The organism is Cutibacterium nasicola (assembly GCF_052654715.2).
In genome coordinates, this window is record NZ_CP199745.2 from 1,439,041 (window position 1) to 1,496,711 (window position 57,671).

Genomic DNA, 57,671 nt, shown 5'->3' on the forward strand with positions numbered 1-57,671 from the left:
GCCAATGCCGTCACCAACGTTGAGTTCCAAAACAGCCTGACAATATCAACCTTGCTGGCAACATCCCGGAATGAGGCAATGCTTAGCTCCCTTCGACCCAATTCATCAGTCGGAGTGAACGCAGTGAATACGGTCCACACCACCGGTCCCAGCGTCAAAAATAATGCGACCATCAGGATAAACATTTTCCCGACCAATCCAGGTGTCAATTGTCTTGATTTCCGAACTCTCGCGGTACTCTCAATGTTTTCAGACATCATCGACCTCACATGTAAAAGACAAAGCGCTTGGAAAGTTTGAATTGCAACCAGGTTGCTAGCATGATGATGGCCATCAATACCAGACCAACGGCGGACGCCAAGCCAAAATGGAGCTCTTGGAACGCTGTCTGATAAATCACCATGACGGCAGTCCTTGTCGAGTCGGCAGGGCCACCCTTCGTAAGAACGTACGGCTGATCGAAGATCTGCAGCGCAGAAATGATCGCCATAACGCTGGCGACTAGCACCGTAGGGCTCAAGAGCGGAAGAGTGATCCGCCAGAACCGGCTCCACTCCGAGACCCCATCAATGGACGCTGCTTCGTATACATCAGCAGGGATGGATGAGAGGCCCCCGATGAAGAGAAGAAACGTGAACCCAAAGTTCTGCCAGACATAGATGAGGATGGTAACAACGATCGCGCCAGTTCCCGTGGAGAGCCAATGAACTGGACTCATGCCAAGAATAAATAGCATCCGATTGACAACGTCAAAGTCCTCATTGAACAGATACGACATAATAAGCGAGACTGACGACGCCGAAAGAATTAGCGGAAAAAAGAAAGCTGAGCGAAAGAAGGATCGCACCCACGTTGGCATCCTCGTCTGAACCAGAACTGACAACACCAGCGCCACCGCAAGTTGAAGGAGGACTGCCGCAACAACAAATCCAAATGTATTGGCAAACGACACTCGTATCGTAGGATTTTCTGCCAGCTCCACGAAGTTTCGAATGCCGACGAATTCTGGGGGCGAAATGATATCCCACTCAAAGAAAGCCAGGACGATAGATCCAACCATCGGCACCAGCATGAATATCCCTAGACCTATCAGGGTAGGTGCAAGAAATAACATCGCCAAGCGACGTTCTTTTTTCAACGTCTGGTTTTTCTTGTGCGAATTAAACATCATTTCTTTTCCCCCAAGGCGAGCTCAAGATCACGCTGCATCGCATGGAGAGCCGTAATCATCCGTGAGTAAGAACCGCCGACGGCACCGACAACATTCTTGGTCAGTGCAGTTTCAACAGCAGCCCCTCGAGGTGGAGCAGGTATGGGTTCAGAGTTGGGGAATCTATCAAGGGTTTCGTAGAAAATATTCCAGTGGTTCGGACCTAATTTTTCATACAATTCCTTGTTATGAGATCGTCGAGCACTGCTTGAATCGGGATGCGTCTGTGCAATCCTCATACCGTCAGGTGACGTGCAGAACTTCAACCATTCCCACGCTTCATCCTTACGCTTAGATCCGCGCATAATTGCATATCCAGCAGAACCGAATGAATGTTTCTGGGTCCTTTTCTTCGGGAAGTATGCTACATCATAGTCATTTCGCCTCATGCCTGCCTGGTCAAGACCGTAAACCCAGAAGCCTCCAGCAGGCGTCATGCCAATGAGCCCATCACCGAACCTGTTGACGAGTTCGTTCCCGCCACCTTGAACAGGACTGGAGGCAAGCCCCTCTGACACAAGTTCGCGCATGAAATCGAAGCTCTCAATCACCCGGGGATCGAGTGCATTTGCGTCACCCCAGCGATAACCACCACCGCGACGCTCTTTCTCAGGATAAAACTCATCCCACAGCCACTCGCCTCCGGAAAACTGCCTGGGCGTCAAGAAATTCGTGTCATTGGTACACAGCCATGGCACAATTCCTCCCCACAGGCGGTTTGTCCAGAAAAAAGGACGGAATTCCCCTTTAATTTTCTTCCTCAATTTCTTGAGGCAGTCATGAAAATCATCCCATGTCCAGTCCACATCCGGATACCCCAAGCCAGCCTTGGCCATCGCGTCATGTGACATGTACATATTTGCAGCATTGAAGCTCAGCGGAAGCTCAAACAAACTACCTTGATACATGAATGCCTCGATCAAGGCGGGGTGAACATCGTTGAAGAAGCTCTTCATCTCCTCCTTGTCACGACGCACGTAATCGTCCAGCGGTTCAGCAAGCCGATCCGCAAAGAGCTGCGTCCCTTCGGTAGCGACCATGACGACATCTGGAGCAGTTCCTGCAGCGACGAGTGTCAGGATCTTGGCGAAGAAGTCGCTCCAGTCAGTTCCTTGAACAGGAGTGATTCGTACCCGGATATCCGGGTGTGCCGCATGGAATGCCTGAACAAGTCCCTCATTTGCGGCCGCATCCTGGGCAGTTCCATTGATCGCAACAGTGAGAGCGTCGTCACCTCGCCCCGGGATATCGAGCCCCGTCAGACGCCGCCAAGAAAGTCCACCGCCCACCGCAGCTGCCAGCGCCGTGCCAAGTACCACCCTACGCGTGACATCTGGCATGAGTACCTCCTCTTTGAGTACCTAACTCGTGTTAGGTTAGGTTGCAAAGAACACTCTGTCAAGAAGGTTGGCCACATACCTGACTCGAGTTAGGTATGTGGTGGGGGGGTGCCATTCGTTCGCACGATTTCGACCGTCAGGCGTTTTACCCAAGAGGACATACACAGGACGCCGCCTACTAGGCTTTTCCCATTCCCAACTCGAGGAGTTTTCCAGTGCCCCACTTGCTTGTCCTCGCCTGGGATGGTTGGCTTCCCCTTTGCCTCGCAGCACTTCTCATTGCCGGCTTGGCCTTCTGGGCAGCCGTCAACAGTCCAGGCCACCGCATTGATCGCGCCCCGACGTCATCCCAAGTCGTCTCCCACGAGATCCGCACCCCGCTGTCCCTCATCCAAGGAGCCGCCGAAATCCTGCTGTCAGAGCGGCCCGGACCACTCAACGACGAGCAGCGTCACTTCCTCCAGACCATCACCGGCAACACCCAGCGCGTTCTCACCATGACCGAGGCGATCCTGCTCCAGACCAAACTGGGCGACCCGAACTACCCCCTCAGCATCGAGCCCTTCGATCTCCGCGCCCTGGTGCGCACCACCTGCCAGGAACTCCGCGAGATCGACGATGCCTCGATCCTCCTCACCGACGACGGCGCACCTCTCATCGTCGAGGCCGACCACCACCTTGTCCGTCACGTGCTGTGGAACCTCATCACCAACGCCCGGCGCCACGGCGGCACCGAAGCCATTCGGGTGCGGACCTTTCCCACCGCCAGCGGTGTCGTCATGGAAATCGTGGACGAGGGGCGCGGCATGGCCCCTACCGATCGCGCCGACATGTTTACCCCGCTCGTCACCCACGCCACTGACCTCTCCACCCACGACTCCTTTACGAGTAGTTCCCCCAGAGACGACGCTGCTGCCCCACCCACCACCGCCGAGGGATACGGTCTTGGCCTGGGCATCGTTGACGACATCGTCCGCCTCCACCACGGCCGGATCGTCGTCAACACCATCAACGACCACGGCACAGCCATCGCTGTTGAGTTCCCGCGCACACCATCAGTCGCATGAAACGAGGAGAACCGGTGAGAGCACTCGTCGTCGACGACGAACCACAAATGGTGGCCATCGTCTCCTACGCACTGGAAACCGTCGGATTTGACACCCTCGAGTCACACAATGCGATGTCCGCCTGGAACATCCTGCGCCACCAGCAGATCGACCTCGTCGTCCTCGACGTCATGCTGCCCGACGTATCCGGCATCACCCTGTGCAGGCGCATCCGAAGCCGCTGTCCCTCCACCGCCATCCTGCTGCTCACCGCCCTTGGCGACGTGGAGAATCGGGTCAATGGCCTGGAAGCAGGAGCTGACGACTATCTCACCAAGCCCTTCTCACCCAAGGAACTCAGCCTGCGTGCCCAGGCCCTCATCCGCCGTCTCGGCGGAGCACCCAGTGCTCCGGTTGACGTCATCCGCGGATCCCTGCGCTTCGAGACCGGGACCGGACGAGTCTTCCGACGCGGCACGCTCCTCGACCTCTCCGAAACCGAAGCCACCCTGCTCAAAGTCCTCACCGACTCCCCCGGACGTGTCAGGACCGTTCGAGAACTCCTCAACGAGGTTTGGGGAACCACCGCCAGCGAAGGCGGACGCAACATGGTCAAGACCTCGGTCTATCGGTTGCGTCGCAAACTTGCCGCGGCCGGCGCCGACCCGGACTCCATCATCGCGGTGAGAGGCCGCGGTTACACCTGTTCTCCATCCCTCATTGACGATGAGAATTGATCTTCTTCTGCCCCCGCACGACCCCTTGGTCACAAAGCTGTGACCAAGTGTGACCGTTGAGTCGGGGCGTTGTTACTGACCGACTGGCAGGCTGATTCCGCCTTGCCCGCTTGGGCATTTCCAACCTCACGCACGAAGGGGTGCCAGTCATGGCCCAGTTCTCCTTGCCCTCCTGGCTCAGCGCGCCGCCGTCGGCTCCGCGCCTGTCTGAAGACGAGATCGCGAAGCGCTACCCGCGCCTGCGATTTCAGGTGTTCATGGGTATCTTTCTCGGATACGCGGGCTTCTACCTTGTTCGCAACAACATCTCGCCGGTAGCCACTCTCCTCATCAAGGACACCGGCATCGACACCGTCGGCATCGGCATCGTCGCCAACGCAGTGCTGTTCGCCTACGGCCTGTCGAAGTTCTTCTCCGCGATGCTGTCCGACCGGGCCAACGCGCGCTTCTTCCTTCCGCTGGGACTGGCGCTGTCGGCCATCGTGAACCTCCTTGTGGCATTCGTGCCGTGGGTCACCGCATCGGTAGGCATCTTCGCCATCTTCATGTTCATCAACGGATGGTTCCAGGGCATGGGCTGGCCGCCTTGCGGTCGCGTCCTGGTGCACTGGTTCTCCACCAACGAACGCGGTTGGAAGACCTCGCTGTGGAACACCGCCCATAATGTCGGTGGTGCCGCACTGCCCGCCCTCGTAGGTCTGGGCCTGGCCTGGACCGCTCAGGACTGGCGCTCGGCTTTCTGGGTCCCGGCCGTCGTGGCCCTCATTGTCGCCGCCCTTGGCTTCATCCTGGTACGCGACACCCCGGAGTCAGTCGGTCTGCCTCCGATTGAGCAGTACCGCAACGACCGCGCCAAGGTGGAGGTCAAGGACGACTCCGGCATCTCCGGTCGCGAGCTGCTGTTCAAGTACGTCCTCAAGAACCGCACCATCGTCCTGCTGGCCGTGGCCAACGTGTTCGTCTACGCCCTGCGTTACGGCGTGCTGAACTGGATCACCGTCTTCCTCCACGAGAAGCACCACGTCAAGATCGACGGTGGTCTGGTTGGATTCGCTGCCTTCGAGCTCGCCGGCATCCTTGGCACCATCCTGTGTGGCTACCTGTCTGACAGGCTGTTCAAGGGCTACCGCTCCGGCGCCGGCATCTTGTTCACCGCGCTCACCGCCGTCGCCATTGCCGCCTACTGGCTCGTCCCGGTCGGCACCCCACTGCCCGTCCTGGTCATCCTCATCGCCTGCATCGGCGGCCTCATCTACGGCCCCGTCATGCTCATCGGCCTGCAGGCCATAGACCTGGCTCCCCACAACATCGCTGGTACCGCCGCTGGCTTCACCGGCCTCTTCGGTTACCTGCTGGGCGCCACCCTGGCCTCCACCGGTGTTGGTCTCATCGTCAAATTCGCCGGATGGAACGCCACGTTCATCGTGTTCGTCATCTTCGCCGTCCTGACCATGATTCTCTTCGCGATCATCGGTCGCGACGAGAAGGAGATCATCGCCAACCACCACGCCAAGATCATTGGCGACTGACGTACTCGCCGGTAACACGAATGCGGGGCGTGGCCATGCGGCTGCGCCCTGCACTTCCATGCTCCGTAGACTGCTCCCCATGAATCCGAGCGCCCACCGTCGGGTGGTCACCATTGTCGCCATCCTGCTGTCGCTCATCGGCGCAACCACACTGACGTCCTGTTCCGCCGACGAAGAACTCTCCATCGTCTGCTCCAACGAGGAACACATCTGCCAAGGGTGGGTCGACCAATTTACGGCGACCAGTGGCATACCTGCGCACTTCTTGCGCCTTCCCACGTCCGAGGCCCTGGCAAGGATTTCCGGATCGACATCGGCGCCAGAGTTCGACGTCTGGGTCGGTGGCCCCTCGGAGAACTACGTGGCAGCCATGGAAGCAGGCCTTCTCGATCCCTACTTCCCCACCGGTTTCTCTCAGATCCCACGCGCATTCCGCGACAACAGTGGTCACTGGTTCGGGGTGTACGGATCCATCCTGGCGGTGTGTTCGAACCCTGACGTACTGGAGCAGCTCGGAGTGGCTGCCCCGCAGTCCTGGCACGACCTGGAGTCCCCCGCCCTGAGCGGCTGGGTATCGGCGTCCTCACCGCTGACGTCAGGTACGGCCTACACCGCACTGTGGACCCAGGTCGGGGTGTTTGGGGCCGACGCTAGCACGCGTTTGCGGACCATTTACTCCCACACCTCCCGGCTCACCCACTCCGGCACCTCACCTGCCGACGTCACGGCTCGTGGCGAGGCTGCCGTGGCAATTTCCTTTGCTCCCTACTGCCGTCAGAAAGTTGCCTCAGGGCGGCCCATGACGATCGCCTATCCCAGCGAGGGAACCTCCTTCGAGGTCGGCGGTGCCGCCCGCATCCGACGGGCTCGCCACCCCGACCAGGCGAGGATCTTCCTCGACTGGCTGTCCGAGCCGGCCGGTCAGGAGGTCGCGGCCCACGATGAGAATATTCACCAGCGTCCGATCACCCGGGCCTTGCCAGGTAACCTCGAGGAGGTTCTCGACAGCACTCGAATCAAGGTGCTGCGTCCCGACGCCAATCTGGCCGCCCATGCCCGCCACGCCTGGCTGACCTGGTTCGACCACGAGATTCAGGGGCAGCCATGACGAGGGTGGCGAGGTGGCAGCGAGTCGGTCTGACGACTGCCATCGTGATACTCGCACTCGCTTTCGTGGCGATGTGGCTCTACCCCCTCGCCGTGCTGTTCGGGCAGGCGGGACGGGCCCACGACAGGTCGCCGGGTGCCTTGAGAGACCTCGCATGGTCAGCATTGGCAGCCGCGACGAGTTCAGCGTGCGCGACCCTCATGGGAGGATTTGCGGCCCTGGGGGCGCGGACGATTCCTCGGCGTCATGCCGCCATCCTGGACACTGCCGTCTTCGTCCCGATCCTCTTCCCGCCCTTCGTCATCGGCACGGCCGTCAGGTCAGGAATCGGACGGGCCGGTCTCTGGCAGGTCACAACCGCAGGGAACTTCTCCGGCTTTTGGCCGATGGTCCTGACCTGGACGATCGCCTATCTGCCACTGTCCTATGGCGCGTCACGGGTGGCTCTGCACCGTGTTGGGTCGTCCTCCGTCGACACCGCACGGGTGAGCGGCCTAAACGGATCCCGGCTCGTCGGACTCATCATCGTGCCACTGCGCGCCGTCTCCCCCGTGGTGTTTCTGCTCGTTTTCGTCCTCGTGTTAGCCGACCCGGTCGTCCCCCACCTCGTCGGAGGAAAGACCCCCAACACCGCCGAACGTCTATGGCTGCAGGTGACAGCTTTCGGCGCCGACGCCCAGGCTGCCCAAACTGCGCTGATGCTCATGATCCCTGCTCTGGTGTGCGGTGTCCTGGCCGGGGCCACAGCGGGACGATCCCGGCAGTCCCTGAGTGGGCGGAGCAAGGATGGATCCTTGGGACGACGACCCTCGGCGTCGGTGCCGGTCGGGGTGACAGTGTGGCCGCGAGCGGCCCCCGGGATCGTGGTGGGCGGCGTGGGACTCACGGTGCTGGCCGTCCTGGTGGGACGAGCTGGTGACGCGCTGTTCCATCGTCACGACGAGATCACCATCCCGTCGAACGTCCTCGTCAACACCATCGGTCTGGGCTTGCTCGCCGCAGTCGTGGCGTTGTTGCTGGTATCCCTGTCGACGTGGGTGACGTCGGTACTACGCAGCGCGCGCGTCGTCATCTTCGCCTGTTACGTCGCGTTGCTGGCGGTGCCGGGAGCGACCCTCGGCGTGGCGTATTCGCAGGCATACGGGCCGCACGCGTGGTCCCCCGTATTCTTTCTGGCGGGAGGGTCGGCCCCGGCATCCGGGACGATCCTCATCGTCGGTTCCTACGTCTCAACAGCCGCGCCGCTGGTGTACTTCGCCATGCAGGTCTACCCGATGAGGACAGCCCGGCAAGTGTGGGAATCGGCGTTGATGTTCGCCGATTCCCGCTCCCAGGCTTTTGCGACTGTCATCTTTCCTCAAGTTCGCCATGACGCAGCCCTGACGCTGACCGTCGTCGTGGCGTCGTCATCGGTCATGGTGGCGCCGCTGATGTGGGTGACAAGTCCTGACAGCCCGGTGATTGTGCCGAGGCTTTTCGTGCTGCTCGACCATGCGCAGTACTCGGTGGCCTTCGTCATCTCAACGGCCTGTGCTCTCGTGTTGATGATTCTGCTCGTAGTCACCCGGTGGACGTTGGATGCTCGCCGTCGTGGAGGTCGTGAATGAGTCACGCTCTTGAGATATCCCACCTGTCGGTGGACCGTCGCGGTGCGCCCGTGCTCGGGGACTTGTCGCTGACGGTGGGTTCCGGTGAGTTGGTGGCCGTGCTGGGGCCGTCCGGCGCTGGCAAGACGACCTTGTTGCGAGCCATTTGTGGGTTGCAGCGCTGCAAGGGGAAGGTACTCATCGACGGACGCGACGTGTCTGGGCTGCCTCCGCATCGGCGCAACTGCGCCATCATGCTCGACGACGACGGCCTGTTCTCCCACCTGACAGTGCGCGACAACATCGCTTACGCCGTCAACGCGTCGCGCGGTGACGTGACGGTCTCCGATCAGGTCGAGGCAGCTCTGCTGACGGTCAACATTGGGCATTTGGCTGGACGGCTGCCCCACCAGATGTCGATGGGTGAGCGTCAACGGGTGGCGTTGGCGCGAATTCTGGTGCGTCGGCCTCGGGTGTTGCTGTTCGACGAGCCGCTGGCTCACGTTGACGCCACGGCACGGGCGAGTCTGCGTCAGGAGTTGGTGAGGGTCCATCGGCGGATGGGCTGCGCAACGATCTACGTGACTCATGACGTCGGGAAGGCCCTGTCGATCGCAGACAGGATCGTGTATCTGGCTGACGGTCAGGTCGTCCAGGACGACTGCCCCGAGGACATCTACGAGACCCCGGCAAGACTGGACATTGCTCGTCACATGGGCGCGACGACCATGATTTCCTGCCGCGCAAGGATCACTGGTCAACCACCGATGGCCGAGGTCAGGATCTTCGACGACGTCGTCCGAGTGGCCGCCCACCCCCATTTCGACGACCTCACCGGTACTGAGCAACAGGTGGTGTTGGTGGGATACCCCGGCAGCATCCGCATTTGTCGGGCTGACGAGCAGATACGCGTCCACGGGTGCCATGGCCAGGTCGTCCGCCACATCTTCGACGGTGAGTTCTACCTGGTTGGGGTGGAAACCGAGTACGGCATGGTCACCGCCCGGATCGGGGTTGACGCCGAGCCCATGATGGTCGGAGACGCGGTGACGGTGAGCCCGGTGGCGTCGAGGTTGTGGGCCCTGCCACTGGGTTGAGTCACTCAAGCAAGCGGTGGAAAAATGTCTCCTCGGTGATGCCCTGGGTCGGTAACCGTGTCTCGTGCAGCCAAGTATCCCTCGGTTCAAATCTCGGACTTGACGATCGCCCCGGACCCAAGGATGGCGGGCCAGGCCGATCGAGACGTCCACCGAGGAACGCAAGCGGAAAGCTCTTGTCCCGGCGAAGATGCCACCGAGGGACCTGATCCCACCTTCGAGGAGTACTCACCGCCCGCTCACTGCGACGAATCTGCCGACCAGTTGCCCGACATGATGGTGGAGCATAGGGGATTCGAACCCCTGACCTCTTCCATGCCATGGAAGCGCGCTACCAACTGCGCCAATGCCCCGCGGACGACCTTGTCAGGTCTTCGCAACGATCCTCCGCCGCAGCATTCACCGCATCGGAACATCGTGCCTGGTGGAGCATAGGGGATTCGAACCCCTGACCTCTTCCATGCCATGGAAGCGCGCTACCAACTGCGCCAATGCCCCGAAAACAACCCCGCAGAGGAGCCATCTTCTTCGTTCACCCGAGTCACCGGGCGACCCGCCAGACACTACCGGACCTTGCCCGATTCCGCCAACTCGACACCGCTGACATGCGAACAGCCGATCGATGGCCAACTCGGCTCCCACAAAGCCAGTCGACGACACTCGTCACATCACGGTGGCGTTATACGTACGAAGCCTCCAGCGGTCACCCATTCCGCGTCGGTCAGCCTCGCCGGATCCGATCCGGTCCAGCACTGTCCACGAGCAGTTACCCAGTCCACCAAATCGCAGAAATTCCGGGTATTCGCCGCCGAGAAGCCACACCACCGCCGCTCGCAGCGCGAATCCGTGTGCGACCAGACACACCGTCTCCCCATGATGCACTCGCACCACATCGTGGATAGCCGACGTCACCCGCTCAGCGACTTCGGCGGTCGTCTCCCCGTCAGATCGTCGAAAGTCCTCCCCCGACGCCGTCAGCCGGGTGTAATCGGGGTCATTGCGGTGCAAATCGGGCACAGTCTGGCCCGCCCACTGACCGACGTCAACCTCCTTGAGGCGATCGTCGGTAACAACGTCAACCCCAGCAGCTCGACCAATGGTCTCAGCAGTGACCCGAGCACGCATCAACGGCGACGACACGATTACCACCGGGGTCATCCCGGCAATGACGGGCGCAACGGCCTCAGCCTGGGCAATCCCCACCGGGGACAGCGGAATGTCCAACCGGCCTTGCAACCGTCCGTCGGCGTTGAACTCGGTCTCGCCGTGCCGAACCAGGACGATCCGCGTCGTCACATCTGGTCCCAGTCAAGCTGCTCCTCAGGCAACTGCAGGTCAACGGCCGGGCAGTCCTTCCACAACCTCTCCAGGGAGTACAGCTCGCGCTCCTCCTGATGCTGCACGTGCACCACGATGTCGACGTAGTCGAGCAGCACCCAGCGGTTCTCCCGCTCTCCCTCGCGTCGTGCGCGATGAGCCTTGTGCTCGTGCATCGCCTTGTCGATGGCGTCGACCACGGACGCCACCTGACGCTCGCTGGCCGACGAGATGATGACGAAGATGTCGGTGATGGCGAGGTGCTCCGAGACGTCAAGGGCGACGATGTCGAAGCCCTTCTTGTCGAGGGCGGCATGGGCTGCCACCCGGGCGAGCTCGATGGCCTGTTCGGTGGCGCTCAATGGTCCTCCGGATTGATCTTGATGTTGTCGCGGTAGAGACCGCGCTTGTTGATGTACTGCACGATGCCGTCCGGCACCAGGTACCAGATTGGCATGTCCTCCCCCACCCGCTGACGGCAATCGGTTGATGAAATGGCCATGGCTGGCACCTCGAGGAGAGTGACCTTCTCTGCCGGCAGGTGAGAAATGTCCTTGGTCCCCAAGGGCACCCCGGGCCGCGACACACCGATGAAGTGCGCCAGATCGAACAGCTCTTTGGCTCCGCGCCACGTGAGAATGTGGCTCAACGCATCCGCACCGGTGATGAAGAACAAGTCGACGTCACTGCCTCGCTCTCGGCGCAGGTCCTTGAGGGTATCGACGGTATACGTGTCGCCGGGACGCTCAATATCGACCCGCGATACCGAAAATGATGGATTTGACGCCGTGGCAATAACGGTCATGAGGTAACGGTCCTCAGCCTGTGAGACCTTGCGCCCCTTCTTCTGCCAGGGCAGGCCGGTCGGCACGAAGACGACCTCGTCAAGGTCGAACCTGGCCGCGACCTCCGAAGCTGCGACAAGGTGGCCATGATGTATGGGATCAAAGGTGCCACCCATCACCCCAAGCCGGTAGCGGCGTCCGTCGTGAACCCGCGCCAGTCCCAACTCAACACTTGGCATCAGGAATGCGACCGATTCTTACCACCACCCCAGACGATGGACGACGCGATCAGCACCACCAGCGTCAAGATGCCGACGGCGGGGGCCGACGACTCCATCAGGAGAGGAACGATACTCATGGCGCCTCAGCCTATCCCACAACACGCCACGACAACCGACAACCGGTCATCGCCGGATCTGACCGTCCCCGTGCAGGACGTAGGTCGTCGTCGTCATCTCCCGCAGGCCCATCGGTCCGCGGGCGTGCAGCTTCTGAGTGGAAATGCCGATCTCCGCACCGAATCCGAACTCGCCACCGTCAACAAATCTACTGGAACAATTCACCAACACGGCAGCAGCGTCCACGCTTGAGGTGAAGAACTCCTGCGAGGACATCGACCTCGTGACGATGGTTTCCGAATGCCCCGACCCATGCGTGGCGATGTGATCGACCGCCTCTTCCACGTCGTCGACGATGCGCAGTGCAAGGTCCAAGGACAGGTACTCGTCGTCATACTCGTCGGAGACGGCTGGAACGATCCTCGGATCGAGCCGGGTGCTTTCGTCATCACCATGCACCGTAACCCCACGATCACTCATGGCGTCGACCAGCTGAGGCACAGCCAGCTCCGCGATCCCACGATGCACCAGGACAGTCTCGATGGCATTGCAGACGCTGGGGCGCTGGGTCTTGGCATTGACGGCAATATCGACCGCCATTCCCACATCAGCGCTGGCATCAATGACGAGGTGGCAGTTGCCAGTTCCAGTCTGGATGACGGGCACCTCGGCGCCGGTGACGACGGCGTTGATGAGCCCGGCGCCGCCGCGTGGAATGAGCAGATCGACGTACCCTCGAGCGGCCATCAATTCATCGGTGACTTCATGGCCGCCCTCGACGAGCTGCACCGCCTCACGGATCTCCTCGGGCAACCGAGACCGCATCGCGGCGATGACGGCACGGTTGGACTCCAAGGCCGAGGACGATCCTCGCAACAGGCACGCATTGCCGGCCTTGAGACAGATACCGGCGGCGTCAGAAGTGACATTGGGACGAGCCTCGTAGATGATCCCGATGACGCCAAGTGGCACCCGGACCTGCTCGACCTTGACTCCCAGCGGGGTGTGCCAGCCACGCACGACCTCACCGACGGGGTCGTCGAGCCGAGCGACCCCTTCCAGGCCGACGGCCATTCCCTCGACCCGTTCCGGGGTGAGGGTGAGACGATCGACAATGGCCTCGTCCATCCCGTCCTCACGGCCACGATCGACATCGGCACGGTTGGCGGCCAGGATGTCGTCGACGTTCTTGCGCAACCCGGCGGCCATGGCCATCAGCAGGTCGTCCTTGTCGATGCGACGCAGCCGACGCAACACCGTGGCAGCAGATCGGGCAGCCTTGGCCTGTTCGATGACTCGCGAGCTCATGGCCACATGGTATTCGTCAGGTGGGCATGGGCAACACCACCATGGTGACCACAGCGACGGTGAGTCACTTCTTGGTAGTTCGACGACGGCTCAACACCATGGCGTCGCGATGGATGATCTCCCGGGACGCCGCCGGGCCCATTTCCGCGGCCAGCCAGGCGCTCGAACGTCCTCTCATCACCCGCACCTCGTCATGGGAGAACTGAGCGATGCCGCGCCCGACGAGCCGACCGTCCGGGGCTAGGATCGTCACCGGATCACCCGCCTGGAAATCCCCGTGAACCCGAGTGACACCCACCGCCAACAACGACGAATGGCGTGTGGTGAGGGCCTCGACGGCCCCCTCGTCGATGACGATCTGGCCCTGCGGGGTAGCGGCGTCGGCCAGCCACAGCAGACGCCGGGACCGCCGCGTCGCCGTCGGTCGGAAGTAGGTGCCCACGGCTGCCCCACCCAGGACGCCACGGGCGTCCGAAGCCGATGCGAGCACCACAGGGACCCCCGCGCTGGTGGCCATTCGGGCGGCCTCCAGCTTCGTCGTCATGCCCCCGGTACCGACCCCGGATCCGGCCTTGTGGGTGTCGATCTCCAGCGCGTCAATGTCCTCGACGACATCCAGCCGACGGGCGTCCGGGGAATCCGGATGAGCGGTGTAAAGGGCGTCGACGTCAGACAGCAGCACGAGGGCCTGAGCGCGCACCAACTCAGCCACCAGGGCAGCGAGTCGGTCGTTGTCGCCGAACTTGATCTCCCCGGTGGCAACGGTGTCGTTCTCGTTGACGATTGGCACGACTCCCAGCTCGAGCAGGGTGTCCAGGGTCGACCAGGCATTTCGATAGGAGGTGGGGCGGACCAGGTCATTGACGGTCAGCAGTACCTGTCCGACCCGCAACCCGTGGCTGGCAAACCGTGACGTGTAGTGGGCCAGCAGGATTCCCTGCCCGACCGAGGCTGCCGCCTGCTTGCCGGCCACGCTCCGTGGGCGGTGGGTCATTCCCATCGCTGGGAACCCGGTGGCGATGGCTCCTGAGCTCACCAGGACGACCCGCTTGCCGTCCGCGACGACCTCGCTAAGCACGTCGACCAGCTCGTCGACACGGCGAACATCGATCCCGCCGCCGGGCAGGGTCAACGAGGATGATCCGATCTTGACCACCACAGTGGTGGCCGCGGAAATGACTCGACGTTGATCAGTCACGGCCCTCGAACCGCTCATCCTCGGCGACGCGGGCACGCCACGACTCACCCCGTGGATCGCGGCCGACCTGGCCGTATTCCTCACGGGCGCGGTGATATTCGCGATCCATCTCGCGACGACGGGTGGCCGAGGGACGCTCGGTCTCCAGACGCTGGTCCTCACCGCGGCGGGACAACAGCTCGGCACCCGACTCGATCTGCGGGGCGAAGTCGAAGATGACGGCGTCCTCACCACCGACGGCGACGGCGTCACCGGCAATGGCCCCCATGGCCAGCAGCTCCTCCTCGACGCCCAGACGGTTGAGGCGATCCGACAGGTAGCCGACGGCCTCCGGGTTGTTGAAGTCAGTCTGAGCGACCCAACGAGCCGGCTTGTCACCGGTCACACGCCACAGGAAACCGCCCTCACCGTCGCCCTGACGCTTGATGGAGAAGGCCGGGCCCTCCTCCTTGGGCCTGGGCCGGATGACGATCCGCTCCGGCTCGGGTTCGGGCTCGTCCTCGCGAGCCTTCTCGACCAGATCGGCCATGGCGAACTTGAGGGAGTTGAGCCCCTCTCCGGACTTCGTCGAGACACGGAAGACCGCCCAGCCACGCTTGCCGACATCGTCGAAGACGATGTCGGCCAGGTCAGCGGCGTCTGGGACGTCAACTTTGTTGAGCACCACCAGACGTGGACGATCCTCCAGGCCACCATGGGCAGCAAGCTCCCCCTCGATGACGTCGAGGTCGGTGACAGGGTCGCGACCCGGCTCGTAGGTGGCGCAGTCGATGACGTGGACGATGGCCCGGCAGCGCTCGATGTGGCGCAGGAAGTCAAATCCCAGCCCCTTGCCCAAGGAGGCTCCCGGGATGAGGCCCGGCACGTCGGCAACGGTGTACGTCGTCTCCCCCGCGACGACCACGCCCAGGTTCGGCACCAGGGTGGTGAAGGGGTAATCGGCAATCCTCGGCTTGGCTCGCGAGATCGCGGCGATGAGGCTGGACTTTCCGGCCGAGGGGAATCCCACCAGGCCGATGTCAGCGACGACCTTGAGTTCGAGCAGAACCTTGCGTTCCTCACCGGCTTCACCGAGGAGAGCGAAACCAGGAGCCTTGCGCGCCGAGTTGGCCAGCGCGGCATTGCCGAGGCCGCCACGGCCACCCGCTGCGACGACGAGTTGGGATCCCACTCCGACGAGGTCCCCCAGCAACTCACCGGTGTCGGCGTCGGAGACGACCGTGCCGTCGGGAACGCCCAGGATGATGTCGGATCCATTGGCTCCGGCCTGGTTGTCACCGCGTCCGGGCTCACCGTTGGTAGCCCTTCGGGTGGACTGCCAGTGATAGTCGACGAGGGTCGTCACCTGGGGGTCAGCGCGCAGGATCACCGACCCGCCATGCCCACCATTGCCACCGTCGGGGCCACCCAACGGTTTGAACTTCTCCCGCTTGACGGAGGCGCAACCGTGTCCCCCCTTGCCCGCCACGGCTGTCAGCGTCGCGCGGTCCACGAAGGAGGGGATGGCCATGTTCTGCTCCTCACAGATGGGGTCGGGCCGTCTGGCCCAAGGTGGATCACAAGTCTAGACGCCGGGACGCGCCACCCCATCCAGGTGGCGCGTCCCGAGCTGTCAGGCCTGTGCTGGTTGTTCCGGTCCAGCGCCTCGACGTGGCGGAGCCGCGTCAACCTTCACGACGCCTGCCCCGCGCCGTGGGATGGCAGTGGATTCCTGCATCGCCAGACCGTCCGAAACGTCAGCTCAGGCGCCCTCGGACGCGGCACGCATCTGAATACCAGTGTGGTGGGACAGCGGCACGTCCTTGAGCAGGAAGGCCAACAGACCAGCGGCAGCAACTATCGGGGCCATCCACAGGAACAGCGGGGTCAGCGAATTCACGTATGCCTGAACGATGCCCTCTCGAATCGCATCAGGCATCTGATTGACGGCCCCTGGGGTCAGCGAGGCGACACCGTGGCCGTGGGAACTCATCGAGCCGAGGGTCTCGAGGACGGCTGGATCCTTGCTGGAGGCCAGCGAGGCGAACAGGTCGGTGACGCGGTCGGTCAGTCGGGTGGTGAAGGCCACACCGATGAGGGAGGATCCCAAGCACACCCCGATCTGACGGAAGAAGTTGTTGTGGCTGGTGGCCGTCCCCAACAGAGTTGGGCGGACGTCGTTCTGCACTGCCATGACGAGCAGCTGGAAGAACATGCCCATGCCCAGACCGAGGATGAAGGTGTCACCCATGATCCACCAGACCGAGGAGTTCTGGTTCAGGGTCGACATCAGCACCATGCCCCCGGCGGCAACGATCGGGCCCATGATGATGAAGATGCGGTAGCGACCGATCTTCGAGGTCAGCAGACCGGTCACCGTCGAGGACAGCAGGATGCCGATCGTCATGGGGATGAGCAGCAGACCCGAGACCGTGGCCGAGTAGCCGTAGGTCATCTGCATGTAGGTCGGCAGGTATGCCAGCACACCGAACATGGCGCCCATGGCGAGCATGCCGATGATCGTGGAGACGACGAAGGTACGGTTGTGGAACAGCGTCAACGGCAGCACCGGATCCTCGACCCGGCGCTCCACGACGGGCAACAAGGCCCACGCGATGACGGTAACGGCACCCAGGCCGATGATCTGCCAGGACAGCCAGTCGTACTGGGAGCCGCCCCAGGTGGCCACCAGCACGATGGTCACGGCGCCGATGTCCATGAGGGCGAGCCCGAGCCAGTCGATCTTAGTCGTCAGCTCGTGCTTGGGCAGCTTGAGTGCAACGAAGCAGGCACCCCAGGCAACCACACCCAGCGGCAGGTTGATCCAGAACACCCAACGCCAGGAGATCGAGTCGGTGAACCAACCGCCCAGTAGCGGGCCGAGCACCGAGGACACACCGAACATCGCCCCCATCGGCGCCATGTAGGCGGCACGAACGCGCGGCGGGATGAGATCGCCAGTGATGGCCTGCGACAAGATCATGAGGCCGCCGCCACCCAGGCCCTGGATGAAGCGGAAAAAGATGAAGGTGATCATGGTGCCAGCGGTGCCGCACAGAGTAGACCCCAGCAGGAACAGACCAATGGCGATGAGATACAGGGCCTTACGACCGATCAGGTCGGAGAGGCGCCCATAAAGCGGCATGCCTACGGTGACGGCCAGGGTGTACGCGGTGATGACCCAGGCCATGTGTTCGACGCCAGACAGGTCACCGACGATGGTCGGCAAAGCGGTGGCGACGATTGTCTGGTCCAGGGAGGACAGGAACATCACCATCATGAGGCAGAGGTAGACAACCCAGAACCGGCGGTCTGGTTTGAACCTGGCAGCCTCAGCAGCGGCAGCAGTTGCAGACATGTCACAGCTTTCTGATGTTGAATGGGAGCGTGTGGCGCGTTGTCGCGCAGGTTGTGGCGAGCGTTCCTCACGAGCTCGTGGCTGGCACCTGGTCGCCGGCCAACTCCGCGGACAGCCTGACCCAGGCGTCAACGACCCAGTCAATGGTGCCGACCACCTCGGCTGAACTGGCCCCAGGACGGACCATGACCGCGTGAAAGGCCGCACGTTCCATCGCTTGGATGGTGCCCACGAGGGCAAGCACCTCGAAGGAGTCCTCGGAGCGGCCGATCCGGCGCGCGGCTGCGCTCATGAGGGCTGCGAGTTGGCAGTCAACTGTCTCCTTCAGAGACATCCGAAGCTCCGTGCTCTCCCCACTGATTCTCACAAGCTCACGCAAGTCGTCGAGGTCGACGTCAGAGTTCCGCCACCTGGCATCGATCAGGGTGCGAATGGCGTCGCCCAGTGAGGTCGAGGTATCCGTCGCGAAAGTATCGAGGGCCTCCTGCGGATAGGCGATCACCGGGGGCAGATAGACATCGTACTTGCACGGGAAATGGTTGAACACAGTTCGTCGTGACACCCCAGCACGTTCGGCGATGTCGTCGACCGTGACCTCGTCCACCGGCTTCTCGACCGCCAATTCCATGGCGGCACGGCGAATAACGCCCTGAGTGCGGATTGCTGTTGGCGAAGTCACATACACAACTATGCACCCCGTGCAGTTTTTGCATCAAGTGCACACCTTGCACTTCGTGCATGATGCGTCACGCTCTCGGTGAACGAGGGTGTGGGAAGGTCAGCGAAAGGCGTACCAGGCAGCTTTGAGACATGGCCAGGCGCGTTGTGCTGATTCCTGCCACTGCTCCAGCGAGCCGGTGGCCCAATGCACCCACGACGCGGCTTCCTGACCTGCCGAGGGCGTCAGCCACACCACCCCGATGACGACGGTGAGCACGCTCGCAACAAGGGCTGCTGCGACCATGCGGGCCCACATCCCTCGACGCTGGCGCACTCCGGAGACACTGCGGTGAGTCCGCGAAAACCACCTGGTAAACAGCGCACCGCCTAGTGCGATGACGAGGCTGGTGACCGCAGCGCCGATCATCGTCCCACCGATACCTAGCCCACCAACGATGCCAGTCGCAGCCGCAGAGGCGCAGGCACCAGCAGCCACCTCGTACAGGCGAGGCCCCTTACGAGCCTTGGGCTGAGGACCAGCCCCTACGTCGTGATCCTCAGGAGCCTGCGATGTGGCCGATTGACCTGAGCGCATCCGTGTCAGGGGTCCGGTGACCCTGGGCAACGATCCCGTCGACACGATGGTCGGGGCGTCCGATCCCTGCTCGATCCGGTACAGCCACTGTTCATCCTCGCTGAGATCCCGGTTGCCCACGATTGTCCAATCTCCCCTCATCGCGTCGTTCACAACGACCAAGTTTTGAGAGTAGGTCGATACTGCATCACTTCCAGCCTTTGAGCCGCAGTGACGACTACAGTCGCGCCGAGGATCCGACGGTGGTCGCAATTGTCGACACACTTTTCAGTGAACACCGAGTCGATCGCACATTTTTCTTGTGGTGGCTACAGGCACAGATTGGCCCCCGCCTTGACAGACGGGGGCCAATCCCATTGATCTCGTGGAACTCAGGCCTCGGCCGGGACCTCCACAGGGTTTACGTTGACAACCTTACGGCCACGACGAGTACCGAACTCGACATTGCCGTCACGCAGGGCGAAGAGGGTGTCGTCGCCACCGCGGCCCACCCCGTCACCGGGGTGGAAGTGAGTGCCACGCTGACGCACGATGATCTCGCCAGCATTGACGAGTTGACCGCCGAAACGCTTCACGCCCAGACGCTGAGCGTTCGAGTCACGACCGTTGCGCGAAGAGGACGCGCCCTTCTTGTGTGCCATGTCTGTCTACCTCAGCCTTCGATTCCGGTGACCTTGACCTGGGTGTACTTCTGACGGTGCCCCTGGCGCTTCTTGTAGCCGGTCTTGTTCTTGTACCTGAGGATGCGGATCTTCGGGCCCTTGGTCTCACCGAGAACCTCAGCGGTGACCTTGACCTTTCCGAGCGCGTCCTTGTCGGAGGTGACGGACCCGCCATCAACCACGAGGAGCGGGGTCAGCTCGATGCTGCTGCCCGCCTCGTCGGCGACCTTGTCGATCTCGACGACGTCACCCACTGCCACCTTGTGCTGGCGGCCGCCACTACGCACAATCGCGTACACGCCTGACCTACTCTCGTTCTTGTCGTGCATTTCCGGGACCGGAACCAACGGCCCCGGACAAACCTGACCGACGACTCACGTCGGACCGGCTGCTTATTTTACATTTCCTGTGGTGGACGGTCAAAAACGAATGTCCATCGCCCTTGTCCGGGCCCGTCCTCACTTGGAATGGGACTTGCCCGAGGAGCCCTTGTGGCCGCGTCCGCGACCCTTGGAACGCTCGCCACCATCGGCCGGGGCCTGGGAATCCACCGGCTTGTCGAAGCGGTGGTAGCCACGGCCACCACAAGCCTCGCACTCCTCGGTGAAGGCCTCGGCCAGGCCGGTGCCGATCTTCTTGCGGGTCATCTGGACCAGACCCAGCGACGTGACCTCGGCGACCTGGTGGCGGGTGCGATCCCGTCCCAGGCACTCGGTGAGACGACGCACCAGAAGCTCACGGTTGGTCGGCAACACCATGTCGATGAAGTCGACGACGATGATTCCGCCGATGTCGCGTAGCCGCAACTGACGGACGATCTCCTCGGCCGCCTCCAGGTTGTTGGCGGTGACGGTGGCCTCGAGGTTGCCGGCAGATCCGGTGAACTTGCCGGTATTGACGTCAATGACCGTCATGGCCTCGGTGCGGTCAATGACCAGCGACCCGCCCGAGGGCAGATAGACCTTGCGTTCCAAGGCCTTGGCGATCTGCTCGTCGATGCGGTGCCCGGCGAAAGGATCCTTGTCGGCGTCCTCCCAGTGGGTCAGACGCGAAGCCATCTCCGGGGCGACGTGATCGACATAGGCCTTGATGGTGTCATAGGCGTCGTCCGAGCCACCGTTTCCTGCAATGACGAGTTCGGAGAAGTCTGCGGTGAACAGGTCACGGATGATGCGCACCGTCAGGTCCGGCTCCGAGTACAGCATGAGCGGCGCCTTGCTGGTGCTGGCCTTGCGCTCGATGATCTCCCACTGAGCCTTGAGACGGTTGATGTCGCGGACGAGATCCTCCTCGGTGGCTCCCTCTGCGGCAGTACGCACGATGACGGAGGCATCCGACGGGATGTTGTTCTCGACGATCTTCTTGAGACGCTTGCGCTCGGAGTCGGCCAGCTTGCGGGAGATTCCCGACAGATGTCCACCGGGCGAGTAGACGACGAAGCGTCCAGGCACTGAAATGTGGCTGGTCAGACGAGCACCCTTGGCACCCACCGGGTCCTTGGTGACCTGCACCAGAACCTGGTCCCCTGACTTCAGGGCGTGCTCAATGCGCTTGTCCTCGCCCTCCTTGCCATACTTGGCCCAGTCGACCTCACCGGCGTAGAGCACGGCGTTGCGGCCACGACCGATGTCGATGAAGGCGGCCTCCATCGAGGGCAGGACGTTCTGGACCTTGCCCAGGTAGATGTTGCCGATCGACGACGTGGCCGAGGCGCGGTCGACGTAGTGCTCGACGAGGACACCGTCCTCCAGCACTGCCAGTTGCGAGTACTCGTCGGACTGACGGACAACCATCTTGCGGTCCACCGACTCGCGGCGGGCCAAGAACTCAGCGTCTGTGATGACGGCGCTGCGTCGGCGACCGGCGGCACGCCCCTCACGGCGGCGCTGCTTCTTGGCCTCCATACGGGTCGAGCCCTCGATGCCGGTGACCTCGTCAGCCACCGACTGACGCGAGCGCGGCTCACGAACCTTGATGACGACCTCGCTGGGATCGTCGTCAGAACCGCTGATGTCCTCACCGCGGCGGCGCCGACGACGGCGACGACGACGCGTGGCATCCGAACTCCCGGGCTCCGAGCCATTCTCGGTGCCGTGCCCTGAGTCGTCATTGTTGTCTGACTCGTCCTCGGAGGACTCGTCCTCGGTGCCCTCGCTGCGACGGCGACGACGTCCGCCCCGACGACGGCGACGACGGTTCTGGCCCTCCTCCTCGAAGGTGGTGTCCTCGGACTCGGAGGTCGTCTGCTCCTCAACCGACTCAGCGGTCTTCTCGTCGGACTTCCCATTCTTCTTGCCGGAGCCCTTGCGGTCCTTGGCCTCACCCTTGTCCTTCTCGGGCTCGGCCTCGACTGCCTCCTCAGCGTGGTTACCGACCTCGGACGGACGCGTGGCGCGACGATGACGCTTCTTCGGCACCCCGGCATCTCCCCCGCCAATCTCGGTAGCCAGGGAGTCGAGGATGTCAACGGTGGATCGCTCCTCGCCATCCTTGGATGCAAACGGGTTGGCCAGGGTGCCCTCAACCTTGTGGCCACGGGCCCGAGCCTTGGCCTTGTTCAGGGCAGCATTGATGGGATCCTCGCCATCGAATCCCTTGTCCCTGGCACCCTTGTCAGCCTTGACGGTCGCCTTCTCCTCGACGGACTCCTCAGACTTGTCAGAAGCCCGGGAGGAGCGACGACGAGTGGCACGACGACGCTGGGAGGTTCCACGCTCGGTCTCGACTGACGGAGCGGTCTCGGATGCGCCACGACGGGTGGTGCGGGTCTGGGAACCCTCGTTCGTCTCAGCAGCGGACTCGGTGCTGCCCGCCTCCGCCGGGGACTCCTCCTCGGCGGCTGCACGAGTGCCCCTGGCCCTCATCCGGGTGGACTTGGCAGCGGTGTCGCCGGTGCGACGGCTACGGACGCGACGCGGCTTCTCAGCCTCGGGAGTCGTCTCTTCGGTCTTGGGCTCGACAGCCTTGGGTGCCTCGACCTTGGGGACCTCAACCTTGGTGACCTTGCGGCGCCGCCCCATCGGCGGGCGAGGAAGGTCAGACGCCTCGGCGTCAGAGGTGACGACGGAGCTGCCGGTACCGGCAGCGGTGATCACCACCGGGGCGCTTTCCGTTTCGACCTGGGCAGGAGCCCCGGCAGGACGCGATGCGGCCCGACGGCGTCGAGCAGCAGGAATCTCAGCGGTGGAATTCTCGTCGGAATTCAATGTGGTGTTGTCAGTCTCGTCGAGCATTGTGCTCTCCTTGGCCTTTCGGCACGGTCAGTGCCCACCCGGGTAACGGCCCTGCGGAAATCCCACAGTCGTGTGCAAACGCCTCGCGCTGTACTGACGGCGTCACTGCCCGGCATGGGGCACAAGCTTGCGGTGAGCCCTCGAGTTCCCCGCGGTCGCCTCTCGGCGTCGCGGTATGAACCGTCGAGTGGGGCGGTACCCCTTTCACCTGGCCCCAGTATGTCACGTCACCGGGGTTGATGCCAGAAACCGCACAGTGGCGACGGCCTCACCACACCGTCGCGGCAGTTCTGGTGAATGGGTCTACCAGGGTCGTCGACACTCCGCTGGCGTTCTCCTCGCAGGCGCCCTGCGCGAGTCGCGTCATTCGTGCCGCATCGACGTCCAACGCCGGGCACTTCTCGGCCAGAGCACGCAGCACGTCATCAGGACGAACCAACGGAGTGACGTGACGCAGCATGAGACGCAGCTTCCCGTCCGCGACGTCCAGACCGATGAGAGCAGCACGGACGTCGAAAGTGCGTATACCGGACCTGGTCATCCGCTCCACCTCGACGGTGTCGGCTGCCATGACGGCGTTCACGGCCTCGTCCAGCCCTGCCACCTCACCAGCGGGGTCGATGAACCACGCTGACGCCGTCAGCAGGTCCGTGAAGGGGGTGCGATCAGTCTCCACAACCTCCAGCACCTCCATGCCAGGCGGCATTTCCCGGCCCAAGGCCGTCAGCACCTTCCCGGGATCGCATACCTGAGCCAACGCAACCTCGAGATACTCAGCCTCAGATGCAGCCCCGGTCGCTGCGCCATTGGCATAGGAAATTCGAGGATGCGGATTGAACCCTGACGAATACGCCATCGGAATATGTGCCCGATTCAAAGCTCGCTCAAAGGCGCGAGCGAAGTCACGATGAGAAGTGAACCTGGCGGTACCACGCTTGGCATACCGCATCCTCAGCCGCTGCTGCGGCGGGGCCTGCTGTTCTGGCTGTTGTTGCGCGCGCCTCGACATCGTCACCCCTCCTCAGACGGTGCAACTGTCGCCGGCGCAACATCAGGCACGACGGGCGTCAGAGGGATCAGTGGGTGTCCCGACGGCCCCACCTGAATTTCAGTGCCCATCTGTGGGCACACTCCGCAGTCGTAGCAAGGGTTCCAGCGACAGTCGTCAACAGCCTCGCCATCCAGGGCGTCCTGCCAGTCGTCCCACAACCAGTCACGGTCGAGTCCAGAATCCAAGTGGTCCCACGGCAGCACCTCTTCGTAATCACGCTCGCGAGTGGTGAACCAGTCCAAGGAGACGCCGAGGGGCTCGAGCTCCTGCTCACAGCAGGCCACCCAGCGCTCGTAGGAGAAGTATTCGTTCCAGCCATCGAACACTCCCCCGTCGCGCCACACGGCCTCAATGACGTGGCCGACACGACGATCGCCGCGCGACAGTAGCCCTTCAATGATCCCCGGGCGTCCGTCGTGGTAACGCATACCGATCGACCGACCGAACTGGCGATCAGCGCGGATGGAATCACGCAGCACCGACAGGCGATGATCGACCTCGTCGGCGGAGGCTTGAGCAGCCCACTGGAACGGGGTGTGAGGCTTGGGGACAAAACCACCAATGGAGATCGTGCAGCGGATGTCTTTGCGCCCGGCAGCGGCTCGACCCGCCTCAACGACGTGAGAGGCCATGTCATGGATCCCCAGCACGTCCTCATCGGTCTCCGTGGGCAGACCACACATGAAATACAATTTCACCTGACGCCACCCGTTGCCGAATGCTGTGGCGACGGTGCGGATGAGGTCACCCTCGGTCACCTGCTTATTGACGACTCGGCGCATCCGCTCCGAACCGCCCTCAGGGGCGAAGGTCAAACCAGAGCGACGACCATTGCGGCTCAATTCGTTGGCCAGATCAATATTGAAGGCATCGACGCGCGTGCTCGGCAGAGACAACGAAACGTTCGTGCCCTCATATCGATCAGCCAACCCCTTAGTGATGTCGGAAATCTCCGAGTGGTCCGCACTCGACAGACTCAACAGGCCAACCTCTTCCAGACCGGTCGCCTGCAAACCGCCGTCAACCATCTGGGCGATGGTGTCGATGGACCGCTCGCGCACCGGACGGGTGACCATGCCTGCCTGGCAGAACCGGCAGCCACGGGTACAGCCGCGAAAGATCTCCACCGAGTAGCGCTCGTGGACGGTCTCGGCCACTGGGACGATGGGCTTCTTCGGGTACTGCCACTGATCAAGGTCCATGACGGTGTGCTTGGAGATGGTGAACGGCGCCTCCGGACGATTGGGAGCAACTCGACCGATCGTTCCGTCGTCGAGGTAATCGACGTCGTAGAAAGAGGGCACGTAAACCCCGCCAGTCTCGGCGAGCCTCACCAACAGACCTTCGCGTCCACCCGGCCGGCCCTCCTGTTTCCACTCCCGGATGATCTCGGAGATCTCCAGGCAGGCCTCCTCACCGTCACCCAGGACGACAGCGTCGATGAAGTCGGCGACGGGCTCAGGATTGAAGGCGGCATGACCGCCGATGAGGACTATGGGGTCGTCGTCGGTGCGATCATCCTGATGGACGGGGATACCGGCCAGGTCGATGGCATTGAGCATGTTGGTATAGCCCATCTCCGTCGACAGCGAGATCGACATGACGTCGAAATCACGAACCGAACGGTGACCGTCAAGGGTGAACTGGGGAATCCCAGCGGCCCTCATCTGCTTCTCCATGTCCGGCCACACGGAGTACGTGCGCTCGGCCAGGATCCAGTCGCGTTCGTTGAGCACCTCGTAGAGGATGGCCACGCCCTGATTGGGCTGGCCAACCTCGTACGCGTCGGGGTACATCAAGACCCAGCGCACGTCAGCGTCCTGCCAATCCTTGACGATGCTGTTGTGCTCCCCACCCACGTACTGGATGGGCTTGTTGACTCGGGCCAGCAGTGGTTCAATCCGACCGAGGAGATCCTGGGTACTCACGAACGGTCATGCTAGGCGGTTCGTGCTGGATCACGGAATCAGATCACACCAGATCGGGGAACCAGATGCCGATCTCGCGCTCGGCGGATTCCGAACAGTCAGAGGCGTGGACGAGGTTGCGGTTCTTGAGTGTGCCGTAATCGCCACGAATCGTTCCAGGAGCAGCCTCGGCGCAGTCAGTCTGTCCATTCATGGCGCGAACGACCTGGATGGCCTTACGTCCCTCGAGCACCAGGGCGACCAGCGGCCCCGAGGTGATGAACTCCTCCAGCGGAGGGTAGTAGTCGCGTCCGACGTGCTCGGCGTAATGGTTGGATGCGGTATCGACATCAATCGTGCGCAGCTCCATTGCGCGCATGATGAGACCCTTGGTCTCGTACCTGCTGATGATCTCGCCAATGAGATGACGCTCAACGGCGTCCGGCTTCAGCAGGACCAGGGTACGTTCCGTGTCAGTCATGGCCCCAACCTATCGCAGCGCGGATCGTCAGGCCGAAAATGATGGCCTCGAAGGCGAGGAAACTCACCACACCTTCGTCATCGGGTTTTCTGCGGGCAGGGTGAGGAAGCTGCCCTTTCCGTTCCCGGGCTGCACGGCCATCGTCACCAACTCTGGTCGTCGTCATTCATGTCATCATCGGGCAGCGGGTCGAGACGCTGGCCCTCCATCGCCTCGATCTGTTCCTCGGACAGCTCCGGAGCTTCGACAACAGCAGTCTGGGGGGCATCAGGCATGGTGCCGTTGGGACGCAGGATCGCCCTGGCACGACCCGCCAGCACAACGGATCCGGCGATGAGGACACCGGCCCCCGGCCCGGACGCATCGGCGATGCGCAGGGCCTCTTCGAGTGCCTCGGGGACGTCGACAACCCGGGTGAGGTGGTCGTCGTCCCAATGAGCCGACGCCTTCTCCGCCAAGTCGTCGACACTCAAAACACGTGGCAGATCCGGCATCGAGGTGACGACGATGTGAGTGACCGAGTCCGACAACACCGCCAGCACCCCGTCGATGTCCTTGTCCGCCATTGCCGCCACGACAGCGATGAGGGGCTCGACCTCAAAGGACTCGCGCACCCCTGCCATCGCAGACGTCGCTCCGTGGGGATTGTGGAAGGTGTCGAGGATGACGAGCGGAGACCGGCGGACCACCTCGAGACGAGCCGGAGCCTCCACAGCCGCCAAACCCTGCTCGATGATGGCGGGCTTGAGCGGTCCGGTGAGGGCCTCGGCCGCCGCAACAGCCTGGGCAGCATTGTGAGCCATGTGCTCACCGAAGACCGGCAGGAACAATTCGCCCAACGGGCCCGACACGGTCTGGATGCGCAGCACCTGACCACCGACAGCACTGCGGCGGTCCGAGAGGCCCCAGTCGGGCCCCTCCAGCAGCGGCTTGACGCCGGCGTCGGTGCACTGAGCCAACAGGATGGGTGCGGCTTCCGGTTCCTGGCCAGCAATGACCGGCGTGCAACCCGGCTTGATGATTCCTGCCTTCTCGGCGGCAATCTTGTCGATGGTGTTGCCAAGGATGTGCATGTGATCCATGGCCACAGGGGTGACGACGGCGACGGTAGCGTCGACGACATTGGTGGCGTCCCAGCGTCCTCCAAGACCGACTTCGACGACGGCAACGTCCACCGGGGCATCCGCGAAAGCCGCGAAGGCCATGGCCGTCATGACTTCGAAGAAGGTCATATGGATGCCGTCGATGTGCTGGCCGTCAACCATGGCCACCATGGGCTCGATCTGGTGCCAAGTCTCGTCGAACAGCTCGTGGCTGATGGGCCGACCGTCGATGCAGATGCGCTCGGTGACGTCGACCAGGTGCGGGGAGCAGTACCGCCCCACCCTCAGACCGGCTGACCGTAGCAGCGAGTCGATCATGATGGCCGTCGATCCCTTACCGTTGGTGCCAGCAATCTGGATGACGGGACAGGCCTGCTGAGGGTTGCCCAGCAGGTCGAGAAGAGCACGTTCCCGGTCAAGGCCCGGGCCGATGCGATGCTCGGGCCAACGAGCGGTCAGCTCTGCCACGAGCTGCTCGTGGCTGCTCAATAGATGACCTCACCATCACGGCGACGCTGGCGCAGGTTCTCCAGCGCTTCGGCAAGGATGGCAGCAGCCTCGGCGTCGCTGCGACGCTCCTTCACATAGGCCAGATGGGTCTTGTAGGGCACGATCTTCGGCGGAGCAGGAGGATTGGCCTGGTCGCGGTTGGCCGGCAGACCGCACTTCGGGCAGTCCCAGGTGTCGGGGATCTCTGCTTCGGCCGAGAAGGCCGGGCGGATCACGTGGTGGTTGGCGCAGAAGTACGAGATGTACTCGCGAGGAGCGGCCTCGCCGCGCTCAGCCTCGCCCAGGGGGCCGGCACCGACGCGACTTCCGCGGATGGCGCTTCCACCTGACATTCGTTCACTCTCCTCGAGGGGTCACACAGCTGCCTGAGGGCAGCGTTGTTGGGGGGGAGGAGGGAGGGATAGCCCTCCCTTGTGCTCCGGGGCGGCAGAAGGCCGTCCGATTCCGGCTCAGGAATGGCTGTAGAGCACCAGCAGAACAATGATGGAGACCAGCCACAGCAGGCCAATGACGACCGTCAGACGGTCAAGATTCCGCTCAGCCACGGAGGTGCCACCCATCGAGGTCGACACACCTCCACCGAAGAGGTCGGAGAGCCCGCCGCCCTTGCTCTTGTGGAGAAGGACGAAGAGGGTGAGGATGACACTCAGCACGCACAGGATGATCGACATCGTCAGCACGGGCCAGGTCATGAGGGGAGCCGAAATCACGTCGTACAGGGTAACTCACGGGCCGCCGGATCCCCACATCGAGACCCGGAATCATGCGAGAATTGTGCATACACATCAGCCCAGGGACGAAAAATGACCCCCGCACCGAATGGTGCGGGGGTCATCGTTGAACGTGTCGCAGATCAGGCCTGGTAGAAGGTCACGATCTTGGAGAAGTCGCCAGCCTTGAGCGAAGCGCCGCCCACGAGGGCGCCGTCAACGTCTGGCTTGGCCATGATCTCGGCGACGTTGGCCGGCTTGACCGAGCCGCCGTACTGGATGCGCACGGCCTCGGCGGTCGGGGCATCGTAGAGTTCCTTGATGGCCTCACGGATGGCCTGGCAGACCTCCTGAGCGTCGTCAGCAGTGGCTGTCTCGCCGGTGCCGATGGCCCAGATGGGCTCGTAGGCAATGACGAGCTTGGCGACCTGCTCGGCTGAGATGCCGTCGAGGTCAGCCTTGATCTGGGCGACGGTGTGCTCGACGTGCTTTCCAGCCTTGCGGACCTCGAGGTCCTCGCCACAGCAGATGATCGGGGTCATGCCGTTCTCGATGACCTTCTTGGTCTTGGCGTTGACCACCTCGTCGGACTCGTTGTGGTATTCGCGACGCTCGGAGTGACCAACGACGACGTAGGAGCAGCCCAGCTTTGACAGCATGCTACCGGAGACCTCACCGGTGTAGGCACCATCGTCGTGAGCGGAAATGTCCTGGGCACCGTAGGCGATCGGCAGCTTGTCGCCATCGATGATGGTGGCCACGGTGCGGATGTCGGTGAACGGCGGGATGACGACGGCCTCGGACTTGGAGGAGTCGTGTCCGGCAGCCTTGAGAGCCTCACCGAGATCCTGGGCGAGGGAGGTGGCGGCAACGTGATCGAGGTTCATCTTCCAGTTGCCGGCCATGATCGGGGTACGGGACATCAGTTGTTCTCCTTAAGGACTGCGATTCCGGGCAACTCCTTACCCTCCATGAGCTCGAGGGAGGCGCCACCACCGGTGGAAATGTGGCCGAACTGGTCGTCGGCGAAGCCGAGGGCGCGAACGGCGGAGGCGGAGTCTCCACCGCCGACCACCGAGAGACCGTCAACCTCGGTGAGAGCCTGGGCAACGGCCTTGGTGCCGAGCTCGAGGCCCTTGATCTCGAAGACGCCCATCGGGCCGTTCCAGAACACCGACTTCGCGCCCTTGATGGCCTCGGCGTAGGCCTTCTCGGTCTCCGGGCCGATGTCGAGACCCATCTTGTCGGCAGGAATGGCATCGACGGGGACGACGTCAACGTGGCCGACGGTGTGGGCATCGAAGTCGACGTCGGAGGCGACGCGGACGTCGGTCGGCAGCAGGATCTGCTTGCCAGCGGCCTTGGCGGCCTCGAGATACTTCTTGCAGGCCTCGATGGAGTCATCGTCAACCAGGGACTTGCCGACCTCCAGGCCCTGGGCCTTGAGGAAGGTGAAGAGCATGCCGCCACCGACGATGAGAGTGTCGGCAACCTTGAGCAGGTTGTCGATCACGGCGAGCTTGTCGGCAACCTTGGCGCCACCAAGGACGACGACGAACGGACGTTTCGGATCGGCAGTCAGGCCCTCGAGGACCTCGACTTCCTTGGCGACAAGGGAGCCCGCAGCGCTCGGCAACAGTTTGGCGACGTCGTAGACGGAGGCCTGCTTGCGGTGCACGACACCGAAGCCGTTGGAGACGTAGATCTCACCGAAGGAGGCATACTTCTTGGCGAGCTCAGTGCGCTCAACCTCGTCCTTGCTGGTCTCGCCCTTCTCGAAGCGGACGTTCTCAACCAGAGCGATCTCGCCGTCGGCGAGGGACTCGGAGGTCTTGGTGGCGGAGGGGCCGACGACGTCCTCAGCAAGCTTGACGTCGAGGTTCATAAGTTCGCCCAGACGCCTGGCAACCGGGGCCAGGGAGTACTTGGGGTTGACGGCACCCTTGGGGCGACCGAGGTGGGCGAGCACAGTGGTGCGGGCGCCGGCCTCGTGCAGCTGGGTCAGGGTGGGCAGGGCGGCCTTGATACGGCCGTCATCAGTGATCTTGTCCCCGTCGAGCGGGACGTTGAAGTCACACCGGATGACGACGCGCTTACCGCGCAGGTCTCCGAGATCTTCAACAGATTTCATGTGGAAGCCCTTTCTTGAGGTGATGGTCGTGAACGATCTTTCACGGGCGCCGCGGCCCGGATACGGATGACGGCCCCGCGCCCGCATGGGCACGGGGCCGTCATCAGCTCACGATGGTGAGATCAGACAAGCTTGCTGGCGACGAGCTTGGTGAGGTCAACCAGACGGTTGGAGTAGCCCCACTCGTTGTCGTACCAGGAGAGAACCTTGACGAGGTTGCCGATGACCTTGGTCTCGGTGGCGTCGAAGATCGAGGAGTGCGAGTCACCCTCGATGTCCTTCGACACGATCGGATCCTCGGTGTAGGCCAGGATACCCTTCAGCGGACCCTCAGCAGCCTTCTTGACAGCAGCCTGGACCTCTTCAACGGTGGTCTCCTTGGAGGTCTGGAAGGTCAGATCGGTCAGCGAGCCGGTCGGGGTCGGGACGCGGACGGCGAGGCCGTCGAACTTGCCCTTGAGCTCCGGCAGGACCAAGGCCACAGCCTGAGCAGCACCGGTCTTGGTGGGGATCATGTTGAGGGCAGCAGCGCGGGCGCGACGCAGATCCTTGTGAGGAGCGTCCTGCAGGCGCTGGTCACCGGTGTAGGCGTGGACGGTGGTCATGATGCCGCGCTCGATGCCGAAGGCGTCGTTGAGGACCTTGGCCAGCGGGGCGAGGCAGTTGGTGGTGCAAGAAGCGTTCGAGATGATGTTGTGCTTCTCGGTGTCGTAGTCGTCGCTGTTGACGCCCATGACGAAGGTGCCGTCAACGTTCTTGCCAGGAGCGGAGATGATGACCTTCTTGGCGCCAGCTTCGATGTGGCCCTTGGCCTTCTCGCCATCGGTGAAGAGTCCGGTGGACTCGACAACGATCTCAGCGCCGAGCTCCTTCCAGGGGAGGTCAGCGGGGTTGCGCTCGGCGAGGACCTTGATGGTCTTGCCGTCAACGGTGATGGAGTCATCGTCGTAGCTGACCTCACCCGAGAAACGACCCATGATGGAGTCGTACTTCAGGAGGTGGGCCAGGGTCTTGGTGTCGGTGAGGTCGTTGACGGCCACGATCTCGAGGTCAGCACCCTGCTCGGAGAGGGCGCGGAAGAAGTTACGGCCAATACGGCCAAAACCGTTGATACCAACCTTGACGGTCATTAAGGAATCTCCTCCGGATGAGGTTTGTGCGTTCAGCACTCGGACATCTCCAAGCATAGCGACCAAGGGCAATGGACACAGCACTGGGCCCGCATTGTGGCAGTGTCACGGGCGAACGATCACGAGCGTCGATCAGATCGACGCACACATGACCATGTGGTTGCGCGAATCCCTCCCCTAGTGGGGAGCAGCAAAGGCCAGTTGTGGGCGCCGGGATGGCGATCACGCGCGGTCGTCGCGCATCTCGGGAGGAAGACTCTCCAACGTGGTGGGCTCACCGTTGTTGCGGGCCGTCTTGTCGGCCAGGGCCAGCAGACGACGAATCCGTCCGGCAATGGCGTCCTTCGTCAGCGGAGGCTCGTGCAGCTTGCCCAATTCCTCCAAGCTGGCGTTTCCATGCTCAAGGCGAAGCTGGCCAGCGGCCCGGAGATGCTCCGGAACAGAGTCCCCGAGAATGTCCAGCGCGCGTTCCACCCGGGCACTGGCAGTAACAGCCGCCCTGGCAGAACGTCGCAGGTTGGCGTCGTCAAAATTGGCAAGACGATTCGCCGACGCCCTCACCTCGCGACGGAGACGACGGTCCTCCCATGCCAGCACGGATTCGTGAGCACCCATCCGCGTCAGCATCGCGGAAATGGCGTCACCGTCCCGGACCGTCACACGACTGATGTGTCGGGACTCCCGCTGCTTGGCGTGGATCCCCAGTCGGCGAGCCGCACCCACCAGGGCCATGGCGGCCCCCCCACCGGGAGCGGTGATCTCCATGGCCATGGAACGACCAGGCTCGGTCAGGGAACCACGGGCGAGGAAGGCACCACGCCACGCGGCAGCCTGGCAGCACCGTCCACCACCGACGACCGGAGCCGGAAGCCCATGCACCGGGCGACCGCGACGATCGATCAGACCCGTCAGGCGCGCCAGATCAGCGCCGCCACGCACCATCCGCACCAGATACCGGGTGTTGGAATTCAAACCAGCGCCGTTGACGACGACCAGGTCGGTGTCGAAACCGAAGACCTCCTGGATGGACTGACGAAGTCGTCGCGCCGCTCCCCCGGTATCGACCTCGGCCTCGATCGTGATGTGGCGATGCTGCACCAGATGAATGCCACCTGCGAAGCGAAGGGTGGTGGCGATCTCGGACCGGCGGCAGCACAGCTTCTGCACCGGCACCGTCGCGAGTTCGTTCTTCACCTGCAGGGTGAGCGCCATGTGGTTCTAGCCTCCGGAAAGGAATACGAGGGGTGACAGGGTGATCATAGGCGACAATCAGCGAGGCTGGACGCCCATGATGTTGGCGTATGCCGACGCCAACCGCAGAGGGTCATGCCGAGCCGATCCATCACGCATTGCCAAGTCGTCGACGACGATCTCAGCTCCCAGATTGCGGGCAAACGATTCCAGATGGGGATCCTGCCCGGCGAACCCGCGATCGACGAGGACGACGTCGAAGCGCATCCGTGGCTCGTGCTCGGCGATGACCTCAAGATGTCGCGCGGGGGTGAACCCGTCCGTCTCGTCAGCACCGGACACGTTGAGGGTGAGGATCTTGCGCGCCTTCGACTCAAGGACCGCGTTGACGATTTCGGGCACCAGGAGATGTGGCATGACCGAGGTGAACCACGACCCAGGCCCCAGGATGAGGTTGTCGGACTCGCGAATCGCGTCCAGCGCCTGGGGACAGGCCCCTGGCTCGGATGGCTCCAACCTCACCTTGAGCACCTCGGCCCGAGTCTTGGCGACCGTTGCCTGCCCGGTGAGGGTGTACTCCTCGTCCGGCTGGTTCGGGTCCAGACCGACCACCTGGGCGCTGATGTCCAGTGGGGTCAGGGACATCGGCAGTACGCGGCCCCGGACGTCAAGGAGCTGACCGACCATGTCCAGGCCGGACACAGGGTCACCAAGCTCCTGCCACAGGCCTGCGATGAGAAGGTTGCCGATGGCGTGACCGGCGAGCTCCCCCGTGCCGTTGAAACGTGCCTGCAGCACCTCGGCCCAGGTACGACCGAGGTGATCGTCAGCACACAGCGCGGCAAGGGCACGACGCAGGTCGCCCGGCGGCAGGATGTCGAACTCCTCGCGCAGCCGACCGGAGGAGCCACCATTGTCGGCGACGGTGACCACAGCAGTGAGACGGTCCGTGAGCCGCCGCAGGGCACGCAGCGACACGGCCAGCCCGTGCCCACCGCCGAACGCCGTGACAATCGGCAGCGTCGAAGGGGTTGACACCATCGTCATTCCTTCCCAAGATCTCGGTGCAGGACGGCGGTGCGGTGTCCACGAACCGCCAGACGGGCGGACAATTCCTCGGACATGGCGGTACTGCGATGTTTTCCGCCGGTGCAGCCAACGGCCACCGTGACCTGCTTCTTGCCTTCCCGAAGATACCCCGGAGCCATGCCAACCAGGAGTTCCTCGACTCGATCGATGAACTCGGTCGCGCCTGCCTGGGCCATGACGTAGGAGGCGACGTCGGAGGACAGACCCGTCTTGGGACGAAGTTCCGGAACCCAGTACGGGTTCGGCAGGAAACGGACGTCGAAGACAAGGTCGGCGTCGATCGGTACCCCACGCTTGAATCCGAAAGACATCACCTGGAAGGCCAGGCCCTCGTCGATCCCCTCGGCGAACGCGTGGTCAATGCGTTGGGCGAGCTGACGAGCGGTGATGGAGGTGGTGTCGATGACAAGGTCGGCCTCGGCACGCAGGTCGGAGAGCATGCGACGCTCGAGGGCGACGGCGTCAAGGAGATGACCTCCCTGCTGAAGCGGCATGGGGCGACGGCTGGACTCCTGACGACGCACGATGGTCTCGTCGGAAGCTTCCAGGAAGACGATGGCGGGTTCGATGTCACGCTCGTCAAGGGCGTCAACGGCCACTCCCAAGGTGTCGAACATGATCCGGCTTCGAACGTCGAGGACGACCGCCAGACGATCGATGTCATTGGCGCCAATCTCGTCGACGAGAGCCCCCAACATCACTGGGGGCAGGTTGTCGACGACATACCAGCCCAGGTCCTCCATGGCGTGGGCCGCGGTACGACGGCCAGCACCCGAGATGCCGCTGATGATGACAACTCGCGGAGTCTTGGTCGTCTGCTCGGTGCTCACGATTCAAGGGTAGTGCTGTTACCAGAATCGGCCAGTCCGTCGGCGTCGACGACCTCACCGGTCGCCGTGTTGATCGCCTCGCCGGCCTTGTCCTTCGAGAGGGCCGCGACGACCTCTCCTGCGAGTTTGGGGCCGAACCCAGGAACCTCGGCAATATCCTCGACGGTCGCCTTCCGTAGCGCCCGCACTGACCCGAAATGGGAGACGAGGGCCTTGCGACGGGCCTCCCCCAGCCCGGAGACCCCGTCGAGGACGGATTCCACCATCGCCTTGGATCGCTTGGACCGGTGGAACGTGATGGCGAACCGGTGAGCCTCGTCACGCAGACGCTGCAGCAGGTAGAGCCCCTCGGAGGTACGCGGCAGGATGACCGGCCACTCCTCGTCCGGGAGCCACACCTCCTCCAGGCGTTTTGCCAACCCACACAGTGCGATTTCATCCTCGAGGCCAAACTCCTCAAGGACCTCCTGCGCGGCGTGAACCTGAGGTGCGCCGCCGTCGACGACGATGAGGTGCGGGGCGTAGGCGAACTTGCGGGGTGCACCAGTGGTGGGGTCGATGAGAGAACCGACGTCACCGTCAGGGGTTTGCGCCTCGGCCATGGCGTCGCGGTCCTCGACGAGGCGACGCAGCCGTCGCGACAACACCTCGTGCATCGCGGCGAAGTCGTCGGACCCCTCGAATCCCTTGATGATGAATCGCCGGTACTCGGACTTACGCGGCATGCCGTCCTCGAAGACGACCATCGACCCGACGACATTGGTTCCCTGGATGTGGGAGATGTCATAGGACTCCATCCTCAGTGGAGCACGGTCCAGGCCGAGGGCCTCCTGGATGTCCTCCAGGGCTCGGGTGCGGGTGGCCAGGTCCGAGGCTCGCTTCAGCTTGTGCTGGGCCAGGGTTTCCTCGGCGTTACGGGTGACGGTGTCCATGAGGGTCGCCTTGTCACCGCGGCGGGGTACCCGGATCTCGACGTGGGAACCACGTTCGGAACTGAGGATCGTGGACATGACGTCGGGGTTCGCTGGGTTGATGGAGACGAGCACCAGTGGCGGGATGGCGTTGCCATGACCGTCGTCACGGACCTGGCCGTCACTGGAATTGATGCCGTAGAGCTGGGTGAGGAAGGTTTCCATGAGCTCGGCCTCGTCGGCGTCGTCGGCGCGGTCTGCTACCCAACCACGTTCGCCACGGATGCGTCCGCCCCGAACATGGAAGATCTTGACCCCCACCTCCAGCGGGTCAACGGCCATCGAGATGACGTCGGCGTCGGTCCCGTCACCGAGAACGACGGCATTGCGCTCCAACGTCTTGGACAGGGCTTCCAGGGAGTCACGAATGACGGCGGCACGTTCGAATTCCAGATTCTCGGAAGCCTCCGCCATCTCCGACTCCAGCCTCTTGACGATCCTCGTCGTGCGACCGGCCATGAAGTCACAGAACTCGTCGGCGATCGCGCGGTGGGCCTCCGGGGAGATCCGACCGACGCAGGGGGACGAGCACTTGCCGATGTAGCCGAGCAGACAGGGACGACCCTGGTTCTTCGCCCGATTGAAGACGCCGGTCGAGCAGGACCTCATCGGGAAGACCCGCAGCAGGGTCTCGACGGTGTCGCGGATCGCCCAGGCCTGGCCGAATGGTCCGTAGTAGCGCCATCCTTTGTGATGAGCACCGCGACCGACGAAGACACGCGGGTACTCGTCGGTCCAGGTGAAGCACAGCCACGGGTAGGACTTGTCGTCGCGATACATGACGTTGAACCGCGGATCGAATTCCTTGATCCAGGTGTATTCGAGCTGGAGGGACTCCACCTCGTTCTGCACCACCGTCCACTGCACGTGGGCAGCGGTGGTGACCATGCGCTGGGTGCGCGGGTGGAGGGCTGAAGTGTCCTGGAAGTAAGAGTTGAGCCGGTTGCGCAGATTTTTGGCCTTGCCGACGTAAATGACCTGCCCGTGTTCGTCACTGAATCGATAGACCCCTGGTTGGGTCGGGATGGTTCCCAGGGCGGGACGGTAGGTGGACGGATCGGCCATGGTGGCAAGCCTAAGGGGTCGTGACGACGTGGCAGCTCACTCCAGGCGCTGCGTCATCTGGCGGAGGATGCAACCTGTTCCTGACAGCTGGCGCCGCAGCGCTCCAGCGCATCAAGGACGCCGTGGAGGCTTCGGCCAAGATCAGTGAGTTCGTCGTCGACGCGCGGAGGCACCTCGGCGTACACCGTGCGAGTGAGCAACCCTGGTACTCCATCACACGCAGATTGGAGGTGAGAACCTTCTGCGAGACGCCACCAAAACTCGGAGAATCGCATCTTGCCGCCCATGAGGTCACGAAGGATGAGGACCCGCCACTTCGAGTCGATGAAAATCAATGCCGTCTCGACCGGACAGTCCGGTACATCCGCTTCCGCCATCTCCCCCATCCCTGTGGCCTTCACCCAGCTGACCTTCTCTCCCGACGTTGTCCTCAGGGTATTGCGCTTCTTCATGCACAAGTTACCTCAAGGTAGCCATCGCACATGAAAGTGCCTACTTCACTGAAGTTCTGTTCCGAGCAAGACTCCGCACAGTGCCTCGCGATTGTGTCGGGGCATCAGAATTGACCTCACTCCCGAGGAACAAGCACCCATGAGGATCGCCATGATCGTCGCCAACGGCAAGGCCTGGTCTCACACCACCGCACAGGCAATCAAGCGTGGCCTGAACGTGCTGCGCCAGGGCCACGGTGTGAGTGGACCTACCTCTGCCCCGCCGCTGACTTCCAGGCAGATGGGTCTGAAGGACACGATGTCGTCCTCGGCGGGGAGGAGTTCAGCACCGATGCCAAAGGCACCAGCACGATCAGTTTCGCCGGTAGGCTGGCCACGTGCATCTTCTCCTCATTCGCCACGGCCAGTCCGAAAACAATGCCAATGCGGCAAAATCCGTCGAGGCGTATCGGAAGGGGCGCAAACCCGACCCCGAACTCACCGAGCTTGGTCACCGCCAGGCCGAGGCCCTGGGGGCATGGATCGGATCGGTCTCTCCGCGACCGACCACGCTGTACTCCTCCCCCATGATGCGCACCATTCAGACGGCAACGCCGGTCGCCGAAGCGCTCGATCTTCCCATCACGGTCAGCGATCTCATCTTCGAGCGCCCCGGTCTGGTTCAGGTTGTTGACGGGGTCGAGATCGGCCACCCGGGGTCGCCGCTGTCGACCCTGTCTTCCATCACCGATCGCGCAGTCTTTCCCGAGACGATCACCGAGGAGGGCTGGCGCGAGGCCCGCATCGAAACTGCCGCAGAGGCGGCAGATCGTGCCGGTCGCATCGCCGAATGGGTGCGTGAGGCGCACGATGACGACGAGTGCATTGCGCTGGTGGCCCACGGGGCCATCGGATCGATGCTCCTGCTCCACCTCATTGCCCCACACCTTGCCGCTGAACTGCGAAATCACGCCATCGGCAGCGAACCCCATTGGGTCGGTTTGCAGAACACTGCCACCTCGATGATCGAACTTCACCCGAACGGATATGAGGTGCACTGGATCAACCGGGTGGATCACCTCATCGAAGCAGGCATGGTTCACGGCGCCGTCGCCGCCTCCACCGGCAACCCCGGCACCCGCTGAGCGCAGGCACACGATCATGTCCCACCACTCGACGCGAGATCTTGCGCACCACCGGGGGAGTCGTTGTCCTGGCCACCTGCGGGGCGATCACCGGTTGCAGCAGCGACCAGAACTCCGACGACGTGCACACCTGCCCGGCGACGATCCGGGCCGCTGACGTCGGTTGACGGTGGAACCGTCATCGACGGTACGAACTTCGTCTTCACCAAGGCCACAATGGCCGAGAAGGAGGGCGTCTTTGATCGTCAGCGGTTCCTGAACCACTCAGTGGGTCTTCTTGCGGGAAGCGGAAGCCTTCTTCGCACTCTTTTTCTTGGCCTCGGTCGGCTCCTTCATGAGAGTCGACTCGCCGCCGACGGGCACTTCATGCCCAGCCAGGATCTCGGACAAGAACTGCCCGGTATAGGAGCCCTCAACGGTGGCCACCTGTTCCGGGGTCCCTTCCGCGACGACCAGGCCGCCCCCATTTCCACCTTCGGGACCCATGTCGATGATCCAGTCAGCGGTCTTGATGACGTCAAGGTTGTGCTCGATGACGAGAACCGAGTTGCCCTGATCGACGAGCCGTCCCAGCACCAGCAAGAGTTTGCGAATGTCCTCGAAATGCAGCCCCGTCGTAGGTTCGTCAAGCACGTACAGCGTCTTGCCGGTGGAACGCTTCTGCAGCTCTGAGGCCAACTTCACGCGCTGTGCCTCTCCACCCGACAACGTCGTTGCCGGCTGCCCCAACCGTACGTAGCCTAGTCCCACCTCGACGAGAGTCTTGAGGTGGCGGTGGATCGAGGAGATCGGCTCGAAGAAGGTGCACGCCTCCTCGATGGGCATGTCGAGCACCTCGGCGATGGTCTTGCCCTTGTAGTGGACCTCCAAGGTCTCGCGGTTGTACCTGGCCCCATGGCAGACCTCGCACGGCACGTAGACATCGGGGAGGAAGTTCATCTCGATCTTGATGGTGCCGTCGCCCTGGCAGTTCTCGCAGCGTCCTCCCTTGATGTTGAAGGAGAACCGGCCCTGTTGGTAACCGCGCACCTTGGCCTCAGGGGTCTGGGCGAACAGCGCTCGAATCTTGTCGAAGACCCCGGTGTACGTTGCCGGGTTCGACCTCGGTGTCCGGCCAATCGGGGACTGGTCGACGTGGATGATCTTGTCGACCTCGTCTACCCCGGTGATCGTCGAGTGCCTGCCGGGGACCGCCCGAGCGCCGTGGATCCGGTGGGCCAACGAGGTGTAGAGGATCTGATTGACCAAGGTCGACTTACCAGAGCCACTCACTCCAGTGACGACGACGAGCTGACCCAGCGGGAAGGTGACGTCAACGTTCTGCAGGTTGTTCTCACGAGCCCCCTTGACCACCAGCTGCCGTCCGGAACGAGGGCGTCGGGCCGCTGGCAGCGGAATGGACCTCTTGCCCGACAGGTACGCGCCCGTCACCGACCTTTCGCTGGCCAGCAGTGCGTCAACGGTTCCCGAGACGACCACCTCGCCGCCGTGCTCGCCGGCACCCGGGCCAACATCGACAACCCAGTCGGCGACGCGGATGGTGTCCTCGTCGTGCTCGACGACGATGAGAGTGTTGCCGAGATCCCGCAGTCTGCCGAGGGTGTCGATGAGACGGCGGTTGTCTCGCTGGTGCAAGCCGATGGAGGGCTCGTCGAGAACGTAGAGCACACCGACCAGTCCAGAACCGATCTGAGTGGCCAGCCGGATGCGCTGGGCCTCTCCACCGGACAGTGACCCTGCTGACCGCGACAGGGTGAGATAGTCCAGACCGACGTCGACCAGGAATCGCAGCCGCGCCCGAACCTCCTTGACAACCCGTTCGGCGATGGTCGCCTCACGCTCCGTCAGTGTCAGGGCATTGAGGAACTGCGAGGCGTCCCCGATGGACATGTCGGAAACCTCGGCGATGCTGCGACCGCCAACCGTCACCGCGAGGCTCGTCGGCTTGAGCCGCTTGCCATGGCAGTCCCGGCACGGCACCTCACGCAAGTACTGCCCCCACCGGGAGCGGGCGGAGTCGGTCTCAGCCTCGTCATAACGACGACGCACGTAGTGCAGCACTCCCTCGTAATTCTGCGAGTAGGTACGCACCCGGCCGAACCGGTTGCGGTACGTGACCATCACCGGGTCGCCGTCACCATGCAGCACCAACTTGCGGGCCTTCGCCGGAAGCTCTGACCAGGGCAGGGTGGCATCGAAACCGTGGTTCTCCCCGAGACCGGCGAAGACGTGCTGGTAGTGGTTGGCCACTCGCGGTCCCGACCACGGCGCGATGGCCCCCTCGAACAGGCTCAATCCCGAATCGGGAACCACGAGTTCAGGATCGACCTCGAGAGTTGCCCCGAGCCCCGAGCAGGTCGGGCAGGCACCCCAGGGGCCATTGAAGGAAAACTGGCGAGGTTCCAGCTCATCAATGTCGATGTCATGCTGATTGGGGCAGGCCATCGTCTCGGAGAATCGACGTTCGCGATGCGGGTCGGAAGGGTCGCGATCGACGAAGTCAATACCCACGATTCCGTGAGCCAGACTGAGGGCAGTCTCCACGGACTCGGTCAGACGTTGCTTGGCCAACGGTTTGACCGCGATCCGGTCGACGACGACGTCGACGTCATGCTTGCGTTTCTTGTCCAGGGGCGGCACTTGACCGAGCCGATGGACCTCGCCATCAACGCGCACACGAGTGAACCCGTCAGTCGTGAGCTGCCGGAAGAGTTCGACGTACTCACCCTTGCGACCACGGATGACCGGTGCCAGCACCTGGAACTTCGTACCCCCGTCCAGGGCCATCAACCGATCGACGATCTGCTGAGGGGTCTGACGACTGATGAGCTCACCGCACACCGGGCAGTGGGGCTTGCCGATCCGGGCCCAGAGCAGACGCAGGTAGTCGTGGATCTCGGTGATCGTGCCGACCGTCGAACGGGGGTTGCGCGAGGTGGACTTCTGGTCGATGGAGACGGCGGGGCTCAAGCCCTCGATGAAGTCGACGTCCGGCTTGTCCATCTGCCCCAGGAACTGACGGGCATAGGAGGACAAGGACTCCACATAACGACGCTGGCCTTCAGCGAAGACAGTGTCGAAGGCAAGGGACGATTTTCCCGAACCTGACAAGCCAGTGAACACGATCATGGCGTCCCTGGGGAGATCCAGGCTGACGTTGCGCAAATTGTGCTCTCGGGCACCGCGGACGATGATGTGGTCACTCACAGGCTTCATGGTAGAGGCCGCGAAAGACAGTTCCACGGCTCTGCGCGGTCGGCAGAACAGAACACGGATGAGCCTTTCGAACCCCCTGTGAACCTGAAGCTAGCAGGCCGGTCCAGTGGTCGTTCATCTGGCAACTTCGTTGAAGTGCCAGTAGGTTGGACGGCATGAGCGCAGCCACACGACCGCCAGGTCTGTGTCCGAGCACTCCCCGACACGAAATCCGCATTGCCGAGCGGGAAGCTACACAACGTCTGCTCGGGGCCACCATGGGCTTGTCTGATGAGGAATGGCAAGCTCCCAGTCGATTGGCTGGCTGGACTCGCGCGCACATCGCGACCCACATCGCCCGCAACGCTGAGGCCCTGGAAGCAGTGACGAAGGCCGTAGTCGCTGACCATGAGGTCCCCCGTCTCTATCCCTCCGACGAGATCCGCGACCGCGACATCGAACGTGGCTCAGAACGCACTGGGGTGGAGTTGCAGATCGACCTGGACACCACGGCTGGCTCCCTCAACACCACCTTCGACTCCCTTGAGGACATGGCGCCCGGCACTGCCGTGTGGCTCAATGACGACATCCGTGTCGACACCACCGACCTGCCAGCTCTACGACTTTCCGAAATCGCACTCCATCACGTCGACCTCGATCTCGGGATGACCGTCGACGACCTCCCTGACGTCGCGTCCCGAACCTTGTTGGAGTGGGTGTGCTTCCGGCTGCGTGACCGTCCAGAGGTCCCGGCCATGCGTGTCGTCTCCGATTCCGGACTGGTTGACCGTATCGGAGGTGTGGGATTCGCGACGACGATTCACGGGTCTGACGGCGCACTGGCAGGATGGCTGTCAGGCAGAGGTGGGACCTCGCGTCTCGCCGGGGCCGACCAATTAGCCGTCCCCATGCTCATCTGACGGGGCCCGGCGGATCGCCTGCCCGTTCCAGAAAGGAGTCGTCATGCCGCTCTACCACGTCGATCCCGGATCTGAGGCTGCCCTCATCAAGGTCAACGCGGACATCGACCTCATCAAGGTGTCGGTGGGCACGATGGACAACAACGCCTACCTCATCCACCCCGGTGCTGGGCCTGCCGTCCTCGTCGACGCAGCTGCCGATCCTGGTCGGCTCAACGCCCTCATCGGGACAACTGAGGTGGGAGCAATTGTGACGACCCATCGTCATCAGGACCATACCGGGGCTCTCGCGGAGATGGTCACCATCACGGGTGCTCAGCCGTGGTGTGGAGAGCCCGACGCCGAGGCCATTGAGGCCAGCACCGGGGTGACCTGCCGCACGGTGTGGGACGGCGATCTCTTCCGCCTCGGCGACATCGAACTCGACGTCATCGGTCTGGTGGGCCACACCCGCGGATCCATCGCCCTCCGGTTGCGCGGCAATCCGAGCGACCACCTCCTCACAGGCGATTCCCTCTTTCCCGGCGGGGTCGGCAAGACCAGTGGAAGCCGTGAGTTCGAAAGGCTCTACAACGACGTCTGCATGAAGATCTTCGCGCCGATGGCCGACACCACGGTCATCCACCCCGGACATGGAGATGCCACAACGGTCGGAGAGGAGCGTCCCAACCTTCCGTTGTGGCGTGCCCGCGGCTGGTGATCCCGGGCGCATGAGGGTCAAGCCTCGATCCTGGCCTTCGCGTCATCCCGCTTGCTCTTGATGACGCTCGCGACGGTGGTGAGGACCAGGGCCGCGACGATGACGGCCAGGGACACACCGATCGAGACCTCGGCGCTGATACCGAACCAGGCCTGATCCAAGCCGTAGTGATGCAGGGCGTGGCCGATGAGCTTGAGGGCGATGAAGCCCAGGATGACGGCCAGGCCGAGGGACAGGTACACCAGACGCTCGAGCAGGCTTCCGATCAGGAAGTACAACTGGCGCAGGCCCATGAGAGCGAAGACGTTGGCGGTGAAGATGAGGTAACCCTCGCTCGTCAGGCCGTAGGAAGCCGGAATGGAATCCAGCGCGAAGAGCAGGTCGGTCATGCCGAGTGCGACACAGACCATGGACATCGAGGTGGCCAGGATCTTGCCGTTCTCACGGACGAAGAACTTGGTGCCACGGTAGTCACCGGTGGTCGGCACCGTGCGCTTGAACCACGCCATGAGGCGACCGTCCTCGCCAGTGTCCTCGTCCTCGTCGTCCCGGTGACGGTAGTCGCGCACCTGGTCGATCGCCGAGTACAACAGGAAGGCGCCGAAGATGAAGAACACCCAGGCCCAGGCCTCCAGGATCGCCTGGCCCAAGGCAATGAAGACACCTCGAAAGACCAGGGCGACGATGATGCCCACCAGCAGGGCAAATTGCTGCAGCTTCCGTGGAACGTTGAACTTCTCCATGAGGATGAGGAAGATGAACAGATTGTCGATCGACAAGCTGTACTCGGTCAACCACACCGCGAAGAACTGACCAGCTGCGGAATGCCCTTGCAGGATCCATACGCCCAACCCGAACAACACTGCCAGGCCGACGAACACACCGACGAAGGTGGCGCATTCCCTGGTGGAGGGGACGTGAGGCCTTCGTCCCAGGATAATGACGTCGAAGAAAAGCAAGGCCCCCATCACGAGGATGGTGATGATCCAGACATACGCGTGAACGTGCAAAACCGGGCCTCCGAAGCGGGTACGAGAAGGTCCGGAGGTCTCGTCCGCACCGGCGTGAGTGGTATCACCTCACCGGGGCTGTGCGGCCGGACCGTGATGGCACGATCGTGATGACGACCACACTTTTCTCAGGAGTACTCCCCTCCAAGGACCTTCATCCTCTCACACCCGCGCCATCCGACGCGAGGTGAAACCTCGTGTGGACTACCGGTTCGCCTCCACCATCTGGCGCAATTCCTTCTTCAGGTCCGCGATCTCGTCGCGAAGACGGGCCGCCACCTCGAACTTGAGTTCGCCAGCAGCAGAGCGCATCTCGTTGGTGAGCTCGACGATGAGGCTGCCAAGATCTTCCTCAGCCATCTTCGAGGCGTCCAGGCGTTTGCCCTGGGCTGCCCGCTGCTCGTCGGTGATCATCGAGTTGTAGCCGCGACGGCCCTTGCCATAGTTGAACTTCTCGACGAGGGCGTCGGTGTCGGCCTCCTCGCGGGCGAGCATCTCGGTAATGTCGCCGATCTTCTTGCGAAGTGGCTGCGGGTCGATGTCGTGATCCCTGTTGTAGGCCATCTGGATCTCGCGACGACGATTCGTCTCGTCAATCGCAACCCGCATCGAGTCGGTGATCTGGTCGGCGTACATGATGACCTGACCGTTGACGTTTCGAGCGGCACGGCCGACCGTCTGGATGAGGGAGCGTTCCGAGCGGAGGAATCCCTCCTTGTCAGCATCCAGAATGGCCACCAGGGACACCTCGGGAAGGTCAAGTCCCTCTCGTAGCAGGTTGATGCCGACGAGGACGTCGAACTCCCCCATGCGTAGTTCCTTGAGTAACTCGATGCGCTTGAGGGTGTCGATCTCCGAGTGCAGGTACCTGGTGCGGATACCGTGTTCCATGAGGTAGTCGGTGAGGTCCTCGGCCATCTTCTTGGTCAGGGTCGTCACCAGGACACGATCGCCACGATCCACCCGGGTACGGATCTCAGCCATGAGGTCGTCGATCTGGCCACGAGTGGGCTTGACGATGATCTCGGGATCCACCAGACCGGTCGGACGAATGATTTGTTCGACGACACCGTGGGCCCGCTCAGTCTCGTAGGAACCGGGCGTGGCGGACAGGTAGACAGTCTGGCCGATCCGCTGGGTGAACTCGTCGAACTTGAGAGGACGGTTGTCGATCGCGCTGGGAAGTCGGAAACCATGTTCCACCAATGTCCGCTTGCGGCTCATGTCGCCCTCGTACATGCCCCCGATCTGCGGGACGGTGACGTGAGACTCGTCGATGACGAGCACGAAGTCCTCAGGGAAGTAGTCGAGCAGACAGTTCGGGGCCGACCCGGGAGCACGTCCGTCGATGTGACGCGAGTAGTTCTCGATGCCGGCACAGGCTCCGACCTGCTGCATCATCTCGATGTCGTAGGTGGTGCGCATCCGCAGCCGCTGGGCTTCCAGCAGCTTGCCGTCACGCTCCAGAACGGCCAAGCGCTCCTCCAGTTCCTGCTGGATCGACGCAATCGCCCGCTCCATGCGCTCGGGTCCGGCGACGTAGTGGGTTGCCGGGAAGACGTAGACCTGCTCGTCCTCGCTGATGACCTCGCCGGTGAGGGGGTGCATCGTCGTGAGGGCCTCGACCCCATCGCCGAAGAACTCCACGCGCAGGGCATTCTCCTCATAGACCGGGAAGATCTCCAGGGTGTCGCCGCGCACTCGGAAGGTGCCCCGCTCCCCCGAGATGTCGTTGCGAACGTACTGGTTGGTGACGAGGTCTCGCAACAGCTCGTCACGGTTCCACTCCTGGCCGACCTCCAACGGGATCATCCGATCGACATACTCCTGCGGAGTACCCAGACCGTAGATGGCCGAGACGGTCGCCACCACGATGACATCCCGCCGAGTCAGCAGGGAGTTCGTTGCGGAGTGACGCAGCCTCTCGACTTCTTCGTTGAGGCTGGAATCCTTCTCGATGTAGGTGTCCGTCTGAGGAATGTACGCCTCGGGTTGGTAGTAGTCATAGTACGAGACGAAGTACTCCACCGCGTTGTCCGGAAAGAAGGTGCGCAGCTCCTGGGCGAACTGGGCAGCCAGCGTCTTGTTGGGCTGCATGACGAGCATGGGACGCTGCAGCTTCTCCGCCAGCCACGCGACCGTAGCCGTCTTGCCAGTACCGGTGGCGCCGAGCAGAACGACGTCCTGCTCACCGTTCTTGACCCTCCTCTCCAGTTCCGCAATGGCCTGCGGCTGGTCACCGGAAGGCTCGAACTCACTGACGACGTGGAAGGGCGCAACACGGCGAGTGATGTCGGTAACTGGACGCATGGGACCAACCCTAGTTCGGTGCCACCCCGATGCGGGACCACCGAATTTCAGCTCAGTGGGAACTCAGACCAAGGCAAGAACGAGGAGGAGGGAAACTCCGGCGGCAACGGTCGCCGACATCGCACCGAGCCCGATGGCACGTCCACCGGTGGAGGCAAGGACTTTGATACGAACACCGGCACCCATCGCAGCCATGGCGGCCGTCAGCAGGATCGTGGCAATCACGTCGGCCCCATCGGTCAGCCAGGAGGGCAGGTCGAAGATGGAGCGAATGACGACCATGATGAGGAACCCGAGGACGAAGTGCGGGATGATCGGCCCTGTCTTCGTCCCGGTGTGACGTTGAGCACTGCGTTTCTGGGACAGGCCCACCAGGGCGATGAGCGGTGCCAGCAGCACGACGCGACCGAGCTTGGTCACCACGGCAACATCCGTGACGTGGGCAAGGTTCCCCGCCGCCACGACCTGGCCAACCTCATGGATTGATGCACCGAGCCACACCCCGGTCTGACGCGGGGTGAGCCCAATGACGCCGGCCAACCATGGGAAGAGCAGAAGTGCCACGGTGCCGAAGAGGGTGACCGATGCCACCGCAGTCGCCGCGGCGTCGTCGACCTGACCACGTCCCTCCTCACCCTTGAGGTCGGGGCGTACGACAGCCGACATACCAGCCACCGCGGCGGCACCACAGATACCGGTACCGGTGGCGGTGAGGATGCGGGTCGGCCCGGACAGTTTCACCGCGCGGCCGAGGAAGGTGGTGGCGAACCAGGTCACCGTCACAGTGACGAGGATGACGACAATCGGCGCCCAACCCAGCTTCGCCACCGTCGGCAGGGACAGCCGCAGACCGAGCAGGACGACACCAGTGCGCAGGACGACCTTGTTGGTGAAGGCCACCCCTGGCTCGGCAGAGGGATGGATGAGCTTGGTGTTGCGCGCAATCACCCCGAGAATGATGGCTATGAGCATGCTGGACAGTAGCGGTACGACGTGACTGATCCCGTAGGAAATTGCAGCCGCGACGGCCATCAGTCCCAGACCTGGCAGAAGTTTTGACACGGATTGTGGCACGATGCACATCCTCGCACGAACAGTCGCGTGAGAGCTACCGCTGGCCGCCGCCCGAGTGTCCATACCCCAAGATGTGGGCCCAGGCGCGGTCCACCGCGTGGGGAAGGTTCTCGAGAGGACGACTGGTGTCGATGACGATGTCGGCAACTTCCAGACGCTCCAGGCGCGAGGCCTGGGCCCGGATCCTGGCCCGAGCGTCCTCCTCGGAACAGCCGTCCCTCTCGACGACACGCCGCACCTGCTCGGCAGGATCAACATCAGTGACGACGACCGTGTCGAACTCGTCAGCCCTGCCGGTCTCCACGAGCAGGGGAATGTCGTGGACCACGACGACCTGACCCTCCGCAGCACAGGCTTCTTCGTCCACCCGTCGAGCTGCTTCCTCGACCAGCGGATGGATGATCCCTTCCAGGCGTCGTCGAACAGATGGATCAGCAAAGACGATCGATCCCAGCGCGGGGCGGTTCAGGGAACCATCGTTGGCCAGCACCTTCTCGCCAAAGGCCGCGACGACCTGCCGAAGCCCCTCGGATCCGACTGCGACGACGTCCCTGGAAAGCTGGTCGTAATCGATGATGATGGCCCCGTGCTCAGCCAACAATGTGGAGACCGTCGACTTTCCGCTGGCGATTCCGCCTGTCAGGCCGACCCGGACGATGCTCTTGGGGCGACCGGGCATCAGGCTGGGGCCTCCTCGTCGGACGGGGTGGCCGACCCGCCAGGAGCCGTGACACAGTTCAACGGGGTGAGGCGCCAGGCCTTGCCGGACTGGTCAATGACCATGGTCCACTGACCCTTCTGCAGGTGACAGGTGGCAGGCCGATCCTTGGCGGTCTCGGCATGACCCTGGACGACGTCATTGATGTCGTCGTCACCGCTGAAGGTCTGTTCCATGGACTCGTTGACCTTGCCGTCGGGGCTCATCAGGCAGACCGTGACGACCTTGCCCTTCCATCCCCGGACGGCGGTAACCGTGGCGGGCTTGACCGTTCCCTTGGCAAGTCCGGAATCGCACGCCACCCCGACGTCGGAACTCGCCTGGGTCGTTGCTGGCCTGAGCCCTTCGTCAGAATGTGAACAGCCAGTCATCGCCGCGGCAGCAATCAGGCCCAAGGCTACCGTGGCTGCTCGCGCAGCCCTCATGACACCTCCATCAGTCGTGGCACCAGCATAAGGGGCCCCGTCGTCGCCGGTTCAACCATGTGTCGCTTGTCCATGCCGACGACCTGGCCGACGAGGAAGAGCTGTCCGGGATCGTAACCGACGAACGTGCCCGCGTTTCCGCAGCACAGTTTGACCGGCGGCCCCGAGCCGCCTGACACACCACGAGGGCCCCGCCACAATGGCGAGGCCCCTCAACGTTGCAATGGATCAGCTGATCATCAGTTGTGGGTCAGCTTGTCCCGGAGAGCCTGCAGGGCCTCGTCGGAGGCCAGCGAGCCCTCGGCCGGGCCGCTGGTGTAGGACGACTCGGCGCCACCGTCGTTGAGAGCGGCCTCCTGCTCGGCCTGCTCGGCATTGATGACCTGCTTGCGGTGAGCCTCCCAGCGAGCCTGGGCCTCGGCGTACTGCTGCTCCCAGGCGATGCGCTGCTCGTCGTAGCCGGACTTCCACTCGTTGGTCTCCGGATCGAAGCCCTCAGGGTAGATGTAGTTGCCGTCCTCATCGTAGGAGGCGGTCATGCCGTACAGCGAAGGATCGAACTCGTCGGACTCGACGTCGATGCCCTCGTTGGCCTGCTTGAGGGACAGCGAGATGCGGCGACGGTCGAGGTCAATGTCGATGATCTTGACCATGACATCGTCGTTGACGCTGACGACCTGCTCCGGGATCTCGACGTGGCGCTCGGCCAGCTCGGAGACATGGACCAAGCCCTCGATACCGTCCTCCACGCGGACGAAGGCACCGAACGGAACGAGCTTGGTGACCTTTCCGGGAACAATCTGGCCGATCTGGTGCAACCGGGCGAAGGCCTGCCACGGATCTTCCTGGGTCGCCTTGAGGGACAGCGAGACGCGCTCGCGATCCATGTCGACGTCCAGCACCTCAACGGTGACCGGCTGCCCAACCTCGACAACCTCGCTCGGGTGGTCGATGTGCTTCCAGGACAGCTCGGAAACATGGACCAGACCGTCCACACCACCGAGGTCGACGAAGGCACCGAAGTTGACGATCGAGGAGACGACACCCTTGCGGATCTGCCCCTTCTGCAGCTGGTGCAGGAAGTTCTGGCGGACCTCGGACTGGGTCTGCTCGAGCCAGGCGCGACGAGACAGCACGACGTTGTTGCGGTTCTTGTCGAGCTCGATGATCTTGGCCTCGATCTCCTGACCGACGTAAGGCTGCAGGTCGCGGACACGACGCATCTCAACGAGGGAGGCGGGGAGGAAGCCGCGCAGACCGATGTCGACGATGAGGCCGCCCTTGACGACCTCGATGACGGTACCGGTGACGACGCCCTCCTCTTCCTTGATCTGCTCGATCGTGCCCCAGGCACGCTCATACTGAGCACGCTTCTTGGACAGGATCAGACGACCCTCCTTGTCCTCCTTCTGCTGGACGAGGGCCTCGATCTCGTCACCGACGTTGACAACCTCGAAGGGGTCCACGTCGTGCTTGATCGACAGTTCCTTGGACGGGATGACACCCTCGGTCTTGTAACCGATGTCAAGGAGAACCTCGTCACGGTCCACCTTGACGACGGTGCCAGAGACGATGTCGCCGTCGTTGAAGTACTTGATGGTGGCGTCCACAGCGGCCAGGAAGGCCTCCGGGCTGCCAAGGTCGTCGACCGCCACGGATCCATCGGCGGTGTTGGCGGCATTCTGCTGGTCGATGTCGACCGGGTTCGAGGTGGAGGCCTCAGTGGAGGAGGTCATGTAGTAGGACTCCGATTGATGTCAGGTGGTTTGAAACTCGTTGCAGCCCCGACCCTGGGGTCGAGCACGATCTACTCCCGTCCGAGATCGCACAGACCACAACGCAGCAGCAAGCGTAATACCCCAGCACAGGAGGGTCAACCGTCCTTCCCCAGTTCGCGGCACACACGGTCGATACAACCTCCAGTTCGATACGAGGTTTGTCCCGCAACGAGGTAATCTGCCTCTGGATCCACCTTCTCGGATCCTTCCCCATTCGGGTACCACATCCCGAGACTGAATCCCTCGTAAGCCTTGGAGGACATCACAGTTATGACTGATCAGTCTCCCCGACACGGTGAACCACCCACCGAGTCGACGTCGTCGCGCAGCTCAGCCACCCATGCCGGCGACAGCACACAGTCAGGCAGCCCACGTTGGCGAATTGTTGCTCTCGCGGTTGTCATCGCTCTTGTTGTCGCCGCCATCGCCGCTGTCATCGTCCAACGCGATAACGGCGACGACTCTGCTGGTGGTCCTGGTTCGGCGACATCTGCATCGACGTCAGCCGCGCCTGCGGCGTCCGCCAAGAAGAAGGGCCCCGTCCCGGCCGGTTGCATGAAGAACCCGAGGCCCATCGTGCCGGTCAAGTACTCGATCGACCACCTGAACGTCTCCGCCAAGGTTCTCTCGCGTGGCCTCGACAGCGCCGGAGCAGCAGGGGCGCCCCCGCGCGACGATCCTTCCTCGATGGCCTGGTTCAACCAAGGTCCCAAGGTCGGTTCCAACAGGGGCAACGTCGTTCTCACCTCGCACACCTTCCATGTTGGAGAGGCGCTGGGGAACAGGATGTACAGCAGGGACAACGGCATCAAGCCGGGAGACATCATCCGGTTCTCTGACACGTCCGGGAATACGGTCTGCTATAGGTACACCCACAACGTGAAGGTGTGGGTCAAGGACTATGACCCCAACTCGACGATCCTCTACGATGACAACGGTCCGGCCCAGGCAGTCATTGTCGTGTGCTGGGACTATGTCAAGGGCAAGGGTCATGAGTCACGGGTGCTGTTCTACGCCGACCCGGTCGCGTGATCGTCAACCTCATCTGAGGCCACCCCGGGGCGGGTCATGGCCCGTTCGTGGAGCATCAGTACGGGTCTGACCTCTACCGTCATGCGACGGGTGAGAAGTCGGTGGATCCGACGGCTGAGGCCGACAAGACGTGAAATGATTGCTGCGCGAGTGGCCCCTGCAACACGGTGTGGACCTCCGACGGCGGCTCGGCCTGATACGTCGACACCCGCACGGGCAATTACCGCCATCTGGCCCGGCTGCGCCTACGACCCTCCCGTCCGGAACGAACGCTTCGCCCCAGCCTGGTTCGACATCGAGTGACCGTCACCATTGATGACGGGAGGAGGAGTGCTCCAGTCGATGCGCCCTGTTGTCTCACTGGCCGAGCTCAGTGCGCAGCGTCGAACCACGACCGTCCAACGCCGATCGACACCGTCAGCGGCACCGACAATTCCAGGGCGTGGCCCATCGCATCGGTGACGATCTCGCGAACCAGTTGCTCCTCACCATTGGCGATCTCAAGGATGAGCTCGTCATGGACCTGTAGCAGAACGCGGCTCGTCAAACCAGCCTTGTCAAGTTTCGCGTCGGTAGCGAGCATAGCCAGCTTGATGAGATCTGCAGCCGATCCCTGAATGGGTGCGTTGAGTGCAGCGCGTTCCGCCATCTCGCGACGTTGACGATTGGTCGAGGTGAGGTCGGGCAGATAGCGACGGCGTCCCAACAGGGTCTCGGTGTATCCCTGACGACGAGCCTGGTCGACGACCTCCTCGAGATAGTCGTGGACCTTCCCGAAGATGCTGAAGTAATCGGCCATGAGTTCCTTGGCCTCCCCGACACTCACCTTGAGCTGGTTGGAGAGACCGTAGGCGCTCAGACCGTAGGCCAGACCGTAGTTCATGGCCTTGATCTTGGAACGCTGCGCGACGCTGACGCCCTCCGGAGCCACCCCAAAGACGTGCGAGGCCGTCACGGTGTGGAAATCCTGCCCGGAACGGAAGGCATCGATGAGGGACTGGTCCCCCGAGACGTGAGCCATGATCCGCATCTCGATCTGGGAGTAGTCGGCACTCATGAGGGATTCGTACCCCTCACCGACGACGAATCCCTCCCGGATACGTCGTCCCTCCTCGGTGCGCATCGGGATGTTCTGCAGGTTCGGGTCCTTGCTGGACAGCCGTCCGGTTGCAGCGATCGTCTGCATGTAGGTGGTGTGGACCCGACCGTCATCACGGACTTCCTTGAGTAGACCGTCGACAGTCTGACGCAGTTTGATGGCGTCACGATGCTCCAGCAGGTGAGCCAGAAAGGGATGCTCGGTCTTTTCGTACAGACTGGCCAACGCGTCGGCATCGGTGGTGTATCCGGACTTGGTGCGCCGGGTCTTCGGCATGTCGAGCTTGTCGAACAGCACCCCCTGCAGCTGCTTGGGGGACGACAGGTTGATCTTCTCACCAGCCGCCTCCCAGGCAGCCTCCTGGGCACGGGTGACACGCCCGTCGAATTCGGATCGCAGTCCTTCCAAGACGTCGGGGTCGACGGCTATACCGGCCCGCTCCATCGACATGAGGCACCGCTGCACCCCCATCTCGACATCGTGGAGCAGCTCGGACCCGCCGCGGGCCTCGACCTCCTTCTCCATGACGTCGGCAAGCTTGGTGACGGCCACCGCCCTCTCCATGGATTCGGCGGACCGGTCGTCCCCGAAGTCGAACATCCCCTGGCCGGACTGGTCCTCCCCCTCCCCCAGAATGACGTTGAGGTGGGTGCGCACCGCGTCGTCGAACTTGTGAGCACGGCGATCCGGATGCAACAGATATGAGGCAAGCTCGGTGTCGCAGGTGAGGCCATTCACATCCCAGCCGCGCTCGGCCAGCGCCTCCACCGGACCCTTGGCCGAATGCATCGCCTTCGCGTGGTCCTCGTCGGCCAGCCACTGGGCAAGGGACTTCTCGTCATCCGGGCCGAGCTCAGCTGTGTCGAACCACACCGCAGTACCTTCTCCGGCCCCCAACGCCACGGCCTCCACATCACCGGACCCACCACCCCAGGTGCCCGTGACATCAACACCGACCCGGCCTTCCACCCTGGACAGCCAGTCACCCAAGGTGCCCGGCTCGAGCACGGCGCCGCAGACGTCAAGGGTCTGGTCAACCTCAACGACCTCATCAGCGTCCAACGCGGAGGCCAGCGCACACACACGATCCCACAGGGTGCGGAACTCCAAGGTGTCGAAGATGGCCCGGGTAGCCTTCGGATCCCAGGGCTGACGAGCAAGATCAGCCAAGGCGACGTCGAGATCAAGGTCGCGGACCAGGGCGTTGAGCTTACGGTTACGGATGACGTCGTCAAGGTGATCGCGAAAGGACTGGCCCGCCTTCCCCCTGACGGTGTCAGCCTCACGAATGAGATTCTCCAGCCCGTCATAGGCGTTGAGCCACTTCACAGCTGTCTTGGGGCCAACCCCGGGAACGCCGGGAAGGTGGTCAGCGCTCTCCCCCACCAGGGCCGCCAGCTCGGGGTAACGGGCCGGGGGCACGAGGTACTTCTCCTCGACACTTTCCGGTGTCATCCGGGCAAGGTCCGAGACACCCTTGCGCGGGTAGAGCACCGTCACCTGGTCATTGACGAGCTGCATGGCGTCCCGGTCCCCCGAGACGAGCAGGGACTTGAACCCCTCAGCAGTCGCCCGGGTGGATAGGGTCGCGAGAATGTCATCGGCCTCGTAGTTCTTCTTGGACAGATGAACGATGTGGAGGGCGTCGAGGACCTCCTTGATGAGGTCGATCTGGCCGGGAAACTCCGGCGGAGTGGCGGCTCGTCCGGCCTTGTACTCGGAGTACTCAGTGGTTCGGAAGGTCCCGCCTGCAAGGTCCCACGCCACCGCGATGTGGGTGGGCGTCTCATTGCGCAGCAGGTTGATGAGCATGGCGACGAAACCGTGCACCGCATTGGTGTGCTGGCCCGTCGAGGTGATGAAGTTCTCGACCGGCAAGGCGTAGAAGGCCCGGAAAGCCATGGAGTGCCCATCAAGGACCATGAGGGTGGGCTGCGTCGTCTCGCTCATGTCCTCGACTCTAGAGGACACCACGGACAGTATTGAAGAACCGAACGGCACACGGTGGCATGCTTCACCCATGACCTATTCCATCCCTGAACATCCGCTTCCGGAGTGGCTGGCCGAACTCGTCAGCCCCCTTGACGACAAACTTGGCGTCAAGGTACGGGAGATTTCTCCCACTCGCTGTGTCGTCACCGCGCCGCTCGACGGCAACACCCAGCCCATGGGTCTGTGGCACGGCGGCGGCTCTGGTGTCCTCGTGGAGACAGCCGGCTCCCTGGCTGCCATGGCCCACGCGCGCACCTTTGAGCATTCCGCCGTCGGTACTGAACTCTCGGTATCGCATCTACGCCCACCCCACGGCCATCAGGTCATTGCGACCGCGACGGCAGTGCATCTGGGTAGACACACGACGACCCACACCGTCGAGATTGTCGACGATGAGGGCCGTATCTGCGCTGTTGGACGGATGACGTGTCAGGTCATCTGAGAACGAGCCACGTCGAGATCACTTCTCGTTCTCGGCGTGATCAATGACTCCCTGAGCCACCTCGCGCATCGACTTGCGCAGGTCCATGGCGGTCTTCTGGATCCACCGGAAGGCCTCCGGCTCGGTGAGGTCAAGGCTGGTCTGCAGGATGCCCTTGGCCTGGTCGACGATCTTGCGCGACTCCAGGCGCTCCTCCAGGTCCATGACCTCGTCCTCCACGCCGCGGATCTCGGCGAAACGGGCCATGGCGATCTCGATGGCCGGAATGACGTCCGACGCATCGAAGGGTTTGACGACGTAGGCCATCGCGCCGGCCTCCTTGGCGCGCTTGATGAGGTCGCGCTGGGAGAAGGCGGTCAGCATGACGACCGCACAGATGCGATCCTCAGTGATCTTGTCAGCCGCAGTGATGCCGTCCATCTTCGGCATCTTGACGTCCATGACGACCAAGTCGGGTTCGAGCTCATTGGCGAGACGGACGGCCTCCTCACCGTCACTGGCCTGGCCGACGATCTCGTAACCGTGCTCCTCGAGAAGCTCGACGAGATCGAGGCGAATAAGGGCCTCGTCCTCGGCCACCACGACGCGTGGATGTTCCGTCCCCACCCCCGGATCAGGGGTGGACCGGGTGGGGTCTTGTGGCTTGCTCACGGTGGTTCCTTGCATGTCGATCGGTGACAACTCAGTTCAATTCTAGTGGCTGACAGGCCTTGCCGCACCCACATCCGTGCCTGATCGTGATTGACACCCCCTCAGTGACGATCGAATCGTCGATCATCGGCAACACTCAGTAACTGCAGAATCGGCATACCGGCGCAACTGTGGCACAATAGGCGAGCCGGCCCGAGTGGCGGAATGGTAGACGCGGCGCACTCAAAATGCGCTGTCCTTGCGGGCGTAGGGGTTCGACTCCCCTCTCGGGCACCGTCGGCTCACACCAGTGATCCCAGGAACAGACCAAGGATCGCTGCCAGCACTCCTGCAATGGCCATCCCCAAACAGTGCAGACCTGCCACGTTCACCCCCCGGCCGGAAGCGGTGCGCGCGGTCTCCACCGACGCCGTGCTGAAGGTCGTGAAGCCACCGCAGAATCCCGTTCCCAGCGGGCCCTTGAGGTGCTGCGAGAATCCCACGTCACCGAGGGCCACCGCGGTGATGAATCCCAGCAACAGGGATCCCACCACATTGATGACGAGGGTTCCCACCGGGACTGGGGCCGAAAGACGAGAGCTGATGCACAAGTCGAGCAGGAGTCGTGTGACCGCACCCAGGCCACCAGCCAGGCAGATCCACAGCATCGTCACGACGACCTACCAGCTGCCGCACGCACGGTGGTGATCATGACCCAGGCCAGGAAGGCGCCCGCCACGACACTCATCAGCAGGTAGGCAACACCCAACAGCCAGTGCCCGGACATGACGCGCTGCCCGGTCTCCACCGCAAGGGTCGAATAGGTCGTGAACCCGCCCAGCATGCCGGTACCGAGGCAAAGCCGAACCGCCCGGCGAATCCCCTCGTCAGGGCCGGCATGGACGAGAACTTCGAGCAGGGTCGCAAGCACGAAGGCCCCCACGAGGTTGGTCACCAAGGTCGCCCAGGGCACGCCGTCGGCAGTGGTCGGCAAGGCGTGGGTCATCCCGGCTCGCATGAGGGTACCCAGGCATCCTCCCAGGAACACCAGACCCACCAGTACGGGACGTCGATCGAGGAATCCCGATCTCACTGCCATGGCGAGGAGTCCTTCCAGTCGACGACGGCGATAGGCACCACAAGCACCGGGCGGTGCTGATGGTGTGACAGATTGGTCGCAATCGATCCACTCACGAAGTCCTGGACCCGCCGCCGATGGGTCCTGGCTCCCACGATGAAGGCCGCGGCATCAATGGCTCGAGCGAGATGGGTCAAGGCACGATCTGGCTGACCAGCAAGGTACTCCAGTCGCCAAGGAACCCCGCTGCCCTCCAGAACAGTCGAAATGTCCTCGGCCAGCCGCTGACGAGCGGTCTCGACGTCGTCACCCATGGCGTCCGGGTCGACGGGTGCAGACACCACCGACCCATCTGTGTTCTCCTCGACGACATAGCGCCGCTGATCAACGTATGCGAAGACGACCTGGGAGGCCTTGGTCGCGCGAGCCAGCGAGGC

General features: G+C 62.9%; 51 protein-coding genes, 3 tRNA genes and 3 pseudogenes (2 of these 57 only partly in view). 13 read left to right on the forward strand and 44 right to left on the reverse strand.

The features are described 5' to 3' along the window. The 3 genes in view from ACUCCZ_RS06670 to ACUCCZ_RS06680 are tightly spaced (at most 5 nt apart) and all read right to left on the reverse strand, a layout consistent with a single transcriptional unit that may run on beyond the window. Positions 1-260: the beginning of a carbohydrate ABC transporter permease gene (locus ACUCCZ_RS06670; protein ID WP_435916796.1), read on the reverse strand. It extends 586 nt beyond the left edge of the window; 260 of the gene's 846 nt are visible here — the first part of the coding sequence; its start codon is at positions 258-260; its stop codon lies beyond the left edge, outside the window. Positions 261-265: 5 nt separating this feature from the next. Continuing rightward, positions 266-1,171 (reverse strand): carbohydrate ABC transporter permease, encoded by a 906-nt coding sequence (locus ACUCCZ_RS06675; RefSeq protein WP_435916797.1) that lies wholly within the window; start codon positions 1,169-1,171, stop codon positions 266-268. Beyond that, positions 1,168-2,550 carry an ABC transporter substrate-binding protein gene (locus ACUCCZ_RS06680; RefSeq protein ID WP_435916798.1) on the reverse strand — a complete coding sequence of 461 codons (1,383 nt, stop codon included), beginning with the start codon at positions 2,548-2,550 and terminating at the stop codon, positions 1,168-1,170. Before ACUCCZ_RS06680 ends, ACUCCZ_RS06675 begins: the two co-directional genes overlap by 4 nt. Before the next feature lie 215 nt (positions 2,551-2,765). Here ACUCCZ_RS06680 and ACUCCZ_RS06685 point away from each other — a divergent pair, with 215 nt between their 5' ends. From ACUCCZ_RS06685 to ACUCCZ_RS06710, 6 genes are all read left to right on the forward strand, one after another. Continuing rightward, positions 2,766-3,617 carry a sensor histidine kinase gene (locus ACUCCZ_RS06685; protein ID WP_435916799.1) on the forward strand — a complete coding sequence of 284 codons (852 nt, stop codon included), beginning with the start codon at positions 2,766-2,768 and terminating at the stop codon, positions 3,615-3,617. Next, complete coding sequence (locus tag ACUCCZ_RS06690; RefSeq protein WP_435916800.1) at positions 3,614-4,333, forward strand: response regulator transcription factor; 720 nt, start codon at positions 3,614-3,616, stop codon at positions 4,331-4,333. Before ACUCCZ_RS06685 ends, ACUCCZ_RS06690 begins: the two co-directional genes overlap by 4 nt. A 149-nt stretch (positions 4,334-4,482) precedes the next feature. Continuing rightward, entirely contained in the window at positions 4,483-5,862 is a 1,380-nt protein-coding gene (locus ACUCCZ_RS06695) for an MFS transporter (protein ID WP_435916801.1), read from the forward strand. A 79-nt stretch (positions 5,863-5,941) separates the two neighbouring features. Continuing rightward, positions 5,942-6,970, forward strand: a complete 1,029-nt coding sequence (locus ACUCCZ_RS06700) for an extracellular solute-binding protein (protein ID WP_435916802.1) — start codon at positions 5,942-5,944, stop codon at positions 6,968-6,970. After that, complete coding sequence (locus ACUCCZ_RS06705; protein WP_435916803.1) at positions 6,967-8,577, forward strand: ABC transporter permease family protein; 1,611 nt, start codon at positions 6,967-6,969, stop codon at positions 8,575-8,577. The genes ACUCCZ_RS06700 and ACUCCZ_RS06705 overlap by 4 nt, the downstream gene beginning before the upstream one ends. After that, positions 8,574-9,653, forward strand: a complete 1,080-nt coding sequence (locus tag ACUCCZ_RS06710) for an ABC transporter ATP-binding protein (RefSeq protein ID WP_435916804.1) — start codon at positions 8,574-8,576, stop codon at positions 9,651-9,653. The genes ACUCCZ_RS06705 and ACUCCZ_RS06710 overlap by 4 nt, the downstream gene beginning before the upstream one ends. A 277-nt stretch (positions 9,654-9,930) precedes the next feature. Here ACUCCZ_RS06710 and ACUCCZ_RS06715 read toward each other — a convergent pair. From ACUCCZ_RS06715 to ACUCCZ_RS06855, 29 genes and pseudogenes are all read right to left on the reverse strand, one after another. After that, positions 9,931-10,006: transfer RNA gene (locus ACUCCZ_RS06715), tRNA-Ala, on the reverse strand. A 69-nt stretch (positions 10,007-10,075) separates the two neighbouring features. Then, positions 10,076-10,151 (reverse strand) — tRNA-Ala (locus ACUCCZ_RS06720). Between the two features lie 165 nt (positions 10,152-10,316). After that, complete coding sequence (locus tag ACUCCZ_RS06725) at positions 10,317-10,949, reverse strand: histidine phosphatase family protein (RefSeq protein ID WP_435916805.1); 633 nt, start codon at positions 10,947-10,949, stop codon at positions 10,317-10,319. Further along, positions 10,946-11,332, reverse strand: a complete 387-nt coding sequence (rsfS, locus tag ACUCCZ_RS06730) for a ribosome silencing factor (protein WP_435916806.1) — start codon at positions 11,330-11,332, stop codon at positions 10,946-10,948. Before rsfS ends, ACUCCZ_RS06725 begins: the two co-directional genes overlap by 4 nt. Further along, on the reverse strand, positions 11,329-11,994 hold the full coding sequence (gene nadD, locus ACUCCZ_RS06735; protein ID WP_435916807.1) for a nicotinate-nucleotide adenylyltransferase: 666 nt from the start codon (positions 11,992-11,994) through the stop codon (positions 11,329-11,331). Before nadD ends, rsfS begins: the two co-directional genes overlap by 4 nt. A gap of 165 nt (positions 11,995-12,159) precedes the next feature. Then, on the reverse strand, positions 12,160-13,407 hold the full coding sequence (locus ACUCCZ_RS06740; protein ID WP_435916808.1) for a glutamate-5-semialdehyde dehydrogenase: 1,248 nt from the start codon (positions 13,405-13,407) through the stop codon (positions 12,160-12,162). A gap of 58 nt (positions 13,408-13,465) precedes the next feature. Beyond that, the gene (gene proB, locus ACUCCZ_RS06745; protein ID WP_435916809.1) at positions 13,466-14,599 is read right to left on the reverse strand and encodes a glutamate 5-kinase; all 1,134 of its coding nucleotides are present in this window, start codon (positions 14,597-14,599) and stop codon (positions 13,466-13,468) included. Next, positions 14,592-16,109, reverse strand: a complete 1,518-nt coding sequence (gene obgE, locus ACUCCZ_RS06750) for a GTPase ObgE (protein ID WP_435916810.1) — start codon at positions 16,107-16,109, stop codon at positions 14,592-14,594. The genes proB and obgE overlap by 8 nt, the downstream gene beginning before the upstream one ends. 102 nt (positions 16,110-16,211) lie before the next feature. Then, positions 16,212-17,936, reverse strand: a pseudogene (locus ACUCCZ_RS06755) (MDR family MFS transporter). Positions 17,937-18,003: 67 nt separating this feature from the next. After that, positions 18,004-18,615: a TetR/AcrR family transcriptional regulator gene (locus tag ACUCCZ_RS06760; RefSeq protein WP_435916811.1), complete on the reverse strand. Its 612-nt coding sequence runs from the start codon at positions 18,613-18,615 to the stop codon at positions 18,004-18,006. Between the two features lie 99 nt (positions 18,616-18,714). After that, entirely contained in the window at positions 18,715-19,332 is a 618-nt protein-coding gene (locus tag ACUCCZ_RS06765; RefSeq protein WP_435917045.1) for a hypothetical protein, read from the reverse strand. Between the two features lie 230 nt (positions 19,333-19,562). After that, the gene (rpmA, locus tag ACUCCZ_RS06770; protein ID WP_435916812.1) at positions 19,563-19,832 is read right to left on the reverse strand and encodes a 50S ribosomal protein L27; all 270 of its coding nucleotides are present in this window, start codon (positions 19,830-19,832) and stop codon (positions 19,563-19,565) included. Positions 19,833-19,843: 11 nt separating this feature from the next. Then, entirely contained in the window at positions 19,844-20,152 is a 309-nt protein-coding gene (gene rplU / locus ACUCCZ_RS06775; RefSeq protein WP_435916813.1) for a 50S ribosomal protein L21, read from the reverse strand. 159 nt (positions 20,153-20,311) lie between these two features. Then, the gene (locus tag ACUCCZ_RS06780; RefSeq protein WP_435916814.1) at positions 20,312-23,086 is read right to left on the reverse strand and encodes an Rne/Rng family ribonuclease; all 2,775 of its coding nucleotides are present in this window, start codon (positions 23,084-23,086) and stop codon (positions 20,312-20,314) included. 268 nt (positions 23,087-23,354) lie between these two features. Continuing rightward, entirely contained in the window at positions 23,355-24,095 is a 741-nt protein-coding gene (locus ACUCCZ_RS06785; RefSeq protein ID WP_435916815.1) for a TIGR03936 family radical SAM-associated protein, read from the reverse strand. A gap of 2 nt (positions 24,096-24,097) precedes the next feature. Then, a complete protein-coding gene (locus ACUCCZ_RS06790) occupies positions 24,098-26,065 on the reverse strand; it encodes a TIGR03960 family B12-binding radical SAM protein (RefSeq protein WP_435916816.1) in 1,968 nt (655 codons plus the stop codon). A 43-nt stretch (positions 26,066-26,108) separates the two neighbouring features. Next, positions 26,109-26,525, reverse strand: coding sequence for a nucleoside-diphosphate kinase (gene ndk, locus ACUCCZ_RS06795; RefSeq protein ID WP_435916817.1), 417 nt, complete (start codon positions 26,523-26,525; stop codon positions 26,109-26,111). 10 nt (positions 26,526-26,535) lie between these two features. Next, positions 26,536-26,666 (reverse strand): annotated as a pseudogene (locus tag ACUCCZ_RS06800) (DUF4233 domain-containing protein); the annotation flags it as partial. Between the two features lie 2 nt (positions 26,667-26,668). Beyond that, on the reverse strand, positions 26,669-28,117 hold the full coding sequence (locus tag ACUCCZ_RS06805) for a bifunctional folylpolyglutamate synthase/dihydrofolate synthase (protein ID WP_435916818.1): 1,449 nt from the start codon (positions 28,115-28,117) through the stop codon (positions 26,669-26,671). Continuing rightward, positions 28,114-28,422, reverse strand: coding sequence for an RNA polymerase-binding protein RbpA (locus ACUCCZ_RS06810; RefSeq protein ID WP_462981566.1), 309 nt, complete (start codon positions 28,420-28,422; stop codon positions 28,114-28,116). The genes ACUCCZ_RS06805 and ACUCCZ_RS06810 overlap by 4 nt, the downstream gene beginning before the upstream one ends. A gap of 165 nt (positions 28,423-28,587) precedes the next feature. Further along, a complete protein-coding gene (gene secG, locus ACUCCZ_RS06815; RefSeq protein ID WP_181895249.1) occupies positions 28,588-28,830 on the reverse strand; it encodes a preprotein translocase subunit SecG in 243 nt (80 codons plus the stop codon). A 161-nt stretch (positions 28,831-28,991) separates the two neighbouring features. Continuing rightward, a complete protein-coding gene (gene tpiA / locus ACUCCZ_RS06820; RefSeq protein ID WP_435916820.1) occupies positions 28,992-29,771 on the reverse strand; it encodes a triose-phosphate isomerase in 780 nt (259 codons plus the stop codon). Beyond that, complete coding sequence (locus tag ACUCCZ_RS06825) at positions 29,771-30,979, reverse strand: phosphoglycerate kinase (protein WP_435916821.1); 1,209 nt, start codon at positions 30,977-30,979, stop codon at positions 29,771-29,773. Before ACUCCZ_RS06825 ends, tpiA begins: the two co-directional genes overlap by 1 nt. A gap of 122 nt (positions 30,980-31,101) precedes the next feature. After that, complete coding sequence (gap, locus tag ACUCCZ_RS06830; RefSeq protein WP_435916822.1) at positions 31,102-32,109, reverse strand: type I glyceraldehyde-3-phosphate dehydrogenase; 1,008 nt, start codon at positions 32,107-32,109, stop codon at positions 31,102-31,104. Positions 32,110-32,331: 222 nt separating this feature from the next. Further along, a complete protein-coding gene (gene whiA, locus ACUCCZ_RS06835; protein WP_435916823.1) occupies positions 32,332-33,321 on the reverse strand; it encodes a DNA-binding protein WhiA in 990 nt (329 codons plus the stop codon). A 57-nt stretch (positions 33,322-33,378) separates the two neighbouring features. Next, on the reverse strand, positions 33,379-34,347 hold the full coding sequence (locus ACUCCZ_RS06840) for a gluconeogenesis factor YvcK family protein (protein ID WP_435916824.1): 969 nt from the start codon (positions 34,345-34,347) through the stop codon (positions 33,379-33,381). Next, complete coding sequence (rapZ, locus tag ACUCCZ_RS06845; RefSeq protein WP_435916825.1) at positions 34,344-35,219, reverse strand: RNase adapter RapZ; 876 nt, start codon at positions 35,217-35,219, stop codon at positions 34,344-34,346. The genes ACUCCZ_RS06840 and rapZ overlap by 4 nt, the downstream gene beginning before the upstream one ends. Further along, a complete protein-coding gene (gene uvrC / locus ACUCCZ_RS06850; RefSeq protein ID WP_435916826.1) occupies positions 35,216-37,255 on the reverse strand; it encodes an excinuclease ABC subunit UvrC in 2,040 nt (679 codons plus the stop codon). Before uvrC ends, rapZ begins: the two co-directional genes overlap by 4 nt. Positions 37,256-37,308: 53 nt before the next feature. Next, a complete protein-coding gene (locus ACUCCZ_RS06855) occupies positions 37,309-37,707 on the reverse strand; it encodes a winged helix-turn-helix transcriptional regulator (protein ID WP_435916827.1) in 399 nt (132 codons plus the stop codon). 377 nt (positions 37,708-38,084) lie between these two features. On the opposite strand from ACUCCZ_RS06855, the gene ACUCCZ_RS06860 reads away from it, so the two are divergent. Together ACUCCZ_RS06860 and ACUCCZ_RS06865 are read left to right on the forward strand one after the other, a co-directional pair. Beyond that, a complete protein-coding gene (locus ACUCCZ_RS06860) occupies positions 38,085-38,831 on the forward strand; it encodes a histidine phosphatase family protein (RefSeq protein ID WP_435916828.1) in 747 nt (248 codons plus the stop codon). Next, positions 38,828-39,065: pseudogene (locus tag ACUCCZ_RS06865) on the forward strand (hypothetical protein); the annotation flags it as partial. The gene ACUCCZ_RS06860 and the pseudogene ACUCCZ_RS06865, both read left to right, overlap by 4 nt. A gap of 30 nt (positions 39,066-39,095) precedes the next feature. Here the strand turns inward: ACUCCZ_RS06865 and uvrA are convergent. Continuing rightward, positions 39,096-42,047: an excinuclease ABC subunit UvrA gene (gene uvrA / locus ACUCCZ_RS06870; RefSeq protein ID WP_435916829.1), complete on the reverse strand. Its 2,952-nt coding sequence runs from the start codon at positions 42,045-42,047 to the stop codon at positions 39,096-39,098. A 257-nt stretch (positions 42,048-42,304) separates the two neighbouring features. Here uvrA and ACUCCZ_RS06875 point away from each other — a divergent pair, with 257 nt between their 5' ends. Both ACUCCZ_RS06875 and ACUCCZ_RS06880 read left to right on the forward strand, forming a co-directional pair. Continuing rightward, on the forward strand, positions 42,305-42,946 hold the full coding sequence (locus ACUCCZ_RS06875; RefSeq protein ID WP_462981567.1) for a maleylpyruvate isomerase family mycothiol-dependent enzyme: 642 nt from the start codon (positions 42,305-42,307) through the stop codon (positions 42,944-42,946). 43 nt (positions 42,947-42,989) lie between these two features. Next, complete coding sequence (locus ACUCCZ_RS06880) at positions 42,990-43,646, forward strand: MBL fold metallo-hydrolase (RefSeq protein ID WP_435916831.1); 657 nt, start codon at positions 42,990-42,992, stop codon at positions 43,644-43,646. A gap of 17 nt (positions 43,647-43,663) precedes the next feature. On the opposite strand, the gene ACUCCZ_RS06885 is transcribed toward ACUCCZ_RS06880, so the two are convergent. The 6 genes from ACUCCZ_RS06885 to rpsA all read right to left on the reverse strand — a co-directional run bounded on the left by ACUCCZ_RS06885 (position 43,664) and on the right by rpsA (position 50,919). Then, entirely contained in the window at positions 43,664-44,656 is a 993-nt protein-coding gene (locus ACUCCZ_RS06885; protein ID WP_435916832.1) for a TerC/Alx family metal homeostasis membrane protein, read from the reverse strand. A 204-nt stretch (positions 44,657-44,860) separates the two neighbouring features. Continuing rightward, positions 44,861-46,966: an excinuclease ABC subunit UvrB gene (uvrB, locus tag ACUCCZ_RS06890; protein WP_435916833.1), complete on the reverse strand. Its 2,106-nt coding sequence runs from the start codon at positions 46,964-46,966 to the stop codon at positions 44,861-44,863. 63 nt (positions 46,967-47,029) lie between these two features. Continuing rightward, the gene (locus ACUCCZ_RS06895) at positions 47,030-48,040 is read right to left on the reverse strand and encodes a YeiH family protein (RefSeq protein ID WP_435916834.1); all 1,011 of its coding nucleotides are present in this window, start codon (positions 48,038-48,040) and stop codon (positions 47,030-47,032) included. Between the two features lie 34 nt (positions 48,041-48,074). Further along, the gene (gene coaE / locus ACUCCZ_RS06900) at positions 48,075-48,719 is read right to left on the reverse strand and encodes a dephospho-CoA kinase (protein ID WP_435916835.1); all 645 of its coding nucleotides are present in this window, start codon (positions 48,717-48,719) and stop codon (positions 48,075-48,077) included. Beyond that, on the reverse strand, positions 48,719-49,183 hold the full coding sequence (locus ACUCCZ_RS06905; RefSeq protein WP_435916837.1) for a transcriptional regulator: 465 nt from the start codon (positions 49,181-49,183) through the stop codon (positions 48,719-48,721). Before ACUCCZ_RS06905 ends, coaE begins: the two co-directional genes overlap by 1 nt. A 239-nt stretch (positions 49,184-49,422) precedes the next feature. Beyond that, positions 49,423-50,919 carry a 30S ribosomal protein S1 gene (gene rpsA, locus ACUCCZ_RS06910; protein WP_435916838.1) on the reverse strand — a complete coding sequence of 499 codons (1,497 nt, stop codon included), beginning with the start codon at positions 50,917-50,919 and terminating at the stop codon, positions 49,423-49,425. Between the two features lie 312 nt (positions 50,920-51,231). On the opposite strand from rpsA, the gene ACUCCZ_RS06915 reads away from it, so the two are divergent. Next, positions 51,232-51,993, forward strand: a complete 762-nt coding sequence (locus tag ACUCCZ_RS06915) for a class F sortase (protein WP_016667335.1) — start codon at positions 51,232-51,234, stop codon at positions 51,991-51,993. Between the two features lie 370 nt (positions 51,994-52,363). Here ACUCCZ_RS06915 and polA read toward each other — a convergent pair whose 3' ends face one another. Then, positions 52,364-55,042, reverse strand: a complete 2,679-nt coding sequence (polA, locus tag ACUCCZ_RS06920; RefSeq protein WP_435916839.1) for a DNA polymerase I — start codon at positions 55,040-55,042, stop codon at positions 52,364-52,366. A gap of 70 nt (positions 55,043-55,112) precedes the next feature. Between polA and ACUCCZ_RS06925 the strand changes: the two genes are divergently transcribed. Continuing rightward, positions 55,113-55,526 carry a PaaI family thioesterase gene (locus ACUCCZ_RS06925; RefSeq protein WP_435916840.1) on the forward strand — a complete coding sequence of 138 codons (414 nt, stop codon included), beginning with the start codon at positions 55,113-55,115 and terminating at the stop codon, positions 55,524-55,526. A gap of 18 nt (positions 55,527-55,544) precedes the next feature. Here ACUCCZ_RS06925 and ACUCCZ_RS06930 read toward each other — a convergent pair whose 3' ends face one another. Further along, a complete protein-coding gene (locus ACUCCZ_RS06930) occupies positions 55,545-56,192 on the reverse strand; it encodes an ANTAR domain-containing response regulator (RefSeq protein ID WP_435917046.1) in 648 nt (215 codons plus the stop codon). A gap of 175 nt (positions 56,193-56,367) precedes the next feature. Here ACUCCZ_RS06930 and ACUCCZ_RS06935 point away from each other — a divergent pair. Further along, positions 56,368-56,450 (forward strand) — tRNA-Leu (locus ACUCCZ_RS06935). Between the two features lie 8 nt (positions 56,451-56,458). Here ACUCCZ_RS06935 and ACUCCZ_RS06940 read toward each other — a convergent pair. The 3 genes in view from ACUCCZ_RS06940 to ACUCCZ_RS06950 are tightly spaced (each overlapping or abutting the next) and all read right to left on the reverse strand, a layout consistent with a single transcriptional unit that may run on beyond the window. Then, positions 56,459-56,830, reverse strand: a complete 372-nt coding sequence (locus ACUCCZ_RS06940) for a fluoride efflux transporter FluC (RefSeq protein WP_435916841.1) — start codon at positions 56,828-56,830, stop codon at positions 56,459-56,461. Continuing rightward, positions 56,827-57,255 carry a fluoride efflux transporter FluC gene (locus ACUCCZ_RS06945; RefSeq protein ID WP_435916842.1) on the reverse strand — a complete coding sequence of 143 codons (429 nt, stop codon included), beginning with the start codon at positions 57,253-57,255 and terminating at the stop codon, positions 56,827-56,829. Before ACUCCZ_RS06945 ends, ACUCCZ_RS06940 begins: the two co-directional genes overlap by 4 nt. Next, positions 57,246-57,671: the 3' portion of a universal stress protein gene (locus tag ACUCCZ_RS06950; RefSeq protein WP_462981535.1), read on the reverse strand. Its footprint extends 132 nt past the window's final position; the window shows 426 of its 558 coding nt (coding positions 133-558); its start codon lies beyond the right edge, outside the window; its stop codon occupies positions 57,246-57,248. Before ACUCCZ_RS06950 ends, ACUCCZ_RS06945 begins: the two co-directional genes overlap by 10 nt.

What these genes read in the sequence shown, in the direction of transcription:
- uvrB (WP_435916833.1), bottom strand. Translation starts at nt 46,966, where the DNA reads ATGCGTCCAGTTACCGACATCACTCGCCGTGTTGCGCCCTTCCACGTC.
- ACUCCZ_RS06905 (WP_435916837.1), bottom strand. Translation starts at nt 49,183, where the DNA reads ATGAGGGCTGCGCGAGCAGCCACGGTAGCCTTGGGCCTGATTGCTGCC.
- ACUCCZ_RS06765 (WP_435917045.1), bottom strand. Translation starts at nt 19,332, where the DNA reads ATGAGGGGAGATTGGACAATCGTGGGCAACCGGGATCTCAGCGAGGAT.
- ACUCCZ_RS06930 (WP_435917046.1), bottom strand. Translation starts at nt 56,192, where the DNA reads ATGCAAGGAACCACCGTGAGCAAGCCACAAGACCCCACCCGGTCCACC.
- ACUCCZ_RS06700 (WP_435916802.1), top strand. Translation starts at nt 5,942, where the DNA reads ATGAATCCGAGCGCCCACCGTCGGGTGGTCACCATTGTCGCCATCCTG.
- polA (WP_435916839.1), bottom strand. Translation starts at nt 55,042, where the DNA reads ATGAGCGAGACGACGCAGCCCACCCTCATGGTCCTTGATGGGCACTCC.
- ACUCCZ_RS06785 (WP_435916815.1), bottom strand. Translation starts at nt 24,095, where the DNA reads ATGTCGAGGCGCGCGCAACAACAGCCAGAACAGCAGGCCCCGCCGCAG.
- ACUCCZ_RS06875 (WP_462981567.1), top strand. Translation starts at nt 42,305, where the DNA reads ATGGGCTTGTCTGATGAGGAATGGCAAGCTCCCAGTCGATTGGCTGGC.
- coaE (WP_435916835.1), bottom strand. Translation starts at nt 48,719, where the DNA reads ATGCCCGGTCGCCCCAAGAGCATCGTCCGGGTCGGCCTGACAGGCGGA.
- rpmA (WP_435916812.1), bottom strand. Translation starts at nt 19,832, where the DNA reads ATGGCACACAAGAAGGGCGCGTCCTCTTCGCGCAACGGTCGTGACTCG.
- ACUCCZ_RS06710 (WP_435916804.1), top strand. Translation starts at nt 8,574, where the DNA reads ATGAGTCACGCTCTTGAGATATCCCACCTGTCGGTGGACCGTCGCGGT.
- gap (WP_435916822.1), bottom strand. Translation starts at nt 32,109, where the DNA reads ATGACCGTCAAGGTTGGTATCAACGGTTTTGGCCGTATTGGCCGTAAC.
- ACUCCZ_RS06855 (WP_435916827.1), bottom strand. Translation starts at nt 37,707, where the DNA reads ATGAAGAAGCGCAATACCCTGAGGACAACGTCGGGAGAGAAGGTCAGC.
- uvrA (WP_435916829.1), bottom strand. Translation starts at nt 42,047, where the DNA reads ATGAAGCCTGTGAGTGACCACATCATCGTCCGCGGTGCCCGAGAGCAC.
- ACUCCZ_RS06825 (WP_435916821.1), bottom strand. Translation starts at nt 30,979, where the DNA reads ATGAAATCTGTTGAAGATCTCGGAGACCTGCGCGGTAAGCGCGTCGTC.
- ACUCCZ_RS06680 (WP_435916798.1), bottom strand. Translation starts at nt 2,550, where the DNA reads ATGCCAGATGTCACGCGTAGGGTGGTACTTGGCACGGCGCTGGCAGCT.
- ACUCCZ_RS06880 (WP_435916831.1), top strand. Translation starts at nt 42,990, where the DNA reads ATGCCGCTCTACCACGTCGATCCCGGATCTGAGGCTGCCCTCATCAAG.
- ACUCCZ_RS06840 (WP_435916824.1), bottom strand. Translation starts at nt 34,347, where the DNA reads ATGACGATGGTGTCAACCCCTTCGACGCTGCCGATTGTCACGGCGTTC.
- ACUCCZ_RS06690 (WP_435916800.1), top strand. Translation starts at nt 3,614, where the DNA reads ATGAAACGAGGAGAACCGGTGAGAGCACTCGTCGTCGACGACGAACCA.
- whiA (WP_435916823.1), bottom strand. Translation starts at nt 33,321, where the DNA reads ATGGCGCTCACCCTGCAGGTGAAGAACGAACTCGCGACGGTGCCGGTG.
- ACUCCZ_RS06675 (WP_435916797.1), bottom strand. Translation starts at nt 1,171, where the DNA reads ATGATGTTTAATTCGCACAAGAAAAACCAGACGTTGAAAAAAGAACGT.
- nadD (WP_435916807.1), bottom strand. Translation starts at nt 11,994, where the DNA reads ATGCCAAGTGTTGAGTTGGGACTGGCGCGGGTTCACGACGGACGCCGC.
- ACUCCZ_RS06780 (WP_435916814.1), bottom strand. Translation starts at nt 23,086, where the DNA reads ATGCTCGACGAGACTGACAACACCACATTGAATTCCGACGAGAATTCC.
- tpiA (WP_435916820.1), bottom strand. Translation starts at nt 29,771, where the DNA reads ATGTCCCGTACCCCGATCATGGCCGGCAACTGGAAGATGAACCTCGAT.
- rpsA (WP_435916838.1), bottom strand. Translation starts at nt 50,919, where the DNA reads ATGACCTCCTCCACTGAGGCCTCCACCTCGAACCCGGTCGACATCGAC.
- secG (WP_181895249.1), bottom strand. Translation starts at nt 28,830, where the DNA reads ATGACCTGGCCCGTGCTGACGATGTCGATCATCCTGTGCGTGCTGAGT.
- ACUCCZ_RS06945 (WP_435916842.1), bottom strand. Translation starts at nt 57,255, where the DNA reads ATGGCAGTGAGATCGGGATTCCTCGATCGACGTCCCGTACTGGTGGGT.
- ACUCCZ_RS06695 (WP_435916801.1), top strand. Translation starts at nt 4,483, where the DNA reads ATGGCCCAGTTCTCCTTGCCCTCCTGGCTCAGCGCGCCGCCGTCGGCT.
- ACUCCZ_RS06915 (WP_016667335.1), top strand. Translation starts at nt 51,232, where the DNA reads ATGACTGATCAGTCTCCCCGACACGGTGAACCACCCACCGAGTCGACG.
- uvrC (WP_435916826.1), bottom strand. Translation starts at nt 37,255, where the DNA reads ATGGCCGATCCGTCCACCTACCGTCCCGCCCTGGGAACCATCCCGACC.
- obgE (WP_435916810.1), bottom strand. Translation starts at nt 16,109, where the DNA reads ATGGCCATCCCCTCCTTCGTGGACCGCGCGACGCTGACAGCCGTGGCG.
- ndk (WP_435916817.1), bottom strand. Translation starts at nt 26,525, where the DNA reads ATGACTGACACGGAACGTACCCTGGTCCTGCTGAAGCCGGACGCCGTT.
- ACUCCZ_RS06925 (WP_435916840.1), top strand. Translation starts at nt 55,113, where the DNA reads ATGACCTATTCCATCCCTGAACATCCGCTTCCGGAGTGGCTGGCCGAA.
- ACUCCZ_RS06705 (WP_435916803.1), top strand. Translation starts at nt 6,967, where the DNA reads ATGACGAGGGTGGCGAGGTGGCAGCGAGTCGGTCTGACGACTGCCATC.